This is a genomic window from Thioclava sp. ES.031 (assembly GCF_002563775.1).
Taxonomy (GTDB): Bacteria; Pseudomonadota; Alphaproteobacteria; order Rhodobacterales; family Rhodobacteraceae; genus Thioclava.
The window spans coordinates 834664-890718 of the sequence record NZ_PDJO01000001.1 but is presented as its reverse complement, the minus strand read 5'-3'; the positions used below and the strand labels follow the sequence as shown (position 1 = coordinate 890718).

57 protein-coding genes (2 of these 57 cut by a window edge) are annotated in these 56055 nt (G+C 64.8%); 18 read left to right on the top strand and 39 right to left on the bottom strand.

The genetic code is table 11. From position 1 onward, the window contains the following. The 9 genes from AXZ77_RS04355 to AXZ77_RS04315 all read left to right on the top strand — a co-directional run. A protein-coding gene (locus AXZ77_RS04355; RefSeq protein WP_098410193.1) for a F0F1 ATP synthase subunit gamma crosses the window boundary here: on the top strand, positions 1–61 show its end. Its footprint begins 743 nt before the window's first position; 61 of the gene's 804 nt are visible here — the last part of the coding sequence; its start codon lies beyond the left edge, outside the window; its stop codon occupies positions 59–61. 93 nt (positions 62–154) lie between these two features. Continuing rightward, a complete protein-coding gene (locus AXZ77_RS04350; RefSeq protein ID WP_098410192.1) occupies positions 155–1078 on the top strand; it encodes a MurR/RpiR family transcriptional regulator in 924 nt (307 codons plus the stop codon). Positions 1079–1193: 115 nt separating this feature from the next. Continuing rightward, complete coding sequence (locus AXZ77_RS04345) at positions 1194–2261, top strand: substrate-binding domain-containing protein (protein ID WP_098410191.1); 1068 nt, start codon at positions 1194–1196, stop codon at positions 2259–2261. A gap of 47 nt (positions 2262–2308) precedes the next feature. Continuing rightward, entirely contained in the window at positions 2309–3394 is a 1086-nt protein-coding gene (locus tag AXZ77_RS04340) for an ABC transporter ATP-binding protein (protein ID WP_098412438.1), read from the top strand. Beyond that, a complete protein-coding gene (locus tag AXZ77_RS04335; protein ID WP_098410190.1) occupies positions 3391–4242 on the top strand; it encodes an ABC transporter permease in 852 nt (283 codons plus the stop codon). Before AXZ77_RS04340 ends, AXZ77_RS04335 begins: the two co-directional genes overlap by 4 nt. Before the next feature lies 1 nt (position 4243). Beyond that, the gene (locus AXZ77_RS04330) at positions 4244–5020 is read left to right on the top strand and encodes an ABC transporter permease (protein ID WP_078599613.1); all 777 of its coding nucleotides are present in this window, start codon (positions 4244–4246) and stop codon (positions 5018–5020) included. A gap of 29 nt (positions 5021–5049) precedes the next feature. Beyond that, on the top strand, positions 5050–6285 hold the full coding sequence (locus AXZ77_RS04325; RefSeq protein WP_098412437.1) for a diaminopropionate ammonia-lyase: 1236 nt from the start codon (positions 5050–5052) through the stop codon (positions 6283–6285). Then, on the top strand, positions 6282–7553 hold the full coding sequence (locus AXZ77_RS04320; protein WP_098410189.1) for a Zn-dependent hydrolase: 1272 nt from the start codon (positions 6282–6284) through the stop codon (positions 7551–7553). Before AXZ77_RS04325 ends, AXZ77_RS04320 begins: the two co-directional genes overlap by 4 nt. Further along, complete coding sequence (locus AXZ77_RS04315; protein ID WP_098410188.1) at positions 7550–8473, top strand: N-carbamoyl-D-amino-acid hydrolase; 924 nt, start codon at positions 7550–7552, stop codon at positions 8471–8473. The genes AXZ77_RS04320 and AXZ77_RS04315 overlap by 4 nt, the downstream gene beginning before the upstream one ends. Positions 8474–8492: 19 nt before the next feature. Here the strand turns inward: AXZ77_RS04315 and AXZ77_RS04310 are convergent, their stop codons facing one another. The 23 genes from AXZ77_RS04310 to AXZ77_RS04200 all read right to left on the bottom strand — a co-directional run bounded on the left by AXZ77_RS04310 (position 8493) and on the right by AXZ77_RS04200 (position 30120). Then, positions 8493–8912 (bottom strand): hypothetical protein, encoded by a 420-nt coding sequence (locus AXZ77_RS04310; RefSeq protein WP_098410187.1) that lies wholly within the window; start codon positions 8910–8912, stop codon positions 8493–8495. 277 nt (positions 8913–9189) lie between these two features. Continuing rightward, entirely contained in the window at positions 9190–9594 is a 405-nt protein-coding gene (locus AXZ77_RS04305) for a VOC family protein (protein ID WP_098410186.1), read from the bottom strand. 106 nt (positions 9595–9700) lie between these two features. Continuing rightward, positions 9701–10294 carry an NAD(P)H:quinone oxidoreductase gene (gene wrbA, locus AXZ77_RS04300; RefSeq protein ID WP_098410185.1) on the bottom strand — a complete coding sequence of 198 codons (594 nt, stop codon included), beginning with the start codon at positions 10292–10294 and terminating at the stop codon, positions 9701–9703. Between the two features lie 44 nt (positions 10295–10338). After that, positions 10339–11247 (bottom strand): pirin family protein, encoded by a 909-nt coding sequence (locus tag AXZ77_RS04295; protein WP_098410184.1) that lies wholly within the window; start codon positions 11245–11247, stop codon positions 10339–10341. Positions 11248–11420: 173 nt separating this feature from the next. Continuing rightward, positions 11421–12992 (bottom strand): GMC family oxidoreductase, encoded by a 1572-nt coding sequence (locus tag AXZ77_RS04290; protein ID WP_098410183.1) that lies wholly within the window; start codon positions 12990–12992, stop codon positions 11421–11423. Positions 12993–13003: 11 nt separating this feature from the next. Next, positions 13004–13534, bottom strand: a complete 531-nt coding sequence (locus tag AXZ77_RS04285) for a Twin-arginine translocation pathway signal (protein ID WP_176535960.1) — start codon at positions 13532–13534, stop codon at positions 13004–13006. A gap of 30 nt (positions 13535–13564) precedes the next feature. Next, positions 13565–13960 (bottom strand): VOC family protein, encoded by a 396-nt coding sequence (locus AXZ77_RS04280; protein ID WP_078545828.1) that lies wholly within the window; start codon positions 13958–13960, stop codon positions 13565–13567. Positions 13961–14074: 114 nt separating this feature from the next. Continuing rightward, positions 14075–14368: a ribbon-helix-helix domain-containing protein gene (locus AXZ77_RS04275; protein ID WP_038079934.1), complete on the bottom strand. Its 294-nt coding sequence runs from the start codon at positions 14366–14368 to the stop codon at positions 14075–14077. Positions 14369–14487: 119 nt separating this feature from the next. Next, positions 14488–15288: an ABC transporter permease gene (locus tag AXZ77_RS04270; RefSeq protein WP_098410181.1), complete on the bottom strand. Its 801-nt coding sequence runs from the start codon at positions 15286–15288 to the stop codon at positions 14488–14490. Next, on the bottom strand, positions 15285–16121 hold the full coding sequence (locus AXZ77_RS04265; protein WP_218000471.1) for an ABC transporter permease: 837 nt from the start codon (positions 16119–16121) through the stop codon (positions 15285–15287). Before AXZ77_RS04265 ends, AXZ77_RS04270 begins: the two co-directional genes overlap by 4 nt. Before the next feature lie 14 nt (positions 16122–16135). Then, the gene (locus AXZ77_RS04260; RefSeq protein ID WP_098410179.1) at positions 16136–17176 is read right to left on the bottom strand and encodes an ABC transporter ATP-binding protein; all 1041 of its coding nucleotides are present in this window, start codon (positions 17174–17176) and stop codon (positions 16136–16138) included. Positions 17177–17249: 73 nt separating this feature from the next. Then, positions 17250–18314: a PotD/PotF family extracellular solute-binding protein gene (locus tag AXZ77_RS04255; RefSeq protein ID WP_098410178.1), complete on the bottom strand. Its 1065-nt coding sequence runs from the start codon at positions 18312–18314 to the stop codon at positions 17250–17252. Between the two features lie 26 nt (positions 18315–18340). After that, a complete protein-coding gene (speB, locus tag AXZ77_RS04250; RefSeq protein ID WP_098410177.1) occupies positions 18341–19300 on the bottom strand; it encodes an agmatinase in 960 nt (319 codons plus the stop codon). Positions 19301–19395: 95 nt separating this feature from the next. Further along, positions 19396–20316, bottom strand: coding sequence for a LysR family transcriptional regulator (locus tag AXZ77_RS04245; protein WP_098410176.1), 921 nt, complete (start codon positions 20314–20316; stop codon positions 19396–19398). Then, entirely contained in the window at positions 20316–21107 is a 792-nt protein-coding gene (locus AXZ77_RS04240; RefSeq protein ID WP_098410175.1) for a nitrilase-related carbon-nitrogen hydrolase, read from the bottom strand. The genes AXZ77_RS04245 and AXZ77_RS04240 overlap by 1 nt, the downstream gene beginning before the upstream one ends. A 124-nt stretch (positions 21108–21231) precedes the next feature. Continuing rightward, on the bottom strand, positions 21232–22278 hold the full coding sequence (locus AXZ77_RS04235) for an FAD-dependent oxidoreductase (protein ID WP_098410174.1): 1047 nt from the start codon (positions 22276–22278) through the stop codon (positions 21232–21234). 33 nt (positions 22279–22311) lie between these two features. Further along, positions 22312–22980 carry a cupin domain-containing protein gene (locus AXZ77_RS04230; protein ID WP_098410173.1) on the bottom strand — a complete coding sequence of 223 codons (669 nt, stop codon included), beginning with the start codon at positions 22978–22980 and terminating at the stop codon, positions 22312–22314. Between the two features lie 153 nt (positions 22981–23133). Then, positions 23134–24972, bottom strand: a complete 1839-nt coding sequence (locus tag AXZ77_RS04225; protein ID WP_098410172.1) for an ABC transporter ATP-binding protein — start codon at positions 24970–24972, stop codon at positions 23134–23136. Between the two features lie 3 nt (positions 24973–24975). Next, a complete protein-coding gene (locus AXZ77_RS04220) occupies positions 24976–25851 on the bottom strand; it encodes a metallophosphoesterase (RefSeq protein WP_083078686.1) in 876 nt (291 codons plus the stop codon). A gap of 69 nt (positions 25852–25920) precedes the next feature. Next, complete coding sequence (locus AXZ77_RS04215; protein ID WP_098410171.1) at positions 25921–27486, bottom strand: ABC transporter substrate-binding protein; 1566 nt, start codon at positions 27484–27486, stop codon at positions 25921–25923. A gap of 63 nt (positions 27487–27549) precedes the next feature. Then, positions 27550–28431: an ABC transporter permease gene (locus AXZ77_RS04210; RefSeq protein WP_083078680.1), complete on the bottom strand. Its 882-nt coding sequence runs from the start codon at positions 28429–28431 to the stop codon at positions 27550–27552. A gap of 4 nt (positions 28432–28435) precedes the next feature. Next, on the bottom strand, positions 28436–29365 hold the full coding sequence (locus AXZ77_RS04205) for an ABC transporter permease (protein ID WP_078539987.1): 930 nt from the start codon (positions 29363–29365) through the stop codon (positions 28436–28438). Beyond that, positions 29359–30120, bottom strand: a complete 762-nt coding sequence (locus tag AXZ77_RS04200; RefSeq protein WP_098410170.1) for an HAD-IIA family hydrolase — start codon at positions 30118–30120, stop codon at positions 29359–29361. The genes AXZ77_RS04205 and AXZ77_RS04200 overlap by 7 nt, the downstream gene beginning before the upstream one ends. A 167-nt stretch (positions 30121–30287) precedes the next feature. On the opposite strand from AXZ77_RS04200, the gene AXZ77_RS04195 reads away from it, so the two are divergent. Continuing rightward, positions 30288–31190: a LysR family transcriptional regulator gene (locus tag AXZ77_RS04195; protein WP_218000470.1), complete on the top strand. Its 903-nt coding sequence runs from the start codon at positions 30288–30290 to the stop codon at positions 31188–31190. Between the two features lie 32 nt (positions 31191–31222). Here AXZ77_RS04195 and AXZ77_RS04190 read toward each other — a convergent pair whose 3' ends face one another. From AXZ77_RS04190 to AXZ77_RS04165, 6 genes are all read right to left on the bottom strand, one after another. Further along, on the bottom strand, positions 31223–32188 hold the full coding sequence (locus AXZ77_RS04190; protein ID WP_098410169.1) for an FAD:protein FMN transferase: 966 nt from the start codon (positions 32186–32188) through the stop codon (positions 31223–31225). Next, entirely contained in the window at positions 32169–34376 is a 2208-nt protein-coding gene (locus tag AXZ77_RS04185) for a PepSY domain-containing protein (RefSeq protein ID WP_098410168.1), read from the bottom strand. The genes AXZ77_RS04190 and AXZ77_RS04185 overlap by 20 nt, the downstream gene beginning before the upstream one ends. Before the next feature lie 11 nt (positions 34377–34387). Then, positions 34388–34858: a DUF2271 domain-containing protein gene (locus AXZ77_RS04180; protein ID WP_098410167.1), complete on the bottom strand. Its 471-nt coding sequence runs from the start codon at positions 34856–34858 to the stop codon at positions 34388–34390. A gap of 39 nt (positions 34859–34897) precedes the next feature. Then, positions 34898–35296, bottom strand: coding sequence for a PepSY domain-containing protein (locus AXZ77_RS04175; RefSeq protein WP_083078669.1), 399 nt, complete (start codon positions 35294–35296; stop codon positions 34898–34900). Between the two features lie 174 nt (positions 35297–35470). After that, on the bottom strand, positions 35471–36148 hold the full coding sequence (locus AXZ77_RS04170; RefSeq protein WP_078539993.1) for a cytochrome b/b6 domain-containing protein: 678 nt from the start codon (positions 36146–36148) through the stop codon (positions 35471–35473). Beyond that, positions 36141–36458 (bottom strand): PepSY domain-containing protein, encoded by a 318-nt coding sequence (locus AXZ77_RS04165; RefSeq protein ID WP_098410166.1) that lies wholly within the window; start codon positions 36456–36458, stop codon positions 36141–36143. The genes AXZ77_RS04170 and AXZ77_RS04165 overlap by 8 nt, the downstream gene beginning before the upstream one ends. A gap of 144 nt (positions 36459–36602) precedes the next feature. On the opposite strand from AXZ77_RS04165, the gene AXZ77_RS04160 reads away from it, so the two are divergent. The 3 genes from AXZ77_RS04160 to AXZ77_RS04150 all read left to right on the top strand — a co-directional run bounded on the left by AXZ77_RS04160 (position 36603) and on the right by AXZ77_RS04150 (position 39678). Continuing rightward, a complete protein-coding gene (locus AXZ77_RS04160) occupies positions 36603–37262 on the top strand; it encodes a response regulator transcription factor (protein ID WP_083078664.1) in 660 nt (219 codons plus the stop codon). After that, a complete protein-coding gene (locus AXZ77_RS04155) occupies positions 37259–38599 on the top strand; it encodes an ATP-binding protein (RefSeq protein WP_098410165.1) in 1341 nt (446 codons plus the stop codon). Before AXZ77_RS04160 ends, AXZ77_RS04155 begins: the two co-directional genes overlap by 4 nt. A 107-nt stretch (positions 38600–38706) precedes the next feature. After that, positions 38707–39678, top strand: a complete 972-nt coding sequence (locus tag AXZ77_RS04150) for an NAD(P)-dependent alcohol dehydrogenase (protein WP_255266411.1) — start codon at positions 38707–38709, stop codon at positions 39676–39678. Between the two features lie 2 nt (positions 39679–39680). On the opposite strand, the gene AXZ77_RS04145 is transcribed toward AXZ77_RS04150, so the two are convergent. The 5 genes from AXZ77_RS04145 to AXZ77_RS04125 all read right to left on the bottom strand — a co-directional run bounded on the left by AXZ77_RS04145 (position 39681) and on the right by AXZ77_RS04125 (position 43650). Next, positions 39681–40637 (bottom strand): NAD(P)-dependent alcohol dehydrogenase, encoded by a 957-nt coding sequence (locus AXZ77_RS04145; RefSeq protein WP_098410164.1) that lies wholly within the window; start codon positions 40635–40637, stop codon positions 39681–39683. Beyond that, positions 40634–40822 carry a hypothetical protein gene (locus tag AXZ77_RS04140; RefSeq protein ID WP_098410163.1) on the bottom strand — a complete coding sequence of 63 codons (189 nt, stop codon included), beginning with the start codon at positions 40820–40822 and terminating at the stop codon, positions 40634–40636. Before AXZ77_RS04140 ends, AXZ77_RS04145 begins: the two co-directional genes overlap by 4 nt. A gap of 28 nt (positions 40823–40850) precedes the next feature. Further along, positions 40851–42365, bottom strand: coding sequence for a nitrilase-related carbon-nitrogen hydrolase (locus tag AXZ77_RS04135; protein ID WP_098410162.1), 1515 nt, complete (start codon positions 42363–42365; stop codon positions 40851–40853). 320 nt (positions 42366–42685) lie between these two features. Continuing rightward, complete coding sequence (locus AXZ77_RS04130; protein WP_098412434.1) at positions 42686–42889, bottom strand: hypothetical protein; 204 nt, start codon at positions 42887–42889, stop codon at positions 42686–42688. Positions 42890–43392: 503 nt separating this feature from the next. Then, on the bottom strand, positions 43393–43650 hold the full coding sequence (locus AXZ77_RS04125) for a YjhX family toxin (protein ID WP_078519961.1): 258 nt from the start codon (positions 43648–43650) through the stop codon (positions 43393–43395). A gap of 381 nt (positions 43651–44031) precedes the next feature. Here AXZ77_RS04125 and AXZ77_RS04120 point away from each other — a divergent pair, with 381 nt between their 5' ends. Next, the gene (locus AXZ77_RS04120) at positions 44032–44841 is read left to right on the top strand and encodes a zinc-dependent peptidase (RefSeq protein ID WP_098410161.1); all 810 of its coding nucleotides are present in this window, start codon (positions 44032–44034) and stop codon (positions 44839–44841) included. 131 nt (positions 44842–44972) lie between these two features. Here the strand turns inward: AXZ77_RS04120 and AXZ77_RS04115 are convergent, their stop codons facing one another. From AXZ77_RS04115 to AXZ77_RS04105, 3 genes are read right to left on the bottom strand one after another with little or no spacing between them, the layout of a single operon-like run. After that, positions 44973–46499, bottom strand: a complete 1527-nt coding sequence (locus AXZ77_RS04115) for a ferredoxin--NADP reductase (protein WP_098410160.1) — start codon at positions 46497–46499, stop codon at positions 44973–44975. Further along, positions 46496–47242 (bottom strand): FAD:protein FMN transferase, encoded by a 747-nt coding sequence (locus AXZ77_RS04110; protein ID WP_098410159.1) that lies wholly within the window; start codon positions 47240–47242, stop codon positions 46496–46498. The genes AXZ77_RS04115 and AXZ77_RS04110 overlap by 4 nt, the downstream gene beginning before the upstream one ends. Positions 47243–47249: 7 nt before the next feature. Further along, complete coding sequence (locus tag AXZ77_RS04105) at positions 47250–47660, bottom strand: FMN-binding protein (RefSeq protein ID WP_098410158.1); 411 nt, start codon at positions 47658–47660, stop codon at positions 47250–47252. 308 nt (positions 47661–47968) lie between these two features. On the opposite strand from AXZ77_RS04105, the gene AXZ77_RS04100 reads away from it, so the two are divergent. From AXZ77_RS04100 to AXZ77_RS04085, 4 genes are all read left to right on the top strand, one after another. Then, the gene (locus tag AXZ77_RS04100; protein ID WP_098410157.1) at positions 47969–48871 is read left to right on the top strand and encodes an amidohydrolase; all 903 of its coding nucleotides are present in this window, start codon (positions 47969–47971) and stop codon (positions 48869–48871) included. A 10-nt stretch (positions 48872–48881) separates the two neighbouring features. After that, positions 48882–49862 carry an alpha/beta fold hydrolase gene (locus tag AXZ77_RS04095; protein WP_098410156.1) on the top strand — a complete coding sequence of 327 codons (981 nt, stop codon included), beginning with the start codon at positions 48882–48884 and terminating at the stop codon, positions 49860–49862. Between the two features lie 171 nt (positions 49863–50033). Next, a complete protein-coding gene (locus AXZ77_RS04090) occupies positions 50034–52994 on the top strand; it encodes an FAD-binding and (Fe-S)-binding domain-containing protein (RefSeq protein WP_255266410.1) in 2961 nt (986 codons plus the stop codon). A 62-nt stretch (positions 52995–53056) separates the two neighbouring features. Continuing rightward, entirely contained in the window at positions 53057–53998 is a 942-nt protein-coding gene (locus AXZ77_RS04085; RefSeq protein ID WP_218000469.1) for a GlxA family transcriptional regulator, read from the top strand. A 7-nt stretch (positions 53999–54005) separates the two neighbouring features. Here AXZ77_RS04085 and AXZ77_RS04080 read toward each other — a convergent pair whose 3' ends face one another. Together AXZ77_RS04080 and AXZ77_RS04075 are read right to left on the bottom strand one after the other, a co-directional pair. Then, positions 54006–55337, bottom strand: coding sequence for an MmgE/PrpD family protein (locus AXZ77_RS04080; protein WP_098410154.1), 1332 nt, complete (start codon positions 55335–55337; stop codon positions 54006–54008). A 31-nt stretch (positions 55338–55368) separates the two neighbouring features. Then, on the bottom strand, positions 55369–56055 hold the 3' portion of the coding sequence (locus tag AXZ77_RS04075; protein ID WP_098410153.1) for a nitrilase-related carbon-nitrogen hydrolase. Its footprint extends 189 nt past the window's final position; 687 of the gene's 876 nt are visible here — the last part of the coding sequence; the start codon falls outside the window, past its right edge — the gene reads right to left on this strand; the stop codon is at positions 55369–55371.

Genomic DNA, 56055 nt, shown 5'->3' with positions numbered 1-56055 from the left:
GCGGCAGGAGTCGGTGACGACGGAAATTCTGGAGCTTTCGGCCGGCGTCATCTCCAGCTGAGATGTGCCCCCACAGCCCCGCCGCACACAGGCATCGCTTGAAAAGCGCGCCCGCTTGCAACAAGACTTGGGCTCGAGCAGAAACGAGGCCGATGTGACGCAAGAGATGTCCCCCGAGGCGCAACCCGGGTCGGGAGATGACCCGATCGACATGCGGATCATGGCGATTTTTCCCGAGCTGACCCCCAGTGAGAAACGCCTTGCCGAGGTCGTGCTCGAAGCGCAATCGACGCTGTCGAGCTATACGGCTGCGGAACTGGCCGAGAGCGCGGGGATTTCCTCGGCCACGGCGGCGCGCTTCTTCAAGCGGCTGGGCTATCGCAATTACAACGAGGCGCGGCTGCATTCGCGGCGCAACGGAAGCTGGGGCTCGCCGCTGAGCGAGTTGAGCGACAGCACCGCGCCGGGGCAACTGGCCGATCATTTCGCGCAGGATATGCAGAACCTGACCCGCAGCACCGAGATCCTGTCCGAAGACGCCGTGAGCGACGCGGTCGAGCATCTCGCCTCGGCCCGCCGGATCTGGGTGCTGGGCTATCGGAATTCGCGGGCGCTTGCGATCTATGCCCGCGCGTTGCTGCTCAATCTGAAATCGGATGTGCAGCTTCTGCCCTATGAGGGCGCCTCGCTTGCCGAGGATGTCGCGGGGTTCGCGCCGGGCGATGTGCTGCTGGCCATCGGGCTGCGCCGCAGACCGCGCGCGCTGGGAGAGGTGATGACGGTCGCGCGCGAGGCGGGCATCCCGACGATCCTGATCGGCGATCCCACCGTGGCGCAGACCGCGCGCCACGCGACGATCACCCTGCGCTGCCACAATCGCGGGCAAGGCATCTTCGACAGCACGGTCGTCGCGATGAGCCTGATCAACTTCCTCTGCTCGAGTCTGGTGGACTCGCTGGGCCCCGAAGCGCGCGCCCGACTCGCCCGGATCGAGGACCTTCATGCGCGGTTCGACGACCTCGGACCGCCCCCGGAGAGCCTTGAGGCGCTTACCAAGGCTGCAAAACAGGACAAATAGCGCCTAAAAACCGCGCATGGCCCGAATGAAAGCGTATTTTCATTTTTAGCGTTTTGTGAAATAATTCTTTCCTGCGAAGGTGACCTCGCCATCTCATGCAGCGAAAGGATATGCCATGGATCGCCGACTATTCCTGAAATCTGCGCTTGCGGGCACCGCTCTCGGGGCGTTCGGCCCGGCGGGACGAGCGCTGGCCGCGACCGATCTTCTTTGGATGACCTGGGAGAACCTCGCGAAAGACGACTATCTCGCGCCCTTCCTCGACAGCCATGACGTCGACCTGACGAAGACCTTCATCGGCACCGATGACGAGCAATTCGCGAAACTTCGCGCCGGCGGGGCCTCCTCGGTGGACCTGATCACGCCCGGCCTCGACAAGGTTTCCTACTACACCGCGTCAGACCTTCTGCAGCCGATCGACTTCGACAAGGTGCCGAACGCGAAACTCCTCTACGACACGTTCAAGAAGACCGATCTGGGCAAGACGGACGGCCAGACCTACGGCATCCCCTTCTATTGGGGCATCAACCCGATCGTCTATCGCGCCGACCTGATGGATGAAGAGCCCGATTGGTCCGTCTTCTTCGAGGGCGACAAATACAACGGCAAGCTCGCGATGCGCGACTACGCGCTCGAAGGGATCATGATCGCCGCGATGTATCTGGGGATTCCGCGCGACGAAATGTTCACGATGGACGACAAGCAGCTCGCCGAAGTGAAAAAGGTGCTGATGATCCAGAAGAGCAAGCTGCGCACCTACTGGAACTCGATCGGCGACCTGACCAACCTGTTCGCGACCGGCGAAGTCGTCTGCGCCTTCTCCTGGGTGCCGCCCTATTACGACCTGAAGGAAAAGGGTCTCGAAATGGGCATGGCCAAACCCAAGCAGGGCGTCATCGGCTGGTGCGACACGATCGCCGTGCCCAAGGGCGTCGAGGGCGCACGCCGGGACTCGGTGTTCGAACTGGTGAACTACCTGCTCGGCCCGACCTACGGCAAGAAGCTCGCCTATGGCGGCCCCTATGCGCAATCGACCTCCGCCGCGCGCGACGAGATCGACGAAGCCCAGCAGGAGAAGATCTTCATCAAGGACCTGTCGGTGATGGATAACTTCGTCTGGAAGCAAAATCCGCCGCGCTACAACGACTGGGTCGCACTCTGGAACGAAGTGAAGGCCAGCTAAGAATGACCGAGGCAGGTTCCGGGCCGACGGGTGGGCAGGGGCAGACAATGCCCCTGCTCCGCGCGCGTGCCCTTTGTAAGACATATGGCACCGTGCAGGCCGTGCGCGGTGTGAATTTCCGGCTCGACGAGAACTCCTACGTCACGCTGCTGGGGCCTTCGGGCTGCGGCAAGACCTCGATCCTGCGCATGATCGGCGGGTTCGAGGAGGTGAGCGAGGGGATGCTCGAGCTTGACGGCAAGAAGATCAACGACGTGTCCGCAAGCGCCCGCCCGATCAACACCGTCTTTCAAAGCTATGCCCTCTTCCCGCATCTGAGCGTTCTCGAAAACGTGGGCTTCGGTCTGCGCTACAAGGGGCTGAGCCGCAAGGAAGAGCGCGAAAAGGCCCGCGCGGCGCTGGAAACCGTGCAGATGACCGCGATGGCCGACCGCCGCCCGCGCCAGCTCTCGGGCGGGCAGCAACAGCGCGTAGCGCTGGCTCGCGCGATCGCCAACGAGCCGCGCCTGCTGCTGCTCGATGAGCCGCTTTCCGCGCTCGACCGGCGGATGCGCAAGGACATGCAGATCGAGCTGAAGGACCTGCAGCGGCGACTGAAAATGACCTTTCTCCATGTCACCCACGATCAGGAAGAGGCCTTCGCGCTCTCGGATTGGATCATCGTGATGCGTGACGGGATCATCGAACAACAGGGCGCGCCGGATACGATTTATCGCCGCCCCGAGACCGCCTATGTGGCCGATTTCATCGGTGGCGCGGCCTGCGTGCCGGGGAAGATCACCGACACTGCGATCGGCGCCTACGAGATCGAGACCCCCTTGGGCCAGTTCGCGACACCCGGCGTGCGCGGTCTCAAAGCCGGCTCTCCCGCCGTGCTGTGCCTGCGCCCCGAGCAACTGTTCCTCGACCCGCAGGGCCGGATTTCCGCGCGCGTGACCCATGCCGTTTATCGCGGCGCGGAGTGGCTGGTGGAAGCCGAAGCCGCGGGCATCACGCTGGCGCTGACCGTAGGCCATGACGACGTGCCCGAGATCGGCGCGGAGATTCGCATCGGCTTTGATCCCGCGCAGGTCTGGATCGCGCGGCCCGAGGCCGAACAGAAGGCAGACCGGGCCACGGAGGCCAAGCCATGAGCCTGCGCGTCGGCACGCTCCTCGCCGCCCCGGTGACGGCCTTCCTGCTGGCGCTTTGCGTGGCGCCGCTGCTGATCCTCTTTGCCTACAGCTTCTTCCGCGTCGATTTCGTCGCGATCTCCTACGACCCGTCCTTCGCCAATTACGCAAAGATCGCGGGCTCTGCGACCTATCGCGGGCTGATCCTGAAGGCCTTCGGCTCGGGTGCGCTCGTGGTCGCGATCACCTCCGTGATCGGCTACCCGGTCGCGTGGTTCCTTGCCAAACGCGCGGGCGCAATGAAATCCGCGCTGCTGACGCTGCTGCTTGTGCCGCTTTATTCCGGCGATCTGGTGCGGGTGTTTGCGTGGCGCGTGCTGCTGGGGGCCGAGGGCGTCATCAACCGCTCGCTGATCTGGGCAGGCGTCACCGACGCGCCCATCCAGGGGCTGCTGTTCTCGCCCCTCGCGACCCATATCGCGCTGACCTATAACTACCTGCCCTTCATGGTGATCGGGCTGTGGCTCGCCTTCGAGAGCCTCGACGACGCCTGGCTGGAAGCCGCCGCCGATCTCGGCGCGCGCAGCCCCAGCCGCTTCGCCCGCGTGACCCTGCCGCTGACCTTCCCCGGCCTCGTTGCCGGCGGGCTGATGGTCTTCGTGATGGTGGTCGGCGATTACCTGACGCCGCAGCTGCTGGGCGGGGCCTCGGGGATCACCGTGATCTCGGCGATCAACGACCTCTTCGGCACCGCCTTCGACTGGCCGCTGGGTTCCGCCATCGCCTGGACGATGCTCGCGATCCTGATGGCCTTCTTCGCCGTGGGCGCGATGCTGATCCGCCGCTCCAGCCTTGTGGGAGGGTCCTGACATGTCGCGCCTCTCCACGCTTTGGGTCTGGGCGGTTTTCGCCTTCATGTATCTGCCGATCGCGATGATCGCGCTGTTTTCGGTCAACGATTCCAAGATCATGTCCCTGCCCTTCTCAGGCTTTACCCTGAAATGGTATGCCGAGGTGATGGGCGACGGGCGTCTGGGCGGCGGCTTCCTGACCACGCTCAGCGTCGCCTTCCCCGTCGCGATCTGCGCGACGCTTCTGGGCGGGCTCGCCGCTTTGGCGATCAGCTTCTACCCGATGCGCGGACGCGGCATCTTCGCGGTGTTGCTGCTCGCGCCCTTCCTGATCCCGAAGCTGATCCTCGCCGTGGCGCAGCTGATCATGTTCAACGAGACCGGGGTGGAGCGCAGCCTGCTGACGGTGATCGCCGCGCAGACTGTGATCGTGCTGCCCTTCTCGACGCTGGTGATCGCCTCGGTGCTGATCCGCATCGACCGCGGGCTGCTGGAAGCCGCCGCCGATCTGGGGGCCTCGGGCCTGTCGGCCTTCCGCCGGGTGGTGCTGCCGCTGATGGCGAACGGGCTGATGGCGTCGTGGGTCGTGGCCTTCGTGCTGTCTTCGGCCGAATACGTCCTGACCGCTTTCGTCTCGGGCCGCGCGCAACCGCTCTCGGTGCTCGTCGCCTCTGACTTCCGCTTCGCGCTCTCTCCCTCACTCAACGCGCTCGCCGTGATGATCGTGTTCGGCAACATCGCCCTCGTGGCGCTGGCCGAGCTGATCCGCCGCCGCGCCTCAAAGACGGGGGCCTGAGCGCGATGACCAACCACAAGGACCCCATCATGATTTTCGAAAATGCCCTCGGAGAAGGGCAATCCAACGAGCTCATTCTGAACCCGCATTACGACACCGCGAAAGGCTACGGGCCCAAGCAGGAAGCGGTTCTGAATGACGCCGCCTTCGATCTGGCCAAGCGCACGATTTCTTCGTGGGAGGGCTACGCGCCGACGCCCCTCGTCTCGCTGCCCGCAATGGCAGCAAAGGCGGGCGTGGCCGAGATTCAGTTCAAGGATGAGGGCGGGCGCTTCGGCCTCGGCAGCTTCAAGGCTTTGGGAGGCGCCTATGCGGTGCTGCGGCTTCTGGCCCGTGAGATCGCGAAGGCGAAAGAGATTCCCGAACCCAGCGCCGAAGACATCGTGGCGGGCAAATATGCCGATATCGTCTCGCAACTGACCGTCTGCTGCGCCACCGACGGCAATCACGGGCGCTCGGTCGCATGGGGCGCGCAACGCTTCGGCTGCCGCTGCGTGATCTTCATCCACGCCACCGTCTCGGAGGGCCGCAAGGAAGCCATCGAGGCCTATGGCGCCGAGGTCCGCCGCTGCGCAGGCAATTACGACGACAGCGTCCGCGAGGCGCAGGAAACCGCAACGCGCGAGGGTTGGTTCGTCGTCTCCGACACCTCCTATCCGGGCTATACCGAGATTCCGAAAGACGTGATGCAGGGCTACGAGCTGATGGCGGCGGAAGCGGCCGATACGCTCGGCACCCCGCCCACCCATATCTTCATCCAGACCGGCGTCGGCGGGCTGGCGGCGGCGGTCGCGGCACAATTCGCGCGCCGTTTCGGCCCCGAGGCCCCGCGCGTGATCCTTGCCGATCCCGACCAATCGGCCTGCTGGCTCGAGACGATCCGCGAAAGCAAACCCACCGCCGTCGAGGGCGATCTGGACACGCTGATGGCAGGTCTTGCCTGTGGCGAGGTCTCGCTGCTGGCGTGGGACGTGCTGGAGCCTCTGACCTTCGCGGTGATGTCCGTGGCCGACCCCGATGCAGTCGCGGTGATGCGCGCGCTGGCCAACCCCGAGGGGGGCGATCCGCCAGTGGCCGCCGGAGAATCCGCCGTGGCGGGGCTCGCCGCCTTCCTTGCCGCCGCCGAGAATGATGAGGCGCGCGCAGCCCTCGGGATCGACGCGAATTCCCGCATCCTGTGTTTCGGCACGGAAGGCGACACCGACGCCGCGCTGTTCAAAACCCTCGTCGGTCGCAACGCCGCCGAAGTTCGAGGCGCGGCATGAGTATCGCGATCGACATAGAACGCCTGATGTTTCGTCTGGAATGGCTGGGCAAGGTTGGCACCCTGCCCGGTGGCGGCGTGAAGCGCCTCGCGCTTTCCCCTGAAGACGCCGAAGGCCGCGCCCTCGTGATGCGCTGGATGTGCGACCTCGGGCTTGAGATCACCACGGACGTCATCGGCAATTGCTGGGGCATCCGCGCGGGCGAGGAAGACGGCCCGCCGGTCGTGATGGGCTCGCATATCGATACGGTCGCGACGGGAGGTCTCTATGACGGCAGCCTCGGCGTGTTGGCCGGGCTGGAAGTGATCGAGGCGCTCAATGCCGCTGGCGCGCGCACCCGCCGCCCCGTTGCGGTCGCGTTCTTCACCAATGAGGAAGGCGCGCGTTTCGCCCCGGACATGATGGGCTCGGGCGTGGCGCAAGGCGCGCTGCCGCTCGACGAGATGCTGGAGGTGGAAGGCATCGACGGGGTGCGCCTGCGCGAGGCGCTCGCCGCCATCGATGCCGCAGGCCCCGCCCCGGTCGGCGCGCTGAAGCCCCATAGCTATCTGGAACTGCATATCGAACAGGGCCCGGTGCTGGAGACCGAGGAGCTGCAGATCGGCGTCGTCACCGGCGTGCAGGGCATTTCCTGGACCGAGATCACCGTCACGGGCGCCTCTGCCCATGCGGGCACGACGCCGATGGCGCTGCGCCATGATGCGGGCGCCGTGGCGGCCCGGATCGCGGTCGAGGCGCAGCAGATCGCCGCCGATCACGGTCCGCCGCAGGTCGCGACCGTGGGGCGGATGCGCGTCTCGCCCGATCTGGTGAACGTGGTGCCGCAGGAAGCGGTGATGACCGTCGATCTGCGCCATACCGACGAGGCCACGCTGCAGAAGGCCGAGACCCGGCTCTGGCGCGCCGCGCAGGATTTCGCACGCGCCGGGGGCTGCGCGATCACGCGCCGGACGCTGGCCCGCTTCGAACCGGTGGAGTTCGACCCGGCATTGGTGGACAGCGTCGAGGCCGCCGCCCATGCGCGCGGGCTGGGCCATCGCCGGATGCCCTCGGGCGCGGGCCATGACGCGCAGATGTTCGCGCCCAATTGCCCTTCGGCCATGATCTTCGTGCCCTCGCAGGACGGGGTCAGCCACAACATTCACGAATATACCGCGCCCTCGGACATCGCGGGCGGGGCACAGGTGCTGATGGATGTCGTCTGCCAGCAGGCGGAGCTTCAGGACGCGCCCGAATTTCAAACGATCGAGACAGGACAATTGCCATGACCCGCAAATTCATAGCCGCCGCCGCACAGCTTGGACCGATTGCGCGTGACGAGCCGCGTGCCTCCGCCGTGGCGCGGATGCAGAAGCTTTTGATCGACGCCCATCGGCGCGGCGCGGAACTGGTCGTCTTTCCCGAACTGGCGCTGACCACTTTCTTCCCGCGCTGGCTTATCGAGGACGAGGCGGAGCTCGACGCATTCTACGAGACCGAGATGCCGAACGCGGAGGTGCAGCCGCTGTTCGATACCGCCCGCGAACTGGGTGTCGGCTTCTATCTCGGCTATGCGGAGATCGCCTACGAGAAAGGCCAGAAGCGCCGCTTCAACACCTCGATCACCGTCGACAAGACCGGCCAGATCATTGGCAAATATCGCAAGATCCACCTGCCCGGCCATCCCGAATACGAAGACTGGCGCCCCTTCCAGCATCTGGAGAAGCGCTATTTCGAGCATGGCAATCTGGGCTTTGGCGTCTTCGACGGCTTCGGCGGCAAGCTCGGCATGTGCCTGTGCAACGACCGCCGCTGGCCCGAGACCTTCCGCGTGCTGGGTCTGCGCGGGGCGGAACTGGTGATGCTGGGTTACAATACGCCGGTGCATTACCCGCTCGCGCCCGAGCATGATCACCTGCAGGACTTCCACAACCACCTGTCGATGCAGGCGGGCGCCTATGCGAACGGGTGCTGGGTGATCGGCACCGCGAAAGCGGGGCGCGAAGAAGGCTGCGACCTGATCGGCGGCACGTGCATCATCGCGCCCACCGGCGAGATCATCGCCAAGACCCAAGGGTTCGGCGATGAGCTGGCGATGGCCGAAATCGACCTCGACCGCTGCCGGGAGTTGCGCGAGAATGTCTTCAACTTCGCGCTTCACCGCGAACCCGAGGATTATCGCGACATCTGCGCCGACCGCGCGAGTTGATGGAGGTCAGGTCTTCCGGTCAGTGCAGCGGTGCGTCGGACGCCGCGAGCTGTTCGGCATACGCGCCCCGGACCTTGAGCGAGGTCAGCATCGGCTGGGACTGCATGATGTACCCCTCGAGGAAGGTGACGAGCGCGATGCGCCAGCGTCTTTCGATCTCGATATAGGGATCGGAGGTGGCGAAGGAACTCACCTTGACGGAGACCGAGAATTTCTGGGGATCGAAGGTTGCACGTTGGTCGAGCAACTCGGTCCGCAGGATCGACGTGAGCACCTTTTCAGGCTGCGCCAGATTTGCCGAGCCTTTCAGGTCGATCGAATCGGTAAAAGCATGATCGGGATCGCCGCCAATGAAACGAAGAGAAAATTTGCCAACCTCTGCAACGCCGCTCTCATCAAGCTTAACAAACAATTCGAGCGAAACGTGTTTAACATTCATGATCGATACCTCCGTTGGGCGCGAGTAGCCCCGAATGGGCCTGTGCGGCTCGCCGTTGGGGGCTGGATCACATGCAAGAGCGGCGATGTTATGACTTGAATTGGGCAATTATGGCGAATTAGTGCAGCAAGCCGTCGCAGCGTGTCGTAGCCGAGATGAAGGCAAATGTCTCGGCCTATCGGTGGGAGGTTTCAGAACCCCACGATGAAATGAAATCTGTTCCTGACGCCGGGCGGGTCGGACATGCCGCGCGGTGGACCGTCAGGCGTTCCCAAAGTCACCGGAAATAGGGATCGTCCGCGTTCTTGAGGCTGCAGATATTCCCATCCGGGTCGAGGAATGCCCCGGTCGTGCCCCAGCTGTAGTCGTTCACCTCGACTGAAATGCCCTGCGCCTCCAAGAGCCGTGCTGCAGCGGGGACATCCGGCACATTGAAACGAAGAGCGGTCGGGTTCTCGGAACGCGTCTTTCGCCCTTTGGAGGCGACGCCTTCGGTCTCGATCATCAGATAGCCATCTCCAAAGCGGAGACAGGTGAGGCTTTCCTTTTCATACCAAAACGGCAGGCCAAGCTTGGTTTGGTAGAACTCCACGCAGGCTTCGTAATTTTCGGTGAAGAGAATGATGCCATGACAGGCCACCAAGCTCGCCAGAGTGGTCTCATCGGACGCGGTTTCCACCATGTGTCTCTCCATTCGGGCTGAGGTCGTCTGAGCAAAAGGATTTTCGTCCTAACACGACTGCGCCCCCGCCCTGAAGGCGGAGGCGGCGTCATGATCTTGGAGCTGATCAGCCGACGAGCTTCGCCGTCATCTCGACAAGACGCTTCGCCTGATAGGCGATCGCGGCCTTGCCAGCCTCGGTGACGCCCCCGGCATTGGTCGAGAAGCCGTAGGGGTTGCCGCCCGCGTTGAAGATCGCCTCGTCGGTATAGCCCGGCGGAACGATGACGCAGCCCCAATGCATCGCCGTGGTGTAGAGGCCGAGGATGGTCGCCTCCTGCCCGCCATGGGCGTTCTGCGCGCTGGTCGTCGCGGTGAAGGTCTTGTTCGCCAGCTTGCCCGCGCCCCAGAGGCCGCCCAGCGTGTCGATGAAGGCGCGCATCTGGCTTGCGGAGACGCCGTAGCGGGTCGGCCCGGAGAAGAAATAGCCCTCGGCCCATTCCATATCGTCGGCGGTCACTTCCGGAATATCGCTCATCTTCTCGAGCTGGTTTTTCCAGGCGTCCTGCCCCTCGACGACGGCTTTCGGGGCGGTCTCGGGAATGCGGCGCAGGCGCACCTCGGCCCCGGCAGCCTCGGCGGCTTCCGCTGCCGCCAGTGCGACGGCATGGTTGGTGCCATAGGTGGAATAAAAGACGATTGCGATCTTCGGTTGTGCCATTTCTATCTCCTGTGTTGGGAAGGGCCTGAGGGGCAACGGCGCCCTCAGTCGTGTTTGATGAACGTGCCGTTGTTGAGTTCAGTCAGCGCCTGACGCAGTTCGTCCTGCGTGTTCATGACGATGGGACCGTGCCACGCGACGGGCTCCTGGATCGGGCGGCCGGTCATCAGCAGGAAGCGGAGACCTTCGTCCCCGGCCTGCACCGTGATCTCGTCGCCCGCGCCGAAGCGGACCAGCGTGCGGTTGCCGGTCATGTCGCGGATATTCAGCTCCTGCCCGCGATACTCCTTCTCGACCTTGATGCCGACGGGATCGCTGGCGTCGCGGAAGGTGCCGGAGCCCGCGAACACATAGGCGAGCGCATTGGAGCGCGTATCGACCGGCAGCACCTTGCGGCGTCCTGCGGGGATCGACACGTCGAGCAGCATCGGGTTCGCGGCGATCCCGTCGACCGGGCCGGTCTTGCCCCAGAACGAGCCGATGATGACCTTGACGGTCGTGCCGTCATCGTCGCCTTCGATCGGAATGTCGCTGCCGGTGATGTCCTGATAGCGCGGCGCCGTCATCTTGAGCGCGCCGGGCAGGTTGGCCCAAAGCTGGAAGCCGTGCATCTGCCCCTTCGCGTTTCCCGAGGGCATCTCCTGATGGACGATGCCGGAGCCTGCCGTCATCCACTGCACGCTGCCCGCACCAAGAAGACCGCGATTGCCGAGCGAATCCGCGTGCTCCACCTGCCCGTCGAGCACATAGGTGATCGTCTCGATGCCCCGATGCGGGTGCCACGGGAAGCCCTTGGAATAGAGCCGCGGATCGTCGTTGCGGAAATCGTCCATCATCAGGAACGGGTCGGTCAGCGACGGATCACCGAAGCCGAACACGCGATGAAGGTGAACGCCAGCTCCTTCAATCGCGGGTTGGGCCTTGCTGGTCGCCGAGACAGGTCGAAAGGTCATGTGAGCCTCCAAATATCGTTGGTGATAGTGTGGGGCTTCCTCGGGAGATTTGAATTAGCGAAGGTCCCGCATGTCCTGTGCGCAAGCGCGCAGATGGGCCAATGTTCCCAAAAAAGAACCGGGCCACCCGTGGGCAGCCCGGTCCTCTTTTGACGTAACAGATCGTCTCGGGATCAGATGTTGCCCTTCGACAATTCCCCGGCGATGAAATCCGCCTGCCGGATCGCGAGCGCGACGATGGTCAGCGTCGGGTTCTCCGCAGCGCCGGTCGTGAATTGCGAGCCATCCGAGATGAACAGGTTCGGCACATCATGGGTCTGGCCGTGCTTGTTCACCACCCCGTCGCGCGGGTTCTCGGACATCCGGTTCGTGCCGAGGTTATGCGTCGAGGGATAGGGCGGCGTCGGGAAGGTCCGGGTCGCCCCCACCGCGTCGTAGATCGCAGCGCCACGCGCATAGGCGTGATCGCGCATCGCCCGGTCGTTCGGGTGATCGGTGTAATTCACATTCGCGACCGGCAGCCCGTAGGCATCCTCGACTTCGTGGTTGAGCGTGATGCGGTTGGTCTCCTGCGGCATGTCCTCGCCGACGATCCACATTCCGGCCATGTTCTCATAGCTGTCGAGCGCCGAGGTGAACTCGCGCCCCCATCCGCCCGGATCGAGGAAGGCCGCCATGAAGGGCAGACCGAGGCTGAGCGTCTCAAGCTCATACCCGCCGACGAAGCCGCGCGAGGGATCGTGGCGCGCCTCGTCGCGGACGATGCCCGCCATCGTCGTGCCGCGCCACATCTTCACCGGCTTGTCGAAGACGCCATAGACCGAGCCCGTGGTGTGACGCATGTAGTTGCGCCCCACCTGCCCCGAGGAGTTCGCAAGGCCGTCGGGGAACATCGCCGAATGCGAATTCAGGAGCACGCGCGGGCTCTCGATCGAGTTGCCCGCGACGCAGACGATCTTGGCCTTCTGCATCTGCAGATTGCCCTCCTTGTCGAAATACTCGACGCCGGAGGCCATGCCCTGATCGTTATGCAGGATGCGGGCCACATGGCAGTGATCGCGGACCTCCAGATTGCCTGTCGCCTCGCCGCGCGGAATATCGGTGTAGGCCGACGACCACTTGGCGCCCCATTTGCAGCCCTGGAAACAGAAGCCCGTCTGCTGGCACGCCATCCGGTCGTCATAGTCGATCGAGTTGATCGCCATATGCCCGGTATTCACTTCCGCATAGCCGAGCGCCTTCGCGCCTTTCTCCAGCACCTTGAAGTTGTTGTTGCCCGGCAGCCCCGGACGGTCGCCGGTGCGGGTCACACCGAGCTTCGCTTCCGCCTTGTCGTAATAGGGCGCAAGCTCCGCCGGATCGATCGGCCAGTCGAGCAGGTTCGCCCCGTCGACATTGCCGTAATGGGTCTTCGTCTTGAACTCGTGGTCCTGAAAGCGAAGGCTCGCGCCGGCCCAGTGGATCGAGGTGCCGCCGACCGCTTTCACGATCCATGCGGGCAGCCCCGAGAAGTCCTTCGCCACCCGCCAGTCGCCGCTCGTGGTGCGCGGCTCGGTCCAGGCGAGCTGGCCGAAGCTGTCCCACTCATCGTTGATGTAATCCTCGGGCAGATAGCGACCGCCCGCCTCGAGCGCCACGACCTTGACGCCCTTCTGCGCCAACTCGTTGGCCAGCACGCCGCCGCCCGCGCCGGTGCCGATGATTACAACGACGTTGTCGTCGCTCAGATCAAATTTCGCAACCATGTCTGCCTCCCTTACAGCCAGTCGATGTCGTCAAAACCGCGGTTGATGTAGCCGCCCTTGGAATAGGACTCGCCTTCGTAGCCGAAGACCGGCCAGACCGCTTTCTGGTTGTAGAGACCTGTCACCAGACCGCCCCGGATCTTCTGGAAGAAGGGGCTCTCCTCCATGCCCCGCAGGATCGCGACGCGATCCTTCTCCCAGCCCGCCTCGAGGTAATTCGCGAAGCCTTTGCCACGCGCCGCCGCATCAAGCGCAGCGATGCCAGCTTCGATCTCGTCGGCAGTATCGGGGCTGTCGTAGCCCTTCACCGCGATGACATAATACTGGTCGTCGATCTTGTCGTGCGGATAGATATCGCGCGCCATCTGCACGAGCGTCGCGAAGGTCGTGGGCTTGAGCGCCGAGAGCTCGGTGGCCCAGGCGGCATTGCGCGCCGCCATGAACCCCGAACCCACGACGAAGCTCGCCCCCGCCACGGTCGCCCGCGCCAGCAGCTGCCGTCTGGTCAGCCCTTTCGAGCTTGCCTTGGTTGCCATTGTCATCTCCTCCCTGATGTCTCCCTTAGGAAAATCTCACTTGAAGCGGCCTTCGCGCGCGAGCACCTCGATCTGGTATCCGTCCGGATCGGCCACGAAAAAGAACTTCGCGACGACCTCCCCTGCCGGCGCGAATTCCACGAGTTTGCGAGGCGCGAGGCCCTCCGCCTCGAAGCGTTTATGTTCGGCTTCGAGATCATCGACCGAGACCGCGAAATGGCCGTAGCCATCGCCAAGGTCATAGGGCTCGGTCCGGCCCTTGTTGACGGTGAGTTCCAGTTCGAACTCGCTTTCAGGATTGCTCAGATAGACGAGCGTGAAATCCGGAAAGTCGAGACGGTCGGCGACCTTTAGGCCGAAAGCCTTGTCGTAAAACGCGACCGAGCGGTCCTCGTCGAGGACACGGATCATGGAATGAATGGATTTTGCCACCGGTTGCTCCCGCTGTAGTGCTGTCAGTTGTCCTGAGAGCCTAGCAGCGGGCCGTGGTGGGGCGGGTAGTAGGTCTATACTACCCCTTAAGAATGTTTGACGTCAGGCTTGCGCTTACTCTGCGGCGACCGCGAGCGGGGCGCGATCGTTCGAGATTTCCATGAATTTCAGACACGCGCAGCGCAGCAGCGACGTAAAGTTCGACGGCTCCCCGCGCAGTTCGAGCACTTCCGCATGCAGCGTAGAGATGAAAGTCGGCGTGGACACCCCGTCGCGCGCGGCGATCTCGTCGAGAATGTCCCAGAATGCGTTCTCGAGCCGGATGCTCGTGCTTTGCCCGTTGAGCCGCAGCCTGCGCGTCTCGCTGGAATAGCGCTCCGGGTCCTGACCGGCGAATACATGGCACATATCGTCTCTCCTCCCTCAGATCCGATTGCCGAGGCGAACCAAGATTCACCCGAGACTCAAGAATATGGGCAATCCGGGGCGGGTCAATCGTGTTGTGATGGGGGGCTGGGCGCGCGCCCTCAGTCGCCAGATCCCCGCTCCGACCCCATCAGGCGCGGCAGGTCGCCGAACTTGCCGATCAGCCCGAAGACAATCGCGGCAAGCAGAACGAAAAGGACCGACACTACCCCGAGGATCGGCGTGTAGCCGTAGCGCAGGGCGTTGAAGATCTTGATCGGGATCGTCTCGACCGTGAAGCCCGCGACCATATAGGCGATGATGTATTCGTTGAGGCTGAGCACGAAGGCGAAGGCATAGCCCGACACGATAAAGGGCAGCACGAGCGGGCCGATCACCGTGCGCAGCACCGTCCAGCGCCCTGCCCCCATCACCCGCGCGGCCTCCAGCAAAGCGCGGTCGATGCCTTTCAGCCCCAGCGAGATCGTCACCAGCGGCAGCGTCACGAGGAAGACGGCATGCGAGACGATCGTGGCCCAGATCTGGCCGTATCCGCCGACCGTCATCCAGAACACCATGAAGCCCAGCGCGGAGATCACCGGCGGCAGCGTGAAGGGCGCAAGCCCCAATCCGGTCAGGATCCGCGCGGCGATCCCGTTACGCTCCCACACGAAAAGCGCCAGCGGCAGGGCGATGGCCACCGACAGGGCCGAGGCACAGGCCGCGATCAGCAGCGAATGTCCCAGCGGCACCAGCCATGCGCTGTCCTGGAACAGCTCGCCATACCAGCGCAGCGACGGCTCCACCGGCGGGAAGCGCAGCGTCTGCGGGCCGTTCAGCGACACGCCGGTCACGACGACCAGCGGCGCGAGCAGCAGAAGGAGGATCACGATCACATAGGCGCGTTTGAGCCAGCTTGTCATGATGCGCTCCTTTGCCGTCCGGCGAGCGAGGCGAGGCCCACGAGGGCCAGCGCCACCAGCATCAGGAAGATCGACATCGCCGCGGCGAAAGGCAGGTTCGTCTGGTAGATCGCCTGATCGGTGATGTGGACCGAGAGCGTCCAATCCTCTGAGCGCCCCAGAAGCTGCGGAAGAAGATACGAACCCAGCGTGAAGACGAAGACGAGGATGAAAGCGCCCACGATCGCCCCGCGCAGATTGGGCACGATCACCCCGAAGAAGGCGCGCGAGGCGGAGGCCCCCATGACGCGGGCGGCCTCGACGATCTCGGGATCGAGCCGGGAGACCGGCGGATAGAGCACGAGAACCGCGAAGGGAAAGCCGATATAGCAAAGCCCGGTGATCAGCGCGAAAAGCGACGGCGTATAGGCGCGCGGCGCGTCGATCAGCCCGAGCCAATAGAACAGGTTCGAAATCCCCGCCGTCTTCGACAGCAAGGTCGAGAGCGAGAAACCGATGATCACCTCTGACAGCGACAGCACCGAGAGCAGCACCACAAGCGCAAGGGTCTGCGCCCGGTGGCTCATCGAGCCGAGGAACACGGTGAAGGGGAAGGCCAGCACGACGCAGATCGCAGCCGCAGCCAGCGACACGCCGATCGAGACGCCCATCACCTTGGCGAAGAAGGCGGTCATGAACCGAGCGTAATGCGTGAGTTCGAAACCGGGGATGAAAGCCCCGGCCGGGTCGCGCTGCGAGACCGAGACCGCGACCATGATCCCGAAGGGCACGAGGAAGAAAACCGCCAGCATCAGCGCTGGCCACAAGCCGACCCAACCCGGGGTGGCACGCATGTCGGTTCCGCTTCTCATGTCACCACCACGCGCTCGCCCGGGCGGAAGCTGAGGCTGACCCGGTCGCCGGGGCGGTAGCTCGCCTGCGCCTCGGGGGAGAGCTGTGCGATGATCTCCTGGCCCTGCGCCTGCAGCAGCACATGGCGGCTCTCGCCGAGATCGCGCAGGAAGGTCACCTCCGCCTCGATCCCGCCAGCGCCTACGGGCTCGATGGCGACATGTTCGGGGCGCACGGAGAGCTGCGCATCGCCTTGGTCGAGGCCGATCCGGTCGCCCTCGGCAATCGGCAGCCGCGCGCCCAACACCTCGATCGTGCCATCGCGCACCGTGCAGGGCAGAAGGTTCGTCGTGCCGATGAACCCCGCGACGAAGGCATTCGCGGGATTGCGATATATCTCCATCGGCGCCCCCGCCTGCTGGATCACGCCGTCCTTCATCACGATGACCAGATCGGCCATGGTCAGGGCCTCTTTCTGGTCATGGGTGACGACGATCGTGGTGACGCCGAGGCTTTGCTGAATCTGGCGCAGCTCGATCTGCATATGCTCGCGAAGCCCTGCGTCGAGCGCCGAGAGCGGTTCGTCGAGCAGGAAGACTTTCGGGTCGATGGCGAGGCCGCGCGCAATCGCGACGCGCTGACGCTGACCGCCCGAAAGCTGGTCGACCCGGCGTGCGCCCATCGACGGCAGGCGCACCAGTTCGAGCAATTCTTCGGCCTTCGCATCGCGCGTGGTGCGATCCGCGCCCCGGATCGCGAGCGGATAGGTGATGTTCCCCGCCACGTCGAGATGCGGGAACAGCGCGAGCGACTGGAACACCATGCCCATGTCGCGCCGGTGGGTGGGGATGCGGGTCTGATCCTCGCCATCGACGACGACGCGACCGCTGGTCGGGGTCTCAAGCCCGGCGACGACCCGCAGAAGCGTGGTCTTGCCGCAGCCGGACGGCCCCAGGAGGCAGACGAACTTCCCCGTCGGAATGTCGAGCGACACGTCATCGAGGGCGGTAAACGACCCGAATTTCTTGCTTAGCCGCTCGATGCGCAGATTGGTCATCGCTGTTTTGTTCCCTCAAAGCAGACAAGCGCCGTGGCGGCACGAAGACGCCACGGCGTAGGGTGTGGCCAAATCAGCCGGTGATCATTTCCGACCACTTCTGATTGATCCAGTCACCGCGATCCACATAGATGTCGTAGAGCGGCAGGATCGGCTTCTGGTCCGACGACACGGCGGCGAATTCCGCGTCGGTCAGATCGGTCATCTCGCGCGGCACGGTCGGCGCGGTGCCGACATTGCGCGACATCTTCGCCTGGATTTCCGGCTGCGCCATGTAGTCGATGAAGACCTGCGCCTGATCGAGCGCGCTCGACGCCTTCGACACCACCCAGGAGCCGGAATCGAGCACCGCGCCCTCTTCGGGGAAGGTCGAGCGGACGGGCTTGTCCTGCGACGCGGCCAGCGAGGTCACGTCGTGGTAATACTCGCCCATCGGGATTTCGCCGGTCTCCAGCGCCTGCTGGAACTGACCTTCGTCACGATACCACAGGCGCACGTTCGGCTTCACCTCGGCGAGCTTCTCCATGACCTTGAGGATACCGTCCTCGGTCTTGAGAATGTCGGTGCCGCCGAAATAGGTGGTCGCGGTGATCTCGAGCAGGAAGGAGTTGGTCGCAAGCGACATCAGCCCCAGCTTGTCCTTGTTCGCCGGATCCCACAGCGCTTTCCACGAGGTCGGCGCATCGGCATAGGCGTCGGTGTTGGTCACGAGCGTGACATACCAGCTCACCGCGCCCGTTCCATAGACGCTGCCATCCTCATAGCGATGCACGAAGTGATCGGGCAGCGCGGAGATATTGCTCATCTTGTCCGCGTCGAGCTTGGCCCAGAGCTGCGAACGCTCGCCCTTGATACGCGGCAGTTGCGCCATCATCGAGACATCCGCCGGGGCCTGCCCCGCACGGGCGGCCTGCGAAAGCTGAACGAGCCATGCTTCGCCCGTCGGCTCGGCGATGCTTTCGACCTCGATGCCGGTGGCGGCGGTGAAGTCGGGGTAGATGAACTTGTCGAAGCTGTCCTTGAAGTAGCCGCCATAGGTGCCGACCTTCAGCGTCGAAGAGGCCGCGCGCAGCACGGTGGGGGCCGCCAGCGCGGCCGTTCCAAGCGCGGCACTTATTAGAAACTTACGTCTTTGCATCGGATAATCTCCCTGTTGTCCGGCTTTTAATTGCGCCCTTGCGGCACGCCGGGCAGCGCGCAGAGCATTTCATAGAGGAAGTTCGCGGCGATCACCGCCGTGTTGCCCGCCATGTCATAGGGCGGAGACACTTCGACGAGATCGCAGCCCACCAGATTGAGCCCGGCAGTCCCGCGAATGATTTCGAGCCCCTGCATCGTCGTCAGCCCGCCGACCTCGACCGTGCCCGTGCCGGGCGCGAAGGCCGGATCGAGGCTGTCGATATCGTAAGACAGATAGACTGGAGCGTCACCGATCTGCGCACGGATATCCGCCATCAGCGGCGCGAGCGATTTGTGCCAGCACTCTTCGGCCTGAATACAGGTCCAGCCGCGCTCGCGGCCCCAGTCGAAATCGTCCGCGCCGTAGCCGGTGCCGCGCAACCCGATCTGGAAGACCTTGTCATTGATCAGGCAGCCTTCCTCCCAAGCGCGCCGGAACGGGCAGCCATGGGCGGCCGTTTCGCCGAACATCTCCTCGTTCGTGTCGGAATGCGCATCGACATGGATGAGCGCGACCGGCCCGTGCTTTTCCTTGATCGCCCGCAGAATGGGCCAGGTGAGCGTGTGATCGCCGCCCAGCGTGAGCGGGGTCGCATCTTGGCCGAGGATCGAGCGGTAATGCTCCGCGATGATCTCGACCGACTTCTTCAGGTCGTAGAGATTGACCGGCACATCCCCGATATCGGCCACCTGAAGATGCTCGAAGGGCGCTGCTCCCGTGGCCATGTTGTAAGGCCGGATCATGCGGCTCTCGTCACGGATCTGGCGCGGACCGAGCCGCGTGCCGGGGCGGTTCGACGTGCCGATATCCATCGGAATACCCACGAAACACGCGTCCAGCCCCTCCGCCGTAGGCGCGCTGGGCAGTCGCATCATCGTCGCGGGCCCCCCAGTGCGCGGCATCGCGTTTCCGCTGAGGGGCTGGTTGAATCGGTGTTCGGTCATCGCTGTCTCCGTGGTTCAGCGAACCATGCGGCGAGGGGATGGTCTGAAAAATATCGATGCGTCGAAATTCACTTCGATAGAAATCGAAGTATCGATCAGGGAGTGACGCTTATTTCAGCATCACGCGTGTAGACCGCCTCAAGCTCCAGGCGCATCGCCTGCGCAAGCGGCGAGGCCTCCGCGTCGGGACGCGTGATCGCCTCGAAGGGACAGCGGTAGAGAAAGCGCTCCGGCAGGATCGCGCGCAGGCGTCCCGCCTCGACCCAGCGGCGCGCGGAATGATCCGGCATGTAACCGATGAACGAGCCCGACAGGATCATCACGAGCTGCTGCTCGAGCCCCTGAGCCATCGCGGTCGTATGGGGAAAATCGCGATTGTTCCAATGATCGTCCCGCCAGTAGCTGCGCCCGACCGCGCGCATCGAACTGACGAATTCCGGTGTCAGCGCGGCATCGGGAACGGACCAGAGCGGATGGCCCTGCGCGCAGTAGAGGAAGTTCTCCTCGTCATAGAGCTTTCGGTAATTGAGCCCCGCGACCTTATGCGGGAAAGACCCGATCGCGAGATGCAGCGAGCCTTCGAGCACCCGGGTCTGGAATTCCTGCGGGGAGCCTTGCGCGAGTTCGAACCGCACGGAATGCGCGCGCCGCTCAAGCGCCGAAATCGCCTCGGGCAGCCGGAAATTCGGATCGGTGACGACGTGATCGACGAGACCAATCCGCAAGGTGCCCGAGAGCGTGCCGCGCAGGGCGGCGGTTTCGCTGACGAATTCCTCCGTCGCCGCGAGCAGCCTCACCACGGCGGCATGAACGGCTTCGCCTTTCTGGGTCAGCCGAAACCCTGCCCGACCGCGCCGGCACAGGGTCACGCCGAGGCGATCCTCCAGCGCCGTGATCTGGGTCGAAATCGTCGACTGGCTCACATTGAGTTCCGCCTGCGCCGCGGCAAACCCGCGATGTCGCACGACGGCGTCGAAGACGCGCAGAAGCCGTAGATCCGTGCCCGCGAGTTGCATCAGCCGGTCTCACCGATCGGGCAGAAATCCCGCGCCTGGGTCGAGAGGACCGCCGGGTCGTAATGCGGCTTCAGCGTCGAGAGAAGCATGGTGGGTTCGCTGCCTGCCCGCGCGAGGATCTTGCCGTCGGGCTCCATGATCACCGACAGTCCGAAATAGTCGAGATCGGCCTCGCTGCCACAGAGATTGGCATAGGCGATCGCCAGCCCATGATTGGCCGCCATAGCAGGCACGACATGTTCGCCCACATGCTCGAACGGGCGCATCGCAGCGGTCGGCACGAGAATGAGTTCCACCCCTTGCGCACGCAGCGCCGCGATATGCGGTGCGAATTCGACATCGTAGCAGATCAGGATCGCGACCCGTTTCCCGCCCAGATCGAACAGCGTGTAGCGCGACCCTTGCACGAAACGGCCGGCCTCCGCGGGTCCGAAAAGCTGGATCTTGCGATGATTGCCCAACACCTCGCCCTCGGGTGAGACACAGATCGCGGAATTGCAGAGCCCCACTTCGGCGCGCTCCGGGTAGCCAACGCAGATCGCGCAGCCCGCATCCTGCGCAAGAGGCGCGATCTTCTCCGCCATTTCCCCGACGCTCAGCGCAAGCTCGTTGAGGTCGTCGCGCTCATAGCCGGTCAGGAACAGTTCGGGAAAGACGATCACCTCGGCCCCGCCCTGCCCCGCGGCGCGGGAGGCGCGCGCGATTTCCGCGAGCGCGGCGTCGCGATCTCCCGCAACCGTCCGGCCCTGCCAGAGGGCCACGCCCATCCCGGTTTGCGCTTCGTCAGTCATCGCTTCTCTGCTCTCGTTGTTGAGGTCCTGCGGGCCAGTGTTGCCGCTCCCGAAAACGGCTGCAAGTCCGGAGCGGAGTGACGGCACTTTCAGGAGGCGCGCGCGACGACCTAGCGCGCGCCTGTCACAACCCGAGATCGCGCATCACGCGCTCCGCCGCCGCAAGCGCGCCTTCCATATAGCCGCCCATCTCGGGCGCGGTCTCCGAAGACGCGAGATGCACACGGCCCTCATGGAGTCCCCGCAGCACCGGCGGCAGGCCGTAATCGGGGTGGAACCTGAGCAGCTCGAGATCCGCCTGCGTCGCCGTTTCGGGCGCGACGGCCCAGTCTTCGAGCGCATAGGTCAGCGGCTTGGCGGCATCAGAGCCGAAGATATGGCCAAGCTGTTCAAGGGCCGCCGCTTTGACCACATCCTCCTGCCCGATCCGTGCCCGCGCCGGAACACCCAGAAAGCCGAACAGCGCCGCGGGCGTGCCGTCCGGCCCGGACGCATCGTGGATTTCCGCCAGAGGGCCGCGCTGGCTCATCGCATCGCCCGACAGCCCGGCCTCGCGCCAGAACGGTCGCTCGTAGAGGGCTACGAATTTCGCATGCCCCGCCATCCAAGTCGGGATCGCGCGGAGCGCCTGCCTCTGCGCATCGCTCAACTGCGGCGCGAAAGACATCTGCGCCGCAACGCGGGGCGGCACGGCCAGCACGACATGCTCGGCCTCGCAGGCCCGACCATCCTCGAGCGTGACCGAAGGCCCTGCCCCGATTTCGACGACACGCGACCCGGGATGAAGCTGTGCGGCGGGAAGGGCGGCCGCAAGCGCATTCGTCAGCGCGACCATCCCGCCTTCGAGACGCCACGACCCCGCCATGCTGGCAAAGCCCATATTGCGGTGAACGCCGCCGCTCGCATCTTCCAGCGACACCGCGCCGCGCGCGAACTGCTCGAACTTGCGCAGGTTCAGCGCCTCGGTTAGCGCAGCGATCCGGGGCTGCCCGGGCCAGAACCATGACGGGCCGAGATCGACGCTGCCCGTTGCGGTCTCAAGGGCCTTGATCCGACCGCCAAAGCGCGGCCGCGCCTCGAACAGTTCGAAAGAGACCCCGCGCGCGTGCAGATGCCGCGCGAGTGCCAAGCCCGCGAGCCCGCCGCCCACGATCGCGACCTGCGTCTTCATGGAAGCCTCGTCATTTTGAGAGATCGTTTTCCGTCACTGATCCGGCGCGGCAACGAAGCGCAGATGCCCCGTCTTGATCCAGAACTCGGCGCCGCCCGGGCCGGCCTGAACCTGCAGCGATTGCCCGTCAGGCAGGCGCAACCACGATCCCTCGCGCAGCGCGTCGCCGCTTTCGGACAGCGTCCCGCCCAGCACGAGCAACTCCATCCCGCCCGGATCATCGAGGGAAAGGGTCGCATTCGGCGCGAGCCGGAAATAGCGGACGATTTCACGCGCGTCGCGATGAAGCTCAGCGCACTCGACGCCCTCGTCGGTCTGGGCCAGATCGGACCGCATATCCTTGTGAAACTGATTGCGGTCGTCCGGGTCGAACTGCCAGAGCTTCACGAAGATCGTGCAGCCACCCTCCGATCCCGGCCGGTGCCGGGTCTGCGGCGGATTGCGCACGTAGGTCCCCGGCGGATAATCGCCGCTCTCATCCTGGAACACGCCTTCGAGCACGAGATATTCCTCGCCGCCGCCATGCGTATGTGCCGAGAAACTGTGCCCCGGAGCGAAGCGCACGATGCTCGTCGCCCGCGCCACCTCGTCGCCGATCCGGTCGAGCATCCGCCGCTCGACACCCGCCGACGGCGAGCCGTGCCAGTCGAGCGTGTCGGAATGAACGAGCACGCGCTCCGAGAAGTCCGCGTTGATTTCCATGTGCCCTCCGAAATATCTGGCCGCTTATCTTGCGACTGCGTGCGGAACGGCGCAACGGTCGAGCGGCAATAGTTGGGAGCTATTCTCGAAGCGCGGAATTTCAAATGCGATCGGGTCTGGCGTCAGTTCGACGGCCGGTCAGTGGCAGTACCGTTAGATCACCAAGCTCCCGACGTTTTCGCGCATCGCGGCACGCGGGACTTCTGGCGCTCCGCTTGCCATCGACTGGTAGGCCATCAGCTCGACCGTGTCGCGGATGGCCACGAAATGCCCCTCCCCGACTTCGCGCAGCGCGATGCGCTCGGGATCGGTGGCGCGCGGCAGCAGAAGCTTCGGCGTTTTCAGGTCGGCTGCGCGCTCGCGCTGGAGCGGTCTGCGCTGCGGGTCCGGATGCGGCACCGCCGACAGCAGTCGTCGGGTATAGGGATGCAACGGGTTCTTCAGAACAGTGTCGGTCGGCCCGGTTTCGACGACCTGCCCCGCCCACATCACGGCGATGCGGTGGCTGACGCGTTCGACGACAGCGATATCGTGGGAGATGAAGAGGAAAGAGACGCCCTCCTCCCGCTGCAGCTTGGCGATCAGATCGGTGATCTGGCGGGCGACCGATACGTCGAGGGCCGAGACCGCCTCATCCGCGACGATGATCGCCGGTTTGACCGAGAGCGCACGGCAAATGCAAAGCCGCTGGCGCTGTCCGCCGGAGAACTGGTGCGGATAGCGGTCCATCGCGGCGGCTTCCAGCCCGACCCGCTCCAGAAGGTCACCCGCCATCGCCCGCCGCTCGGCGCGCGTCATCGGGTTGCGGATATGGGCGGGCTCGGTGATCAGATCATAGACCGGAAGCCGCGGGTTGAGGCTGGCATAAGGGTCCTGAAAGACCATCTGCATCTTTCCGCGCAGCGGGCGCAGCTCTTGCGCCGTCAGGCCGGTCAGGGTCTGCCCGCTCAGCCGGACCCGCCCGCCAGACGCTGCCTCGAGCCCGAGCAGCGTCCGCGCCAGAGTGGACTTGCCGCAGCCGGATTCCCCCACCAGCCCGAGCGTTTCTCCGCGCCCGAGGGTCAGCGAGACCTCGTTGACCGCGTGATAATCGAGCGCAGGCCGGCCCGGAGCAGCGCGGCGCACCGGGAAACGGACCGAAAGCCGATCGACTTCGAGGAGCGGCGCATCGGCGCTGAGCGGCCGTTTCGGAGCCCCCGCGCCCAGCATCGGCGTCGCCGCCATCAGGTTGCGGGTATACTCGGCCTGCGGTGCGGCGAAGATCTGCCCGACAGGACCGGTTTCGACCTGTTCGCCGCGACACAGCACGACGACGCGGTCGGCGATCTCGGCCACCACCCCCATGTCGTGGGTGATGAACAGCACGGCCATTCCGCTCTCTTCCTGCAGCTCTTTGATCAGCGACAGGATTTCCGCCTGCGTCGTAACATCGAGCGCGGTCGTCGGTTCATCGGCGATCAGCAGATCGGGCTGGCAGGCCAGCGCCATCGCGATCATGACGCGCTGCCGCAAACCGCCCGACAGCTCGTGCGGATATTGCACCAGCCGCCGCTCGGGTTCGGGGATATTGACCCGCTCGAAGGCGGCGCGGGCCGCCGCCAGCGCCGCCTTGCGGTCCAAGCCCTGATGCAGGCGCAAGACTTCTGCCACCTGTTCGCCAAGCGGCATCACCGGGTTGAGCGCGGTCATCGGCTCCTGGAAGATCATCGAGATCCGGTTGCCGCGCACCTGCTGCATCTCGCGTTCCTCAAGCGCGGTGATCTCGACCGGCGTGTCGCCGTCGAGATCGATGCGCCCGCCGGTCAGGCGACCGCCCTCGCGTTCGATCAGGCGCATCAGCGCCAGCGCGGTGGCGGATTTGCCCGAGCCGGACTCCCCCACCAGCGCGACGGTCTCGCCGCGTGCGATGTCGAAGCTGAGCCCCGACAGCGCGGTGTGGGAGCCGAAAGCGAGGCTCAGGTTCTGGACTGACAGAAGCGGTGCGCGGCTCATGGATCAACTCGCGGCTGCGGCAGCGCGGCGGACGCGTGCCTCGGGGTGGTCGGCGAAGGACGGCAGCGGGGGCGTCCAGCGGCGATGGCGGGGGGTGGTCTCAAAGGAGAACGGATCGTCGCCCACGACCTCCCAGCGGAAGCTGTCGCCCAGTTCGATCATCCCCATCGCCCCGGCGGGCTCGCCCTCGGTGGTGAAGCTCTCGGTCAGCGATTGCTGGGTCAGATGGGTGATCCCGTCGACCGTGGTGACGGTGTTCCAATGCACGTGACCTGCGAGGCAGACGACCGGCACCTTCGCGCGAGACAGGGCGGCACGGGCGCGCTCGGCCATCGGATAGGTCGAGCTGGCCGGGTTGTTCTCGAAATAGTAGTTGCCCAGCTGCGAATGACCCGAGATCGGCACGTGGCTGACCACGAGCGTCGGACGATCGCTCGCCTGCATGGTACGCGACAGCCAGACCACATCGGGCTCGGTGAGCACGAAGCCGGAATAATCGGGCATCCGGCGGATACGCGTATCGGCGCGCCACAGGACGATGCGCCAGCCGCCGATATCGACCACCCCGTGATCGAGCGTCTGTCCGAGGATCCCTTCGTTATCCGAGACCTCCAGATGATCGCGGTCATGGTTGCCGTTGAGATGCAGGATCGGGGCCTCGACGGCGCGGAACGCCTCGGCCACCTCGGCTTCCAGCCGCAGGTCGGTGTCGCGGTTCTCATCCGAAATCCGGTCCCCGAGATCGAGCACCAGATCGGCGCCGCCGTCGCGAACGTAACGGGCGAAGTCTTCCATCAGGGGCAGCGCCATGTCGCCGCGCTTCGCGGTCGAGGGTTTGCCATGGTGGATATCAGTGACGATGGCGATACGGGTGGACATGCTGAAACTTTCCAAAGAGTTGGGGGAAGGTGCCCGCCGCCGCGCACAAGCGGCGACAGGCGGGGAGCGTTAGTTGGAGGCGAAGGAGATCGCCCCGGCGCGGAAGTCGAGCACATAGGGGATGTGGCCGGGCTTCGGCGCCCAGGCGATATCCTTGCGCATCGCCCAGCTCTCATAGGGGCGATAGAGCGGCAGCACCGGCGGGTCCTGCTTGATGCGATCCATCAGCTCGGCATAGGCGGCGCGACGATCCGCGACATCCTTGGAGAAGCGGAACTTGTCCCAGGTCTTGCGATAGGCTTCGTCGGTGGTGAAACGGCCTTCCGATTCCGAGGCCGCATCCGGGGCCCACATGACGCCGAACGAGCCGAAGGGGTCCGCGAAATACATCGGGTTCGACCAGTTGCGGGTCATCATGTCCTTGCTGTTGCCGGTCCATTTCTCGGCGACGTTCACCTTGCCCTTGATGCCGACCTGCGCCCACATCTCGACGATGGCCTGCGCGGCCAGAAGGCCGTTGGTGTAATAGACCGGGTCGGTGTCATAGGTGATCTCGAACCCGTCATAGCCAGCGTCCTTGAGCAGTTCGCGGGCTTTCTCGGGATTGTATTCGAAGGTCTTCAGTTCCGGCATGTAGAGATCGCCGTATTCCTTCATCGTGTGGGTCGAGGGAACGACGGCCTTGCCCAGCCAGAGCGCCTCGTTCAGCGCATCGCGGTCGATCGCGAGGCTGAGCGCCTGACGGATGCGCGGATCACGCAGCTTGGGATGGTTGGTGTTCATGATCATGACGTGGAACAGCGGCGTGACGCTGCCGGCGGCCTTGATGATCGGGTCGGCTTCGATCAGCGACAGCTGGTCGGGCGCGACATTGGTGATCATGTCGACTTCGCCGGTCTTGAGCGCGGTGATGCGCGAGGCGGTTTCCGGGATATGGATCACGGAGACCTTTTCCAGCGGCGCCTTGTCGCCCCAGAAATTGTCGAAGCGGGTATAGACCACGCGCTCGCCGGGGCTGAACTCGCTGATCGCATAGGGGCCGGTGCCGACCGGAGCCATCGAGAAGGCTTCGTAATCGCTGTCCTCGGCCACGTTCGGATCACCGGTCAGGCCCTTGGTGTAGTCTTCGGGGATGATCATGACCTGCTGCAGGTTCACGAGCGTTTCCCAAAGCGGCTCTTCGCGCTTCACGGTGATGCGGACGGTGTAATCGTCGACCTTCTCGGCTTTCTCGAAGTTGTTCAGACGGTCCTTCGAGCGCACCATGTAGGGCGGGAACGTGGCCTGATACATGCGGTTGAGCGAGAAGACCACGTCATCGGCGGTCATCGCTTCGCCGTTCTGGAAGGTCACGCCCTGACGGAGCTTGAACTCCATGACCTTGGGCGAAACGAGGTTCCATTCGGTCGCCAGACCGGGGCGCCATTCGCCGCCGATCTTCTCGTGATCCTTGTCGATCAGCGTGTCGAAGGTGTTGTAGTAGAACTGCGAGCCGACATTCGAGTGGTCGCGGCCGGGATCGAGATATTTGGCGACGTTGGCAGCGCCGACTTTCAGTTCGCGGGCCTGAGCCCCCGTGACGCCAGCGGCAGCGATGCCGGCGGCAAGAGCGGTGGAAACGAGCAGTCTGAGCATTGGTATCTCCATTGCAGGGTTTGACGACGGGCGCTTGCGGCCTTCTGTTCTTGTTGCGGGGTGTCAGCGTGCGCGCAGGCGCACGTCGACGCTGTCGCGTAACCAATCACCGACCACCTGGACGGCGAAGGTCAGCAAAACGATCAGCGCGGCGGGGACGATGACGATCCAGGGGGCGGTCGGCATGTAGTCGCGACCGATGCCGACCATCGAGCCAAGCGTCGCGGTGGGCGGCTGCACGCCGAGGCCGAGGAAGGACAGCGTGCTTTCGAGCAGCACGATATTCGACAGCGACAGCGTGAACTGGACCACCAGCGGCGAGACGATATTGGGCAGCAGGTGGGTGAAGGCGATGCGCCGCGGGCTGGCGCCTGCAGCACGGGCGGCCTCGATGAAGGGCAGATGCATCAGGCGGCGCACGTCTCCGCGCACGATCCGGGCATATTGCTCCCAGCCGGCGAGGCCGAGGACGATGACCATCACCTGAAGCGAGCTGCCGAAGATAGCGAGCGTAAACAGCGCGATCAGCGTGAAGGGCACCGCGATCTGGGTGTCGACCGCCGACATGATCGCGGCATCGGTGCGTCCGCCGACCACGCCTGCCAACAGACCGAGCAGCCCGCCGACGAGAAGACCCAGCAGCGCGCCGAGGATCGCCAGCATCAGCGTCAGGCGCAATCCGTGCAGGCTGCGCGACAGCACATCGCGGCCCAGCTCGTCCGTGCCCAGCGGATAGGCGACCTTCGCACGATCAAAACCGATCGGCGGGCGCAACCGCGAGAGCAGGCTCTGCGCATTGGGATCATGCGGCGCGATCAGCGGGCCGAGAAAGGCCATGAGCAAGAGGGCCAGCCCGACCGCGAAGGCGACTTTCTGGATCACGTTGGTGCCGGTCCAAAGGCGGTGTAAGGCCGAAGGCGCGGGAGTGTTGAGGGCCATGGTCATCGGATCACCCTTTGAGTTGATGGCGCAGGCGCGGATCGGCCCAGGCATAGGCAAGGTCGATGGCGGCGTTGATGAGGATGACGGCGATGGCGACGGTGATGACCCCGAACTGGAGCACCGGGTAGTCGCGCCGGATCGCCGAGGAGACGAGCAGGTCGCCGATGCCGGGCCAGGCGAAGATCGATTCCACCACCACCGAGCCGGAGGCGGCGAGCCCCGCGATCTGAAGACCGATCACCGACAGCAGCGTGATCGAGGCGTTGCGCAATCCGTGGCGCAGGATCACCGCGCGCTCGGGCAGGCCCTTGGCGCGGGCGGTGCGCATGAAGTCCTGCCCCAGCACATCGAGCATCGCATTGCGGGTGAAGCGCGTGAGCGCGGCGATCAGCACGCCCGACATCGCCAGCGTCGGCATGATGAAATGCAAAGGCGTTCCATTGCCGACCACCGGCAACCAGTTCAGCCAGTAGGCGAAGACCAAGACCATCACCACGGCGAGGATGAAGTTGGGCACCGCATAGCCGAGGAAGGCCACGACCATCGCCGCGCTGCCCAGCCAGTGTTTGCGCCAGATCGCAGCGATCATGCCCAGCGGGAGCGACACGACGAGCGTGAGCCCGATCGCCGACAGGAGGAGCTGCGCCGAGGGCCACAACCGCTCCGCCACGATCTGAATGACCGGTCGGCGCTCGATGAAGGAGAGGCCGAAATTCCCGTCGAGGAAAGCGCGCAGGAAGGCGAAGTACTGGTCCCAGAGCGACCGGTCGAGTTCGTAATAGCGGATCAGGATCTCGCGGTCCTCCTGGGTCATGCCCTCGCCTGCGAGGAAATCGATGGCGTTCCCCGACAGACGCGTGGCGAAGAACACAAGCGTGACGATGACGAAGAAGGTCAGCGCCATCCGGACGAGGGTGCGCAGGGTGTAGCTCAGCATGTCACGATCTCCTGGGCGAGGGTCACGCCACCCGGCCGGGCGAGCAGGACGAACTCGACCCCGGCGGCGGCGGCGGCCCGGCCATCTGTTTCGGGCGTGTCGCCAAGGAAGACAGCCGCGCCCGGCGCGACCCCGGCGCGGGACAGCGCGGCGTGAACCAGATCGGGGGCGGGCTTGGCGAGGCTCGATGCGGTGGCGGTGGGCACGGCGGCGCGTGCCGCGGCCCAGAGTGCGCCGGTCTCGGGTCGGGGCGTGCCGTCCGGGCCGGGATGGAACGTGTCAGGATTGCTCAGCAGCACGGGCAGGCCCCGCGCGGCCATCGCGGTGAGTTCCGTCAGGTCGGCGAAGCTGAAACCGGTGTCGCGCGCCAGAAGCACCAGCTCGGGCTGCGCCCGGTCGGGCACCAGCCCCAGCTTGCGCGCCAGCGTGACAAGCGGCGGCGCGGCGAAGAGCGCGACCCGCGCGCCGGGGCGACGGCGCTGCAGATTGCGAAGCGTTTCCTCCCCCGCCAGCACCATGCGGTCGGCAGCCACCGCGAGCCCCATCAGGCCGAGCCGGGCCGAGAGGTGCTCGGCGGTGTCGGTGGAATTGTTCGAGACGACCCAAAGCCGCTCGCCGCAGCGCTCGATCAGCTCGGGCACGCCGGGCAGCACGCGGTCCCCAGCGATCAGACAGCCATCGAGATCGGCCAGAACCGCAGCACGTTCGGGGAGCGGCCCTGACAGGAACTCGGACAATCCGACAGGCTGGGTCATGGGCAAATCCTCTCCGTTCGGGGCCTCGGCCCCGTTCGCGCGATGCGCGTCTGTTCATGCGGTGATGGGGCGTCGCCCCGGACTGCTCACGGTTTGACGAGTTTCTGTGACGTGGATGTTACATCTGCAAGCTAAGCCGTCAGATGATGAAAGCTTCGGTTGGATCTTTGGCGAGCGCCCTGTCGCTTTCCCGCCTGCGCTCGGTGACTGCGGTCGCCGAGGAGGGCTCTTTTTCGGCCGCTGCGCGCCGGTTGGGCGTGTCGCATTCCGCAGTCGCGCAGCAGATTCGCGATCTCGAGACCGCCTTCGGCGTGCGGCTGTTCGACAAGCTCAACGGAACCCTCTGTGCCACGCCGCTGTGCGAGCAGCTTTGCGATATCGGCGCCCGGATGCGCGAGGCCGAACATGACGCGCTGCGTATCCTCGAACGCCGGGGCCCGACCGGTAGGCGCAGGCTGCGCGTCGGTCTGGGCAATTCGATGCCGGGCATCGCGATCGTCCACCAGCTGCTGCGCCAGCACCCCTCGCTGACGGTCTCGGTGGAAAGCGGCTCGCATCAGGACATTCTCGCGGCCCTGCTGCGGCGCGAGGTGGATGTCGCGGTGCTGCCCGACCTGCCGAACGATCGCCGGTTCCGCACCGCGCGCGTGCTGTCGCAGGAGGTGGTGGGCATCGTCTCCGCCGACAGCCCGACCGGTTTGCGTGACGAGGTCAGTCTGGAAGAACTGGCGCGGCTGCCGCTGATCTTCCGCTCGCAGGGGTCCTCCACCCAGAAGGTCGTCGATCGCGCCTTTCGTGCGACCGGCCTGTCCCCCGAGCCGCAGCTGATCGCCGATACCCGCGATGCTGTCTATGAGGCGGTGGCGCTGGGGATCGGCGTCGGCTTCATGTGGCGCTTTGGCACTTACCGAACCGATACGGTGCGCAGGCTTTTGATCCGCGACATCCGGTCAACGGTGGACGAGGTCGTGTTCGCCCTGAAGGACGAAAGAAACGAGTTGATCGAGCTGTTCTTCAACGCCGCCAGTCAGATCGATCCGGCGGGAGCTGCGGACCCTGGCATCATCTGAGACTAGGCGCGCCGACGCCAAAGCGACGTGACCTAGACCGTCGCCACGACGCTCTCGGGAAACAGATCGCCTGTCCCAAGGCTTTTCACACTCCCATCGTCCTCGCGCATCAGGAACAGGGCGTCGAGGCCACGCTTCCTCGCAACCTCCAACCCCTTGTCCGGGCCAAGCACCATGAGCGCGGTGGCCCAGCCGTCGGCCTCGGCGCAACTGCGCGCAACCACCGTCACGGAGGCAGGCGATGCCAGCAAAGGCGCGCCGCGCACACGATCCATCGTATGCGAGAGCCTGCGCGCGCCGAGGTCGATCCAGTGCCGATAATCGCCCGAGGTCGCGACCGATGCGTTCTCGAGCGCGAGGATCGAATGCGGCGTGCGGCGCAGCGGATCGGGGCTCTCGACCGCGATCGTCCACGGGCTGCCATCCGGCTTGAGCCCCGTGGCCCGCATTTCGCCGTCGATCCCGACAAGACCGGCCTCGATCCCCTGCGCGGCGAGGGTCTCGGCAAGGCGATCCACGCCATAGCCCTTCGCGATCCCGTTCAGGTCCAGCACCACGGGTCCGCTCTTGCGCGCCCGGTCATGAACGAGCTCGAGCCATTGATCTGCGGGCTGCCGCGGCACGCTCATCGCGGCGCGGATCGCCTCGGGGGACGCATCGTCGGGACCGAAGCCCCACGCCGTGACCGCATCTCCGAGCCCGACATCGAACGCCCCGCCCGAGGCTTTGCCGATCTCCAGCCCAAGGCGCAGCACTTCGGCCAATTGCCCGGGCACCTTCACCCATTCCCCTTCCGCAGCCGCGTTGAGCCGCATCAGGTCGCTGTCGGGTTTCCAGGTGGACATCTGCGCATCCACCTCCGCAACCGCCGCCTGAAGCGCGGCTTGGATCGGCGCGGGGTCGCGCTCGGGCGGTGCGAAGAACAGGGCGGTCCAGCGGGTGCCCATGGTCGGACCGTGCAAAGCGTGGCGCAGCAGATCAGAAGATGTCTTCGACATACCGTCCCTCCGTTTTCAGTTTCGTCGCACTCAGGCCCGACGCGGCGAGGATGTCATGCAGGGCATCGGCGACACCCGCCGCCATGTCCCGCCCGCCGCACACCATGATCCGTGCGCCGCTCTGCACGAGCCGGACAAGTTCGGGGGCATCGGCGCGCATCGCATCCTGAACGTAGCGCGGTCGCTGGCCGCGCGAGACCGAGGTCACGAGCCGAGACAGACGGCCTTCGTCCTTCCACCCGCCGATCTCCTGCGCATAGAGGAAATCGCTTTGCGGATCGCGCATCCCGAAGAAGAGGTGGATCGGGCGCCGTTGCTCGTTTTCGCGCACGAAGCCCACCAGAGGGCCGATCCCCGTCCCCGCGCCGATCAGGATCAGCGGCGCGCGAGAGCGGTCCGGCCGGAAGGCGGGATTGCGCCGGACGAAGGCGCGGACGCTCTCGCCGGGTTCGAGCGCCGTCAGTTGGCCCGAACACAACCCGCCGGGATGTTTCTTGACCACGATCTCCAGAAACCCGTCGCGGTGTGACGACGCGAGCGAATAGAGGCGCGGCGTCGGCGACCCTTCCGGCAGGATCCCGATCAGGTCTCCCGCGGCAAACCGCGTGAAGCCAGCCCCCGTCAGTCGCTGCCAGAACGTGGCGCGCGGCAGGGAAAAGCGCAGGATCGACGTCGGCGCCTGCACGTCCGCCCCATAATCGCGCCGCGACTGGAGCGTGAGTTCGGTCGTGGCAGGGGGTGTCGGTTGGTGGTGCAGATCGAGCTCGATCCCGAGGACCGCGCCCAGCGCCTGCCCCCAGCGCGCGAAGGCCTGCGGCGACTGCCGGTCGATCGTGTCATAGGGCAGTAGAACCGGCCACCCCTTCGCCTCCACGGTGTCGGCAATCGTCTGGGCGTAGGCGCAATAGGCCGGGAAGCTTCGGTCCCCGAAACCAAGCACGGCAGTCGGGATATCCAGCGCATCGGAGCAGGCGTCGAGTTTCGTCAGGAAGCCTTTCGCGGAACTGGGCTCCGCCCCGTCGCCATAGGTGGCCGCGAGCACGATGATCCGATCGGCCCGGGCGTAGCGCTCGGGCGCGAAGGACGACATCGGCGCAACATGGACGCTCTGGCCCGCCGCACGGAGTGCTTCGTGCAGGGTCGCGGCAAAGCCCCAGGTGCTGCCGCTTTCGCTGCCGACAAGGAGGATCGTCTCCGCGCGCGCGGCTGGTTGGTTGGCCCGGATACGTGGGCGTCCGCGCCGTCCGGCCAGCCAGATCGTCAGGCCGGTGAGCCCCATCACCGGCACGCCCAGCGCCATGAGACCCAGCACCGCGCCAAGCAGCGCAGCCCCCTGCCCCGTATGCAGCATGTAGATTGTTTCCGAGATGCGTTGCCATGCGGTCAGGTCTGCCCAGGCGAGCACGTCGCCGGTGCCCTGATCGAGATAGCCGGTGCCGCGATCGGTCTTCAGCGTGAAAACATCGGTGGCATCGCCGTTATAGGGAAAACTCAGGCTCCGCAGTTTTGACACCGGCGTGTCGCCCAGCATCGCAAGACCGGCAAGCGGCGCGTCTGTTTGACCGCTCACCTCGGCGGGGATGCCGAGCGAACGCCCACCATCGGGGATCAGCTCGAAGGTCGAGGCCGTCATCCACAAGGAGGTAGCGGAGGAGAGAAGCAGGCCGACCACCGCGATGCGCGCGATCTCGACGTGGAGCCGACCGGCGAGCGACCCGCGCAAACGCGAGAACCAGTTCCGCCAGCCGCCGACACGCCGCGCGACGAGCAGGACGCCGGAGACCGAGAGCACCAGCATCGCGACGGAGCCCAGCGCGCTTGCAACGCGGCCGGGATCTCCGAGGAAGAGGGAGCGGTGAAGATTGGTCAGCCAACGCTGAAAGGCATTCGGATCAGCCGATGCGACGCCACGCCCCGTGGTGGGATCTATCACCGCCGCGCCGGGCTGTCCGGCTTCGAACCAGTAGGCCGTGATCCGCCCCGAGGGGGCGCGCCGGATCTGTTCGAGACCCGGATAGATCGTCTGGATGCGCTCGGCGAGGGTCGCAACGCTGAGCTCCGCCCCTGCCTGCGGTGCCGCGATCCGCTCCGCAATGGGAAAGACCGCGAGCACCGCGCCACTGAGCGCCAGCACCGTGACAAGCGCCAGGGCAAGCAGCCCCGGCCAGCGATGAAACGCGCGGATCATGGCCTGTCACCTCACATGTCGTAGGTGAAATCGGCGACGTAACGACGCCCCGGAACCGGCGTGCCCGCGCCCTCGGTCGTGAGCGGCACGGCGATCTCGTTCGGGCTGTCGCGCATGTCCTCGACCGCGGCATCGATATGCAGCGTGTAGCCGGCATCGAAGAGCGCATCCGCAAGATCGAGCGTGATCTCGAGCGTCCGGCCCGCCCCGACGCTGGCGCCGGTGATGCCGTTGATCTGCGCCGGGTCGCCCCCGGTCGCGCGAAACCAGTCGCGGAGATGCTCGTAATATTTGGACTTGCCGCCGGCCATCCAGAGGCTGCCCGCATAGGCGCCCGACGGATCGGTGACATAGAGCGCGAGATAAGCGCCGTCGCCGCCATAGTTGTTCAGCGTGGTCTTGAGCGTGACGGGCTGCGCGGATGCGAGCGCGGGAATGGTCAGAGCCGTGCTCAGCGCAAATGTTGCAAGTAGAGACTTCATTTCGGGACTCCTTGTTTTGGGGAGGAATACGGCGGCGGCTCAGTTCACCTGAACCTTGGGCGGCGCACCGTCACCGAAGAGACCGTTTTTCGGCGGGGCGACCGTGCCGGCGGGGGCCGGGTTGCGCGCCGATGCGCCGTAGTCGTCATCATCGTCGTCCTCGTCATCGTCGTCATAGTCCGACGTGATGAGGCGCTGCGTCGCCGGATCGAGCTTGGCTTCGATTTTCCGCCCGTCGCGGTCGCGGCCTTCGATCTCGTATCGGCCATCTTCCATCTCGATTTCGTGGACAGTCCAGCCGTTCTCGCGCGCGATCTGCATCACCGCGTCGCGCGACATTCCTTCGCCGCGCGAAGACTTTTCATAGTCGTCGTCGGCCAGAGCCATCCCCGCAGGCAGCAGGGCGATGAGGGGAAGTGCGGTCAGGATCTTTCGCATGGCAGGGTCTCCTTTTTCATCTGCTACCGACAATCTGGGCAGCGGACCTGAGCGCTTCCTGACGGGCGGAGAGTTTCCGCTTCAGCTTCGCGTCAGGAAAAAGGCCCCGCCTTGTGAGGGCGGGGCCAGGTGAGGCCGCGGGACAAACGGCCTTGGCGATGTGAAAGGGAAGCGTTAGGCGATATCGCCAGGTTCAGGCCCACGCTTGTCGCCGGTCAGCATCGACCGCGCGAGGTTTTCGCGATGGCGGAAGGAGGCCAGAACCACACCGGCGACATGCAGCGCCACGAGCAGCAGGACCAGATTGGCGAGAACCTCGTGCAGCTCTTCCAGCGCCTCGTTGCCTTCGCCTTCTCCGCCCTCGCCATATTCACCGTATTCGCCATCCTCGTCCGCGAAGGCCGGGGTCACGATCTGCGGCAGCGCGGGAAGCATCGCCACGCGGGTGGGTTCCGCCATGAGCCAGCCGGTAAAGGCGGTGCCCGAAAGCGAGATCAGCAGCGCCACGATCATCAGCGCCCCCGCAGGGTTGTGACCGAGATAGCGACGCTCTTTGCCGCGCAGCATGTCGCCAAGATAGGACAGCGTCTGCCCGGGGCCTCTGAGGAACTGTGTGAACCGGGCATAGCGCCCGCCCACGAGCCCCCAGACCAGCCGGAACGCGACCAGCCCGGCGACGGTGTAGCCTGCGATCTCATGCACCGGCTGCAATTCGTCGGCCGTGAACCAAGCCGTCGCGAAAGCCGCGACAAGGCCCCAGTGGAAAATCCGCACCAGCGGATCCCAGACCCGCACCTTGCCTCCGGAGCTACCGCCGGAATTCGTCGTGTCGTGAAATGCTGCGTCAGTCATGTTTGTCTCCTTCACGATCTTCGCGGGACCGACCATGTTCGTCGCCCTCATATTCGACCTCGAGAATCTGGAGCGTCGACGGATGAACCGTCACTTCGAGCTGGCGGCCCTGCGCGTCGGTGCCGTCGATCTCATAGCAGCCGTCATCGATCTTGATGCGGCGCACCGTCCAGCCGTTCTCTTCGGCGAGTTGGGCCACGGCATCGCGCGGCTGCCAATCCGCCATCGGCACGAAACAGTCGTCATCGGCCAGAGCCATTCCAGCCGGAAGCACTGCGAGAAAGGCGAGAATTGTCAATGTCTTCTTCATGGGCCAAACTCCTGTTCGTGGCCAACTCTGCACCTTTCATGGGCGATCAATCTGACGGGAACCTGAAGCCGCATCGCGCGCAACGTCAGCTTGGTGTCAGCCGGGCAGGTGAAGACTGGGCAACGGATAAGAGATGGGACCAACATGCGCATCCTGCTGATCGAGGACGACACTATTCTGGGCACCGCGGTGCGCGACCAGATCGCGAGCGACGGCCACTCGGTGGACTGGGTCACGCGTCTCGACGAGGCAGGCGCGTCGGTCCGCAGTACCGGCTATGATCTTGTCCTGCTCGATCTCATGCTTCCCGATGGCCGCGGCATCGGCTTTCTGAAGTCGCTGCGCAGCCGGGGCGATGTGACCCCCGTAATCATCATGACCGCGCTCGATCAGGTCTCGGACCGGATCGAGGGGCTGAACGCGGGTGCCGACGACTATCTCGTGAAGCCCTTCGATCTCGCGGAACTCTCCGCGCGCATCGGGTCGGTCGCGCGGCGCTACAGCGGCAATCCGAACCCCATCGTGACCCATGCCGGGCTCGAGATCGACCTTGCCGCGCGCAGCATCCTGCGCGACGGCAAGCCCGTGCAGCTGACCGCGCGCGAATGGGCCCTGTTCGAGGCGTTCCTCTCGCGCCCCGGCCAGTTGCTGTCCAAAGCCCAGCTCGAAGAAAAGCTCTACGCCTTCGACGCGGAGGTGGAGAGCAACACGATCGAGGTCCATGTCAGCCGCCTGCGCAAGAAACTCGGCGCCCATGTGATCGAGACCGAACGCGGCCTCGGCTACAGGCTGGGCAAGGCATGAGATTGCCCCGAAGCCTTCAGGCCCGTCTGGGGCTTTCGCTCGGGGTCGTTCTGGCGCTGATGTGGATCGCGGCGGCAACCGTCACCGCGCTGATCGTGCGCAAGGAGATGAGCGAGGTCTTCGACTCCACGCTTCAGGAAACTGCGCAGAGGATCCTGCCCCTCGCGGTCATGGATATCGTGAACCGCGACGGCAACAACACGACGCAGCGCCTTGCAAGGCTGCGCAACCACGAGGAATTCTTCACCTATATCGTGCGGGACGCGGAGGGGCACATTCTTCTGCAGTCCCATGCGGCCGATCCGTCCGTCTTCCCCGCCTATGACGGTCGGGGATTTAGCCGGACGGCCACCCACCGGCTCTATAGCGATGCCGCCCTTCAGGACACGATCCGGATCACCGTCGCGGAACCGCTCGCGCATCGTGCGAAGGTCGCGCGAGAGGTAGAGCTTGGCCTTGGCCTGCCGCTGCTCATCGTGATCCCGCTCGCCTTCGCGGCGGTCGTTCTGGCGGTGCGGACCAATCTCGGGCCGCTGCGGCGGTTCCGAACCAGTCTCGAGGCACGCAACGCCCGCGATCTCACCCCCATTCCGACCGACGATCTGCAGACCGAGATTTCCCCGGTTGCCGCCACGCTCAACAATCTTCTGGGGCGGTTGCGCGAAGGGTTCGAGGCCGAGCGAAGCTTCGCCTCCAACGCCGCGCATGAATTGCGCACGCCCCTTGCGGGCGCCATCGCGCAGACACAGCGCCTGAGCGCGGAAACCACCGACCCGGTCGCGAAGACACGCGCCGCCGATATCGAGGCGACGCTGAAACGGCTCACGCGGCTCTCGGAACGTCTGCTGCAACTCGCCCGCGCGGAAGGCGGACCTTTACGGCTGGAGCGCAGCTCGGACCTGAGCGTCGCTGCCCGCTTGATCGTCGAGGACCTCGCGCGCGGCTTCGATCCCCGGCGTATCGCTCTGGAGCTGCCCGAGACGCCTGTGATCTCGGATCTCGATCCCGATGCTTTCGGTATCCTGTGCCGGAACCTGATCGAGAACGCGCTGAAGCATGGGGCGCAGGACGAACCGGTTGTGGTGCGCCTGACTGCGAAAGGCGTTTTCAGCGTAACGAATGCCGGGCCGGTCATTCCGCAGGAGACGCTCGCGCGCCTGACCGCGCGGTTCGAGCGTGCCGGCAGCACGAATGATGGCAGCGGATTGGGCCTCGCCATCGTCGCCGTCATCGCGGAGCGGATCGGAAGCTCGCTCTCGCTGACATCGCCGCCGAGCGGTCGCGACTCCGGCCTCGAGGTCCGCCTACAGCTGCCGCTGAGTGCGGCGACGTCGTGACGAACCACGCGCCGAACCCCGTCACGTTCCGAGGGGGGCGCGCGGTTCCGAAGCCCGTCTTGCTCAGCGTCACTTGCCGGACGACGTTCGGCTGATAGTCTGGAAAAATGACCGACGCGGAAACGATGACTGCGGTGCTTTGCGACCGCTATGGAGCACCTGACACGCTTTGGCTGGACGACGTGCCCATCCCGGCGCCCGCACCGGGCGAAATCCGGGTGCGGGTCCATGCCGGAACGGTGAACCGGACCGACACGGCCACGTTGCGCGGCCATCCTTTCTTCGCGCGGGCGATGACGGGGCTCTTGCGGCCTAAGATGCCTACGCTCGGGATGGACTTCGCCGGCGTGGTCGAGGCCCTGGGCGATGGCGTGAGCGCATTCCGGCCCGGGGAGCGGGTCTTCGGCCTGTCGCCCGAGAGGTTCGGCGCCCATGCCCAATATCTCTGCCTGCCCGCCGATGGACCGTTGGCGCGAATCCCGGGCGATCTCGCCTTCGACGAGGCTGTGGTGGGCGAAGGCGCCTGGTATGCCGACGCGACCACCAGCCTGCTGTCCGAGGGCGCCCGCTGCCTGATCTACGGTGCCTCCGGTGCCATCGGCTCGGCGGCGGTTCAGCTTGCCAAGGTGCGCGGGGCGCATGTCACGGCGGTCGTCGGAACCCGTCACCTCGAATTGGCCCAGGGCCTGGGCGCCGACCGGGTGGTGAATTACGAGACCGAGGATTTCACCGCGCTCGGCGAGCGCTTCGACCTTGTCATGGACGCGGTGGGCAAGACCTCGTGGCGCGCCTGCCGCCCGCTGCTGACGCCCGACGGCATCTTCACGGCGACCGATCTGGGCCCCGGCTGGTCGCACCTGCTCCTTTCCGGCTGGTGCGCGCTTACCGGCAGCAAACGCGTGCGGCTCCCCTTTCCCGAAAATGCCCCCGGTTTCGTGCGACGCCTCGCCGGGCTGATGGCCGAGGGGCGGTTCCGGGGCGTCTTCGACCGGCGCTATCGGCTGGACGAGATCGTCGAGGCCTTCCGCTATGTCGAGACCGGGCAGAAGACCGGGATCGTGAGGATCGACATCCCCTAGGATCAGGACGGGCGGATCACGATCTTGCCCCTGACCTCGCCATGACCGGTGCGCGCCAGTGCCTCCGGCAGCTCGGCCAGCGGCAGCTCCGCCTCGAGATGCGGCGCGATCCGCCCCGCCTGCGCCAGCGCCGCCACGCGCGCGGTCAGTTCGCGCCCCGAGGGCACCATCAGCATTCCGATCGATTTGTGCCGCCCGCGGTAGATCGCCCCACCGAGCAGGAGCGACAAGAGCACGCGCACCTCGCCGCCGACCGCCCGGTAGATGCCGCCCGGCGCGAGCGCCCTTGCGATGCGGCGCGGCCCGCGCGTCGCCACCATATCGAGGATGCGATCCCAGGTGCGCCCCGTCTCGGCGAAGTCCTGTGCGCGATAATCGATCACCTCGTCCGCACCGAGCGCGCGAAGCCAGTCGACCTTGCCGCCATTGTCGACCGCGCTCACGAAGGCCCCCGCCTGCTTCGCCAGTTGCAGCGCCATCGTGCCCGAACCGCCCCCGGCCCCGTTGATCAGCAGCCTGTCCCCTGCCGTGACATTTTCGGTCCCCGCGACGGCGATGCCGCCCGCCTGCGGCAGACAGGCGGCGACCGCGTCGGACAGGCTCTCGGGCACCTTCACCATCAGTTCAGAGGGCACGCAGACATATTTGGCGAAGCCGCCGCGGGTCATGACGACGTCCCCCATGACCCGGTCGCCGATCGCGAAGCCGGGAGTGTCGGGGCCGAGCTTGTCGACGATTCCCACGACATCCGAGCCCAGCACCGGTTGCTTCGGCCGCCAGTATCCGCCGACCATACGCGCGTAGAATGGCGCGCCCGTGAGATATTCCCAATCCGACAGGTTCACTGCGCAGGCGCTTACCCGGAGCCGAAGCTGGCCCTTGCCCGGCTCGGGCACCGGCAGGTCCGCAAGCCGCAGCTGCTCGGCCCCGCCGTAGCGGTGATAGGTCATGGCCTTCATTTGCCGGGTCCGGGAGGATCGGTGAACACGCGGACCAGCATCGTGCCGACGATCCAGACCCCCAAGGTCCAGACGATGGTGGCGCCGGGGCTCAGGTAGCCGCCGACAAATCCGGCAATCGCGATCACCACGCCGATTGCGCCGACCAGTCCGACCAACTCCTGTCTCTTCTGTCGCAAGCCCATCGGCCTCTCTCCCTCCTCATCCAAAATCCTAGTCGGTGCGCGCGCGACGCCCAAAGATCACGGCCCCCATCCCGAACAGACCGACAAGCCCGACCGACAGCCACCCGAGCCAGTCGCCAAAGCGCCCATAGAGCGTCCGGACCCCTTCCATGGGTACGTCGACCATCATGATCCCGGCCTGCCCGATCCCGCGATCCATTTGCCCCAGAATGCGCCCGTAAGGATCCATCGCATAGGTGATCCCGTCATAGGTTGGCCGGATATGGGTGAAGCCGTTCTCGACCGCGCGGTAGGGGTCGTTGAGCGTGATCCCCTTGGGAAACTCGTGCGAGCCGGTGAGCATGATGTCGGCGCCGACGCGCCCGGCCTGCAGCGCAAAACGCGGAAAGCTCATGTCGCGGCAGATGGCGACGGCGATCCGGCCAAATGGGCTGTCGGCGGTCTGGATGACTTCGGGGCCTTTGACGAAGACCCCGGTCTCGCCCATGTCACCGAGGCCGAGCAGGAAGCGCTTCTGGTAATCGACCCGGATATTGCCCGTGTCGTCGAACAGCATCTGGCGATTCTCGCCCTTTCCGGTCTTGGGCACCCAGGCATAGGGGATCGCCAGCCAGACGTGGTTGTCGGCGGCAATGCGGGCGAATTCGGCCCGGGCGCGCTCGTTGTCATCGGCGCTGACCACGATCGCGAATTCGTTGAAGGCGACGATCTGCGCGCCGTCCTGCGCCGCCTCTGCCGTCATCGCCCGGATCCGCGCCATGGTCGGCGCATAGGGGGAGGTCATCCGGTCGTCGAAGACCTGGACCATCGATTCCGGCCCGCCCTCCTCGGCTGGCATCACAACGGCGGCAACGCGGACGGTGGGCGTCTCCGGTGCGGTCATCAGCCGGACCCCGCCCCAGGCGAAGAGCGCGCCGAAGACTGCGATCAGCGCCACGCCTGCAACCAGTGTCGGGCGGCGCGCGAAGCTACGTTCCCAAGCGTAGTTCACCATGGCCGCCAGCCACGACCACAGGAAGACGAAGCCCCACAGGCCCGCCAGCGCGTAGATTTGCAGAAGCGGCAGCGGTGCGGTGGCGAAGACGTTCTTGGCCTGCGTCCCGTTCAGCGGCGGCACAATCGAGGAGAGGAACATCAGCGCCGTCACCGCCGCCGGAAACACCAGCGTCGTATGCAGCCCGTTGCCGAGCCGTGGCGTGATGGCCCGGTCGATCCAGTAGGGGATGACATAGAGCAGCGCGATCATCGTCGAGCGGACGATGTTGAAGATCAGGCTGATCTTCGGGTCACCCATGTCGAAGATGCCCCAGAGCGAGATGTTGAAGGCAAGCACAAACCCCAGCGTCGTCAGCAGCACCGAGCGCCAGAACGGCAGCGTCCGGCTGAAGCGCAGGATGAGGATCGGCGCCACGACGATCATCGCGGGGATCATCGGCAGGAAGTCGCTGCGTCGGCAGAACATGAACAGCCCAAAGCCCGCCACGAACAGCAAGCTGGCCGTCACTGCGCTAGGCTTCTGCCCGATTCCACGCGCGATCGACATAAGAGACCTCCCTCGGTCGCGTCGAGACACCCGCCTCGATCGGCCGCGTCGTGCAAGACGCCTCTGGCGCGATACTCGGCAGTGAAGAGAGGCTAAGGGATTGACCGCTATGGGCCCTTGATATGCGTCAAGCGTGGTAGCGTCGGACAGGGCGCTGACGGACGACAGGCAGCACTATCTGCGCAGGCAGGTTACCGCGCGACGATCCGTGCGCTGCGTCTCGGGACTGCCGCAGCATGGTTCGATCAAGAATGCAGCAGGCGCGGCAGTGACTGCCGCGCCTGTCAGATGATTTCGAGCTTGAAGGTCACGCGACCTGATCAGGAAAAGAATTTCGCCGCAGCCCGCCGTAGCGCATTCGCCATTTCGAGATAGCCGGCATAGCCGTTATTGTGATGCATCAGCTCATAGTGGTTCGCCCAACGCTCGATCTGCGCGCGCGGCACCTTGTCCGACCAGCTTCCTTTGCGCAGCCGGATCGCCCCATCTTCCAGACATTCCACTTCAATAGGCGCGTCACTCATATAGATTTCCATCCCTATACCTTCGGGGCCCAATGAACTTGCGACGCGGCCCGTAACCCTGTGTAAAAAAGCTTATGTGAAAAAAATTGTTTCGAATTCCTATTAGCTAACAAAAGAAGCCGCCGCCACTTATTGCGGAATTCCTGACTTTTGGCTTCGATAGCAGTGAATTGATCCATCAGGATACAAGCCCGCGCCGCGTGTCGGGTAGCTCACCATTTGGGGATCAGGTTCACGATTGCGGGCAACAACCGCGTCAGGGAGGCACTTTTCTCGCTCCGACGGCCTTGATCACGGATTGCGCACTCGCAGGACCTTGCCCTGACCGTCGGCAAGACGCCGCGCGCAAGGGACTGGAGAGAACAGGCAGGTGCGGAAATCGCGCCGTGCGACCGGTTTCATCACGGCTGGCGAAGACCTGCTCGACCTGAACAGGCTGACGGTGGCGTCTTCGCCACCGTCATAGGGGATTGAAGTTCGCATGATCATGCTCCTCCGGTTTGTCATCGTTGATTGAGCTGCGCGCGCACGGCTTTGATGCCTTGCCGCGACACGCGATAAGGCTGGCCGTTCTGCGAGCGGATGAAGCGCCGTTTTCTCAGGCGCATAAACACGTCGAGCGTGCAATCCGAAAGGACGTAACCGTCGCGCGTGTAACAGGTGATGGCGCGTATCTTGCCGCCCTCGCCTCTTTCATGGTGGATTGCTCCGCCAAGGGCGAGTTCATGCAAAACACGCTGTTCGTGCTTTGAGATATTCAAGGGATTGGTCTCGATTTTATGAGAGTGCAGAAACAGAGGCACTCAGCGTTGCGCGTGAGTGTTCTTTTGGTTCTGGCGTTCCCGCATCACTTGATCGGGAACGGGCTTATGCCCGGGGCTCTTGCATAAAATCTCCATCGCATGAGGTCTCTGCCTCATACCTGTTGGACAGTTAGGCATGGTCGCCAAGCATAACAAGCCACCTGCGACATCTCTGCCGGATTAGAGCAGTGGCGATGCAGAAAAGCGGGCATCCACCGCCCTTTGCAAAAGCTCTCGCGCCCAGCGTCCTGATGAACAGACGCAGCAGCCGCGCCAGTTGCATTAACCTCAGCGACTATCTACGCCATCAGATACACCAGCCCAGATTGGACAGCGGTAATGCCGATATTCCTGATCCTCATGGTCATCGTCGCAGGCGCCGTTGGAGCGTTCTTCTGGCTCAAGCGGCACAAACGAGCCCAACTCCTGACGACTGCGCTGCCGGAGCGTCAGCGTCACATCGTGAAGCAGCAGGTTCCGCTAATCCGAAGACTGCCGGGCGACCTGCAAGCCCGGCTCGACGGCAAGATCAGCCTGTTTCTGGATCAGGTCGAATTCCTTGGCTGCAATGGCTTGGAAGTGACCGAGGAAATGCGGCTCTCTATCGCCGCCCAAGCCTGTCTTCTCGTCGTGAATTCAGACAGCTGGTACGATCACCTTCGCACCATCCTGATCTATCCCGGGGCCTTCAAGTCCAGACAGGCTCAGCGTAGCGGTTATGTCCTGACGGAACGCGAGACCATCCGGACCGGGGAGAGCTGGGCGCGCGGTCCGGTCGTTCTGTCTTGGAAGCACACCCGGTGGGGCGCCTCCAACGATCATGATGGCCACAACGTCGTCCTGCATGAGTTCGCCCACCAGCTAGACGATCTTTCAGGTCACACGGACGGCATTCCGGTGCTGAGCAAAGAGCAGAGCTTCGCGGGCTGGGCAGTGCCATTCTCCGAGGCCTACGAGCGCCATGTTCAGCACGTCAAACACGGGCGCCGCACTGTGATAGACGCCTACGGCGCCGAGGGGCCGGAAGAGTTCTTCGCGGTTCTGGTCGAGACCTTCTTCGAGCGACCGGCAGAGCTGAAACACGCCGAACCTGCGGTCTATGAACAGCTGTCGATACTCTTCCAGCTTGAGCCATCGACATGGGGCTGATGGCCCTGCGCGCAGGCTCGCCCCCGTGACACTCCTACGTGCACCACAAGATCCGGCATCCCCGGCTCATCGCGCTCTCATCGAGCCTTTCAAGACAGCGCGGCATACACTCCGGATCGAGGCCGCCGCCATCACAGCCCGGCAAAGGCGTCGGTGTGAATCCATCTGCGACGGACGCCACATTTGCGCAGCATTTTCAGAAACCCGGAGACCATGGTGCTCGCGCCGGACACATAGACGTGCCGTTCGTCCAGATCGGGAACGCATTCACGCAACTTCGTCTCGTCCATCCGGCCCTGCACCAGCGTAACATCGTCATATATGGCGGAGCCGGGTTCTCCGGACACCGCGTAGACCACCTTCATCCCCAATTCGTTGCGCGCGCGCGTCAGAAGCTCTCGATAGGCGATCTCGTCTGCTGACCTGTTCGCGTAGACCAGAACGATATCGCGCTTCTCGCCGCGCTCGAGAAGGTCGGCGATCATGCTTCGAAACGGGGTAATGCCGATCCCGCCCGCGATGAACAGGAGCTTCTTCTCGCGCTGCCGCGGCAGGACGAATGTGCCCGCGATCTGCGAGCCATAGATCGTGTCGCCTTCCTGCATCCGCAAAAGCCCCCGCTTGAACGCGCTGCCATGAGGGTTGAACTTGACGCCAACCCGCACGGCCGAGGCCCCGGGTGCGGAGGCGATGGTGAAGGGCCTGCGGTTGCCGCGCTTGTCAGACCCCGACAGCCCCAGCGTCCAGTCGAGATACTGACCCGCCCGGAATTTCAGGGCGCGATCCGACTGAAAGACGAACTCGTAGCAATTCGCGGCGATCTCCTCGACACCGATCAGCTTCATCTTGAACCGCCCCTTGGGGCTGACGGCCCAAGCGTAGATATTCGCCACGAGGAAGGCCATTTCGGGGGAGAAGTACATCGTCCCGATATGGATATTCGAGGAAGACAGAACCCCGACAATGGCGGCGTAGATATGCCGCGACCAGCGCCCATGCGCGGCCGTCAGCGGCTCCGTCAGCATCGCGAAACCCGCGAAGAACAGCGGCGAATAAAGGAGCGTCTGTTGCAGCGCCATTCCCATCATGCCCGGCGGCGTCGTCAGCAGAACGGCGGCGAGGTTGGACAGGATGTAGACAGCGATCATGCCGAGCCGCTCGATCTTGTAGACGACGAGCAGCCCGCCGAGGATCACCAGAGGCAACAGCTGTGGCGTGCCCCCGACCCACCACAAGGCCGGGGTGTTGAGCGCTAGCCCCGCAACGACCGCGCCGATTGCTACCGGGTTGAAGATGTGCTTATGCCCGAGCGTCAGGATGAATTTCGACGCAATCGCTGCGACCGACGCGAGCACGATCGCGGCCAGTGTCATCGGATCGGCGAAATCCGCTGGCGGCATGATGAGCGCGAGGATCAGGGCCGTGATATGAACGGATTCCGCGTTCGTCGGCAGTTTCAGAAAAAAGCTGAAAAGCCGGTTCGTCACCCAGGCGCTCGCGACAGAGAGCACGAGCGACACGACAAGCCCGACAGGATCGAGGAAGGCCGCTCCCATGATGCCGACCGCAACCCCGCCCAGAAACAGGATTCCGAGGTAATAGACCATCAATCGATACATGGTGACGCCATTCAGCGAACGCCTGATCAGTTTCATCATGAGAAGACAAACTCCTTGAAACCGGTCGTTTGCACGGCCGTTCCATCGTGGTGGATTTGGTAGGCTTCGACACCGTCGAGGGCTTCGATGTAGTAGATGCCCTGCTCGCCCATCGCGAAGGCCGCCGTGGCGTGCAGGTCCGCGACGAGAACGTCATGTCCGATCACGGTGATGCTGACGGGGCCTTCGATGCGGCGGGTTCGGTCATGCGGGTCATAGATATGATCGCCACGGACGTAATTGCCCGACGTCGCCACGCCCTGCCCTCTTGGTGCGATCGCCTTGACGATCTGGCGCGGATCGAAGGGATTGCGAATGCCGATCGACCACTCCCGGTCGCGCGCATCGCGCCCGCCGACCTGAATGTCTCCGCCCGCGTCGATGCAGAAATTCCCAAACCCGTCCCTCTCGAGCAGTCTGGCCGCACCGAGGATCGCCCATCCTTTCACGACACCGGAGGGATCGATGGTTCCATCCTCGCGCCTAATGTCGAAATACCCGTCCGTGGTCTCTTGCATGCCATGCGCGATCTTCAGGACGTCGCGCATCTGGGAACTGAGTGCGGGTGCGTCGATCTCGCCCGAATTGAAGCGCGAAACTTCGCTGTCAGGGCGGAAGGGACTGAAGCGTTTATCGGCGTCATTGAAGACGTCGAACACCCTTTCGTGAATGTCTGCGCCCTCGGAATTCGGGATGTCGAGCGTGATCGGCATTCCCATGATGATCCGCGTCTCGACGGTCATGGCCGGACTATTTCAGCGATTTCAGCAGCGCATCATTTGCCGAATTCAGGAACGCCTGGCTGGTAAGCGTTGCGCCGGAAATGTAGGAGACGTTGGTATTCTGTGCCATGACAATTTCGCGTTCGAGCATCGGCAGCGCCTTGCTATTGATATAGCGGCTCGTCCTGCGATCCGTCGGCGACCTCAGGATATCGATGGAGGCGATTTTCCCATTTTTCACATGGGCTTGCACCTGCACATAGCCGTAATACTGGCGGACCGGAGACCCGGTCCAAGTGCCATCCTGAAAATGAGCGTTCGCGGGAATTTGGCGAGACTGTGAAAAGCTCGAGAAAAAGCCTGCCGAGGCTGCGGTCGAACTTAGCAGCACGGCGAGAACGGTGCCTGATAGTGCGCTTGTAAACTTCCTGCTCGTCATTGGGGACCTCCTGACATTCCTTGCGGGCTCCCGGCCCGGTGACTTCGATTTGAAGGTCGCTCAACTGCCCCCAGACCACTTATAAAGATACGTGTTCCGCATCGACATTGAAGTCGCGCCCGTTCCCCTTTGCGTGAAGCAATCGCGAGCGAAGGGAGCAGCCCATTCGGAAGAGAACCGCCCGATGGCGATGCGGTGCCTCCGGGCGAGGCGTAACATGTCGATTGTTTGATATTTGACGGCGAGCCTGTGGAGCCCGCCGCGCATCGCGCCGGATATCGTGCTGCAAAGACAAAGGGAAACCGGTCATGCAGCCGAACGACATCCTCATCGACGCACATGTTCATCTTTATTCGGATGAGGATCTTTCGCGTGTTGCCGATGCGCTGCCCTATGCCCGGCCCGCGGCGCAATCTCTGACCGGCTATCTGGATGGTTTGCTCCGGGACGGGATCGTGCCGACGCTCATCAACAACGTGCATCTGAGCATCCTGCCCGATTCCGAGAACGTATTTTCCTCTTTTGCTGAACTGAAAAAGCTGCAGGCGCGAGACCCCGAACGCTATGGGAAAATCCGGCTGGTCGGCACGATCCTGGCCGATCCCGGCTACGCCACCGCAGACCGCCTGAACCATCCGCAGGTCGCGGGCGTGCGCGTCGTGCTGCATGATGCGGCGCCCGAAAGCGTCGGGCCGAGTGACTACGCGACGCCGGACTGGACGTCGCTCTGGGCGCGGCTGCGGCCCGATCAGCATATCCATATCTATGCGCAAGAGCCCGAGACGAGCCTGCGCGTGTTGCGGCAATTGCCGCAAGGCCTGCGCGTGGTGATCGACCATCTGGGCAATTGCCGCCCTGCGCGCGGAGCACAGGACGCGGCCTTCAAGGCCCTGCTCGCCGAGGCCGCGCAGCGCGGGACGGTCTGGTTCAAGGGGCCGGGCTACCGCACGACGACCGACCCCGAGACCACCCTGCCCTTCCTGCTGGAGGTCCTCGACGCACTCGGCCCGGAACGGGTTTTGCTGCAGGCGAGCGACGCGCCGCATGTCGGCAAGGATCAGACCGGGCGCGACTACGCGGCGCAATTCTCGCCGCGCGGCGCCTTCGACTATGTTGCCCGGCTGGCCGAACTCGCCGCGCAACACACCGGCATTTCGGCCGAGCGCCTTTTGAATGGCGCGCGGCACGAGATTTTCCCACCTCATCAATGAAAGCAGAAAGATGACCAAGGTAATCGAAGAAGAATTCAGCTTCCCCGTTGAATTCGCGGATGGAACCTGCGAGCTGCGTGGCTTCATTTTCCGCCCCGAAGAGCTCGATGATGCAGCGCGCGCGCTGCCGCCCGTCGTGTTCAACTCCGGGTTCACCGGTGGCGTGTCGATGTATGGCCAGCTTGTCGGCAAGGCGCTTGCCGGGCTTGGCTACCGTGTCACGACCTATGACGTCTCGGGCTTCTTCACGAACAAGGACGCGCGCAACACCACCAAGACCGGTGCGCAAACCGTGACCAATGTCAGCCTTGAGGATCAGAAGACCGAGCTTCTCGCGCTGATCGAATGGACGCGGGCCCGTTTCGAGCGGATGCCTGCGGTCGCCTCCTGGGCGATGGGCTCGGTCGCGAGCCTCGCCGCGATCACCGAGCTGGCCCGCAGAAGCGCCGAGCAGGTGCCGTTCTACGTGCCGATGAACTACACCAAGCTGTCGGCGCTGCAGGGTCTGCGCGCGGATCGCGCAGGCGCGGATGCCGCCCTCAAAGCGCTGGATGACGACGCGGCGATCCCGCCCTTCGACACCGGCACCGAGGCGACCAAGCTTGGCTATTATCCGCTCGATCCGGCCACGCAGGCCTATGTCGACGTTCAGCTGGGCGATTACACCGATGTGGGCGGGGTCGATCACTGGCCGGGCTGCAGCCATGTCACCGCAAAGTCCTACAAGAGCTATATCGCCTTCGATCCCGAAGCCGAGCTGACCTCGGTCAGCGGCACCTTCCCGCCGGCACTGATTATTCACGGCAAGCAGAACACGCTGCATATGCCCGAAGAGTCGGAACGGCTCTACGCAGTCTATCCCGGCGAGAAAGGCGAGACGGCCGTGATCATCGACGGGATGGAACATGGTCAGCAGATGCAGGCCGACCACCCGGTGTTCCAGTCGATGATCTCGGTCATCGACGCAGGCATCCGCGCGCATAGCGCCTGACCCTATGCGGCCCGGGGCATCGTGCCTCGGGCCGTCACGCCATTTGCGATCATGATCCCCGCGCTGCCAGTCCAAAAGCCCGAGCCCCCTCTCGCAACCGCGTTCTGCGCCGCGTTGCGCGCGCGCGGCTTCGCTGGCGACATCGCGACCGGAGCCGCGGATCGCACGGTCATGGCCACGGACAATTCGATCTACCAGATCGAACCGCAGGCGGTTCTGTATCCGCGCAATCGCGACGATCTGGTGCGGATCACCAAACTTCTCTCCGAGGTGCGTTTTGCCGAGTTGCACATCGCACCGCGTGGGGGCGGGACCGGAACCAACGGGCAGTCTCTGACCGATGGCGTTCTGGTAGACCTCTCGCGGCACATGAACCGGATTCTCGAGATCGACCCGGTGGCGCGGCGCGTGCGGGTCGAACCCGGCGTGGTCAAGGATCAGCTCAACGCGGCCCTGGCGCCGCATGGGCTGTTCTTCGCGCCCGAACTGTCGACCTCGAACCGGGCGACGATCGGCGGAATGATTTCCACCGATGCCAGCGGGCAAGGCTCGTGCCGCTACGGCAAGACCCGCGATCATGTGCGCGCGCTGACGATGGTGCTCTCGGATGGCACGGTGCTGCGCTCGGAGCCGCTGGATCGGGACGGGCTCGCCGCGGCACAGGCGCGGCCCGGGCTGCCCGGACGGATTCATCAGACGCTCGACCGGATCGCGCGCGAAAATGCCGAGGCGATCGAGCGGGTCTTTCCGCCGCTCAATCGCTGCTTGACCGGGTATGACCTCGCGCATCTGCGCCCCGCAGATGGCGGGCTCGACCTGAACGCTGTGCTCTGCGGTTCCGAAGGCACGCTGGGCTTCATCGCCGAGGCGGAGCTGAGCGTGTTGCCGATCCCGGCCCACTCGGCGCTCATCACCCTGCGCTATGACAGTTTCGACGCGGCCCTGCGCGATGCGCAGGTCCTGATGCGCTCCGATCCCGCGTCGATCGAAACCATCGACGAGCGGGTCCTCTCGCTCGCTCAGCAAGACAGTATCTGGACGAGCGTGGCGGAGTTCTTCCCGGAAGACCCGCAGGGCCTTGCGAAAGGCGTCAATCTCGTCGAGTTCACCGCCGACAGCCTCGACGCGCTCGACCGCGCGGTCGACCAGCTCACCTCGGCGATCGCGGCAGAGCCCAACCCGGCGCGGCGCGGCCATACCCTTGCGCGCGGTGGTGCTTCTGTCGCGCGGCTCTGGCAGATGCGCAAACGCGCGGTCGGTCTTCTGGGCAACATGCAGGGCGACCGGCGTCCGGTGGCCTTCGTCGAGGACACCGCCGTCCCGCCGGAACATCTTGCGGATTTCATCGCCGAGTTCCGCGCGGTTCTCGACGCGCGCGGGCTCGATTACGGGATGTTCGGCCATGTCGATGCCGGGGTGCTGCATGTCCGCCCTGCCCTCGACATGCGCGAAGACGGATCGGAGGCGCTGATCCGCGAGATTACCGAGCAGGTCGTCGCACTGACGAAACGCTATGGCGGGCTGCTCTGGGGCGAGCACGGCAAGGGCGTGCGCTCCGAGTTCTCGCCGGAATTCTTCGGTGATCTCTACCCGGCCTTGCAGGCGGTGAAAGCCGTTTTCGATCCGCGCAACCAGTTCAATCCGGGAAAGATCGCAGCCCCGAAAGATGGCCGCCTGCTGGCTGTCGATGCGGTGCCGACCAAGGGACAGAGTGACCGCGTGATCGCGCAGACCGTCCGCGATGCGACGGACAATGCGATGCATTGCAATGGCAACGGGCTGTGCTTCAACTGGGACCCGGACGAGGCGATGTGCCCCTCGTGGAAAGCGACCCGCGACCGTAAGCAATCCCCCAAAGGCCGCGCGCAATTGATGCGGGACTGGCTGCGGCAACTGTCTCTGGCGGGTGTGGACCCGCTGGCCGAGGCACGGGCGCTGCGCAGCGGGTCGCCCCTTCGCCACCTGCCCGCACGGATCCGGGCCTCGCTCGGATCGCGCAAGGACGATGTCTCGCATCAGGTGATGGAGTCGATGTCGACCTGCCTGGCCTGCAAATCCTGCACCGGTGGCTGCCCCGTGAAAGTCGATGTGCCAAGCTTCCGGGCGAAGTTCCTCGAACTCTATCACGGGCGCTACCTGCGCCCGCTGCGTCATCATCTCGTCGCGCGGCTGGAGCCGCTGTTGCCGTGGCTCGCCCGCGTTCCGCGCCTGGCCAATCTCGCGAGTGTCACGCCGCTGACCCGACTGGTCGGTCTGGTGCATACGCCAAAGCTTTCGACCCTGAACCTGAGCAAGGAATTGGCGCACCGTGGCGTCGGTTTTGCCGATCCGAACCGCTTGCGGGCCCTGTCGGCGCAAGAGCGGGCCAAGACCGTGGTGATCGTGCCCGACGCGTTTACCCAACACTACGAGACGCAGTTGCTGCTCGACGCAATCGACTTGCTGCAATGGCTCGGCTTCCAACCCTCGCTTGCGCGCTTTCAGCCGAACGGAAAGCCGCTGCATGTGCATGGGTTTCTCGGCGCCTTCCAACGGGTCGCTGCACGACATGCCGCAAAGCTGCGGCAGTTGGAGGCATGCGGGGTGGACCTCGTCGGGCTCGACCCGTCGATGGCGCTGACCTATCGCTCCGACTATGCGGCGTTCCTGCCGAAGGCCGATCTTCCCAAGGTGCAGATTTTACAGGAATGGCTCGCCACGCGCTGTGCCGATCTGCCGAAACTGGCCGAGGCGGCGCGCTATACCCTCCTGCCGCATTGCACGGAACGCGCAATTGCGCCGAAGGCGGTCGCCGCCTGGACGGAGGTCTTTTCCGCCCTCGGGGTGAATATCGAAATCGGCCGGGTCGGGTGCTGCGGCATGGCGGGCACGTTCGGGCACGAGACCGAGAACCGCACGCTCTCCGAGAAGATCTACGCGACGAGCTGGGCCGGGCAGATCAACACGCCGAAGGCTGCCGACAAACTGATGGCGGACGGTTTTTCGTGCCGCTGTCAGGTGCGCGAGATCGACGGGGTCAGCTTGCGCCACCCGTTGCAGGTGCTGCTGGATCTGCTGCGCAAATCTGCGCCGGAGCAAGGCGCCCCCGGCATCTTGCAATCGCGCCGTTCCGCGACCAATGATGCGCGATGATCGACGCGTCTGCAGATAAACAACCTGAGAAACCGCAGCCGTGTGGCGACCGGGCGCGTCCGATGCGCATCGGTATCCTGCTCTTTCCAAGCTTCTCGATGATGGCCTGTGTCTCGGCGAGCGAGCCGTTCCGTGCCGCCAATCGACTGGCGGGACAGACCTTCTACGAATTGCACCTGCTCTCGAGCACCGGTGGCGGCATCAGTGCGAGTAACGGGTTCAAGCTGGAGACCGAAGCTCTGGCCCTCGCGCCCGAACTCGACCGCGTCTTCATCGTGGCCAGCCTCGATATCGAGAACCTGCGCGACAGGACCGCGACCCGCTTTCTGCAGCGTTTCGCGATCACCGGCAAACCGATCGGGGCGCTGAGCAACGGGTCCTTCGTGCTCGCGCGGGCCGGGCTTCTCGATGGCTATCGTTGCACGTTGCATTGGGAGTCTCTGGGCCAGTTCGCCGAGGAATTCCCGATGATCGACACCTGCCGCGAAATCTATGTCCGCGATCGCAACCGCTGGACCTGCGCCGGCGGGATTGCCGCGATCGATCTGATGCTGGAACAGATCGCGACGGATATCGGCGGCACACTGGCGGCCGAGGTGGCCGAGCAATTCCTGCACAGCCGGATCCGCGGCCCGCAGGAATTTCAGCGCATGGAGACCAAATGGCGCTACGGGGTGCGCGACGAGCGGATCAACGCGGCGATCCGCCTGATGGAACAGAACCTCGAACTTTTGCTCGAGATCAGCGATATCGCCAAGCAGTGCAACCTCTCGCTGCGCCATATGGAGCGGCTCTGGCACAAGCATTTCAAAATGACGCCGAAACAATTCTACGTACGGCTACGTCTAAAAGAGGCACAACGGCTGCTGAAGGAAACCTCCGAACCGATCGCGACGATCGCCCTGCGTTGCGGTTTCGTCTCGGCCTCGCATCTGGGCAGCGCCTATCGACGGACCTTCGGCCATAGCCCGGGATCAGAGCGCCGCCAGAAGTCAGGCGGCTGACCGGCCCTCAACACGCAGGCTCTAGGATGAGGTCGAGCAGCGTCGATAGCGCACCACCCGCCCCAAGCCCGTCGACCGCCGCCTCGACCGCCTGACTGCGCTCGCGACCGAGGACCGGGTTGGCATAGGCATGGAACTTTTCGTGCAGCGTCGCATCGGAGGTCGGGGTTTCCGGGTCGCCTTCCGCCTCTGTCGGCCCCGAGGTCAAGCGGCGACCATCCTTGAGCACCAGCGTGACATCGGCGAAGCGGCGGGCCGGGAAAGCGGCGTTGAACGCCTCCGACTCCGCAAAGCCGATCCGCGCGGCAAGCGCGTCGATATCAGGGTCGTGCAGCGCCTCGATGGCAACCTCCGCCGGTCCGAGATCGCCGCGGGCGAGCGCCGCGGCCACCGGGTAGGCCGTCGAATATTGCGCCTCTTCGGTGTTGCGCGGGTGGCGCACGGCGAGCCGGATCGCCTCGTGGAACGTGGTGATCTCGATCCGCGAGACCTGATCGGGCCCGAGCGCATGGGCTGCCTTGAGATCGAGCACCGCGCGCACCGAGGGCTGCGCCCAGCGGCAGACCGGGAAATGTTTGAAATACTGCTCGAAGATGCGCCAGCGCGTGCCCAGATCCCCCCAAAGCGAGGCCTGCGCCTCAGCTTCGACGGTCAACGCTGGCGCTCCGGTGAACCCGGCCTGCGCGAGATAGGCGGCGGAGACCCCGGCCATCGCGCCCCAGCCCGAACCGTCCTTGAGCATGGTCGGGTGGTCGATGCAGCGCATCATCTGGCTGCGGGGCCCGTGAAATTCGGCGATGCCGATCGCCTCGCGGATCTGCGCCCGGCTCAGGCCCAGGGCACGGGCCCCAAGCGCGGCGGTGGCCAGCGCGATCCATGCTCCCGAAGTGTGGTAATCGGGCACGGAGGCGTGCAAGGCGATCCCCGCTCGGGTGCCGATCTCATAGCCGATCACCAGCGCGGTCAGGAACTCTTCCGCACCACGGCGCCCCTCGGCCTCGCTCAAGGCCAGCAGCGCCGGCAGAACGCCGCAGCCGACATGCCCCTTGGTGAGCTTGTGCCCGTCATGGGCGTCGAGAGCGTCGATCGTCATCCCGCCCGCCAGAGCCGCACCGACGGGGCTGACGGCGCGCCCGTCGAACAGCATCCGCGCCGCAGGCCCGCCCGCCCCGAACTGTTGCGCGGCATGGTCGCGGATGATCCCGGAGAGCGGGGTCTGGCTGCCACCAGCCGCGACGCCGATCAGATCGAGAAGCCAGCGCCGTGCAAAGCTGCGCACGTCGGGCGGAAGATCCTGCCATTGCAGCTCGTGGATGAAGTCAGAGACGGGAAGACCCATGTTCGGTGTCCGGAAACAGAAGAGGTCGGGATCAGTCCTCGCGCACGAAATCGGGCACGCCCAGCTTGGAGATCAGCCGGTTCGTCTCGCGCATCACGAGAGAGATATTGCTGTCGCGCACCGTGGGCAGCAGGTGGCGCGCGCGCCGCACTTCGTTGAAATTCAGTTCGGCGACGATCAGCTCTTCCTCGCTGCCCGCCACGGCCAGCTCGCGCCCGAACGGGTCGAGAATGCGCGAGCCGCCCCAGAAGGTCAGATCGCGTTCGACCCCGGTGCGGTTCACCATGATCGAGGGCGCGCCGTACATCATCGAGTAGAAGCGCATCGTCAGCGCCCAGCCGCCGGGATTGTCGAAGTCTACCCCCACCGCCTCGACGCCGGAACTGACCGGGCACATCAGCAGGGTCGCGCCATGCAAAAAGCTCAGATGCACCAGCGCAGGGTTCCAGATATCGGCGCAGATCAGCAGACCCGCACACCAATCGTCGTCGAGACTGTAGGTTTCGACGAAACGGCCCGAGGCATAGTATTTGCCCTCTTCGAGCTTGCCATAGGTCGGCAGGTTCACCTTGCGATGCAGGTGGCGCATTCTGCCGTTCTGCACCAGAGCCGAGGCGTTATAGAACTGCGCGGCCGAGCCTTCCTCGATGAAGCCGAGCACGACGGCCATATCGCCCGCAGCCTCGGCCAGCCGCTTGAGCCGCGGGTCGTTGCGGCG

Coding starts and splice junctions, on each gene's coding strand:
- AXZ77_RS04270 (WP_098410181.1), bottom strand. CDS start 15,288: ATGACAAGCTGGCTCAAACGCGCCTATGTGATCGTGATCCTCCTTCTG.
- AXZ77_RS04170 (WP_078539993.1), bottom strand. CDS start 36,148: ATGACTGACGCAGCATTTCACGACACGACGAATTCCGGCGGTAGCTCC.
- AXZ77_RS04165 (WP_098410166.1), bottom strand. CDS start 36,458: ATGAAGAAGACATTGACAATTCTCGCCTTTCTCGCAGTGCTTCCGGCT.
- AXZ77_RS04275 (WP_038079934.1), bottom strand. CDS start 14,368: ATGTGCCATGTATTCGCCGGTCAGGACCCGGAGCGCTATTCCAGCGAG.
- AXZ77_RS04290 (WP_098410183.1), bottom strand. CDS start 12,992: ATGGTTGCGAAATTTGATCTGAGCGACGACAACGTCGTTGTAATCATC.
- AXZ77_RS04310 (WP_098410187.1), bottom strand. CDS start 8,912: ATGAATGTTAAACACGTTTCGCTCGAATTGTTTGTTAAGCTTGATGAG.
- AXZ77_RS04120 (WP_098410161.1), top strand. CDS start 44,032: ATGCCGATATTCCTGATCCTCATGGTCATCGTCGCAGGCGCCGTTGGA.
- AXZ77_RS04325 (WP_098412437.1), top strand. CDS start 5,050: ATGATTTTCGAAAATGCCCTCGGAGAAGGGCAATCCAACGAGCTCATT.
- AXZ77_RS04105 (WP_098410158.1), bottom strand. CDS start 47,660: ATGACGAGCAGGAAGTTTACAAGCGCACTATCAGGCACCGTTCTCGCC.
- AXZ77_RS04220 (WP_083078686.1), bottom strand. CDS start 25,851: ATGTCCACCCGTATCGCCATCGTCACTGATATCCACCATGGCAAACCC.
- AXZ77_RS04090 (WP_255266410.1), top strand. CDS start 50,034: ATGGCCACGGACAATTCGATCTACCAGATCGAACCGCAGGCGGTTCTG.
- AXZ77_RS04315 (WP_098410188.1), top strand. CDS start 7,550: ATGACCCGCAAATTCATAGCCGCCGCCGCACAGCTTGGACCGATTGCG.
- wrbA (WP_098410185.1), bottom strand. CDS start 10,294: ATGGCACAACCGAAGATCGCAATCGTCTTTTATTCCACCTATGGCACC.
- AXZ77_RS04225 (WP_098410172.1), bottom strand. CDS start 24,972: ATGAGCCGCGCACCGCTTCTGTCAGTCCAGAACCTGAGCCTCGCTTTC.
- AXZ77_RS04295 (WP_098410184.1), bottom strand. CDS start 11,247: ATGACCTTTCGACCTGTCTCGGCGACCAGCAAGGCCCAACCCGCGATT.
- AXZ77_RS04110 (WP_098410159.1), bottom strand. CDS start 47,242: ATGACCGTCGAGACGCGGATCATCATGGGAATGCCGATCACGCTCGAC.
- AXZ77_RS04260 (WP_098410179.1), bottom strand. CDS start 17,176: ATGACCAATCTGCGCATCGAGCGGCTAAGCAAGAAATTCGGGTCGTTT.
- AXZ77_RS04085 (WP_218000469.1), top strand. CDS start 53,057: ATGCGCATCGGTATCCTGCTCTTTCCAAGCTTCTCGATGATGGCCTGT.
- AXZ77_RS04255 (WP_098410178.1), bottom strand. CDS start 18,314: ATGCAAAGACGTAAGTTTCTAATAAGTGCCGCGCTTGGAACGGCCGCG.
- AXZ77_RS04285 (WP_176535960.1), bottom strand. CDS start 13,534: ATGACAATGGCAACCAAGGCAAGCTCGAAAGGGCTGACCAGACGGCAG.
- AXZ77_RS04150 (WP_255266411.1), top strand. CDS start 38,707: ATGACCGACGCGGAAACGATGACTGCGGTGCTTTGCGACCGCTATGGA.
- AXZ77_RS04140 (WP_098410163.1), bottom strand. CDS start 40,822: ATGGGCTTGCGACAGAAGAGACAGGAGTTGGTCGGACTGGTCGGCGCA.
- AXZ77_RS04130 (WP_098412434.1), bottom strand. CDS start 42,889: ATGAGTGACGCGCCTATTGAAGTGGAATGTCTGGAAGATGGGGCGATC.
- AXZ77_RS04340 (WP_098412438.1), top strand. CDS start 2,309: ATGCCCCTGCTCCGCGCGCGTGCCCTTTGTAAGACATATGGCACCGTG.
- AXZ77_RS04095 (WP_098410156.1), top strand. CDS start 48,882: ATGACCAAGGTAATCGAAGAAGAATTCAGCTTCCCCGTTGAATTCGCG.
- AXZ77_RS04230 (WP_098410173.1), bottom strand. CDS start 22,980: ATGGAAATCAACGCGGACTTCTCGGAGCGCGTGCTCGTTCATTCCGAC.
- AXZ77_RS04245 (WP_098410176.1), bottom strand. CDS start 20,316: ATGCAACTCGCGGGCACGGATCTACGGCTTCTGCGCGTCTTCGACGCC.
- AXZ77_RS04265 (WP_218000471.1), bottom strand. CDS start 16,121: ATGCGTGCCACCCCGGGTTGGGTCGGCTTGTGGCCAGCGCTGATGCTG.
- AXZ77_RS04080 (WP_098410154.1), bottom strand. CDS start 55,337: ATGGGTCTTCCCGTCTCTGACTTCATCCACGAGCTGCAATGGCAGGAT.
- AXZ77_RS04205 (WP_078539987.1), bottom strand. CDS start 29,365: ATGCTGAGCTACACCCTGCGCACCCTCGTCCGGATGGCGCTGACCTTC.
- AXZ77_RS04200 (WP_098410170.1), bottom strand. CDS start 30,120: ATGACCCAGCCTGTCGGATTGTCCGAGTTCCTGTCAGGGCCGCTCCCC.
- AXZ77_RS04320 (WP_098410189.1), top strand. CDS start 6,282: ATGAGTATCGCGATCGACATAGAACGCCTGATGTTTCGTCTGGAATGG.
- AXZ77_RS04145 (WP_098410164.1), bottom strand. CDS start 40,637: ATGAAGGCCATGACCTATCACCGCTACGGCGGGGCCGAGCAGCTGCGG.
- AXZ77_RS04210 (WP_083078680.1), bottom strand. CDS start 28,431: ATGACCATGGCCCTCAACACTCCCGCGCCTTCGGCCTTACACCGCCTT.
- AXZ77_RS04235 (WP_098410174.1), bottom strand. CDS start 22,278: ATGAAGACGCAGGTCGCGATCGTGGGCGGCGGGCTCGCGGGCTTGGCA.
- AXZ77_RS04175 (WP_083078669.1), bottom strand. CDS start 35,296: ATGCGAAAGATCCTGACCGCACTTCCCCTCATCGCCCTGCTGCCTGCG.
- AXZ77_RS04240 (WP_098410175.1), bottom strand. CDS start 21,107: ATGACTGACGAAGCGCAAACCGGGATGGGCGTGGCCCTCTGGCAGGGC.
- AXZ77_RS04115 (WP_098410160.1), bottom strand. CDS start 46,499: ATGATGAAACTGATCAGGCGTTCGCTGAATGGCGTCACCATGTATCGA.
- AXZ77_RS04155 (WP_098410165.1), top strand. CDS start 37,259: ATGAGATTGCCCCGAAGCCTTCAGGCCCGTCTGGGGCTTTCGCTCGGG.
- AXZ77_RS04330 (WP_078599613.1), top strand. CDS start 4,244: ATGTCGCGCCTCTCCACGCTTTGGGTCTGGGCGGTTTTCGCCTTCATG.
- AXZ77_RS04160 (WP_083078664.1), top strand. CDS start 36,603: ATGCGCATCCTGCTGATCGAGGACGACACTATTCTGGGCACCGCGGTG.
- AXZ77_RS04100 (WP_098410157.1), top strand. CDS start 47,969: ATGCAGCCGAACGACATCCTCATCGACGCACATGTTCATCTTTATTCG.
- AXZ77_RS04190 (WP_098410169.1), bottom strand. CDS start 32,188: ATGTCGAAGACATCTTCTGATCTGCTGCGCCACGCTTTGCACGGTCCG.
- AXZ77_RS04185 (WP_098410168.1), bottom strand. CDS start 34,376: ATGATCCGCGCGTTTCATCGCTGGCCGGGGCTGCTTGCCCTGGCGCTT.
- AXZ77_RS04345 (WP_098410191.1), top strand. CDS start 1,194: ATGGATCGCCGACTATTCCTGAAATCTGCGCTTGCGGGCACCGCTCTC.
- speB (WP_098410177.1), bottom strand. CDS start 19,300: ATGACCGAACACCGATTCAACCAGCCCCTCAGCGGAAACGCGATGCCG.
- AXZ77_RS04215 (WP_098410171.1), bottom strand. CDS start 27,486: ATGCTCAGACTGCTCGTTTCCACCGCTCTTGCCGCCGGCATCGCTGCC.
- AXZ77_RS04135 (WP_098410162.1), bottom strand. CDS start 42,365: ATGTCGATCGCGCGTGGAATCGGGCAGAAGCCTAGCGCAGTGACGGCC.
- AXZ77_RS04305 (WP_098410186.1), bottom strand. CDS start 9,594: ATGGTGGAAACCGCGTCCGATGAGACCACTCTGGCGAGCTTGGTGGCC.
- AXZ77_RS04335 (WP_098410190.1), top strand. CDS start 3,391: ATGAGCCTGCGCGTCGGCACGCTCCTCGCCGCCCCGGTGACGGCCTTC.
- AXZ77_RS04180 (WP_098410167.1), bottom strand. CDS start 34,858: ATGAAGTCTCTACTTGCAACATTTGCGCTGAGCACGGCTCTGACCATT.